General features: G+C 35.0%; 50 protein-coding genes, 1 tRNA gene, 1 rRNA gene and 2 pseudogenes (1 of these 54 running past the window's edge). 39 read left to right on the forward strand and 15 right to left on the reverse strand.

Annotated elements, in window-relative coordinates; all coding sequences use genetic code 11:
• The 6 genes and pseudogenes from rrf to csdE form a co-directional block, all read left to right on the forward strand.
• A 5S ribosomal RNA gene (rrf, locus tag A9G34_RS11140) occupies positions 1–82 on the forward strand; the annotation flags it as partial.
• A gap of 126 nt (positions 83–208) precedes the next feature.
• Positions 209–304 (forward strand): annotated as a pseudogene (locus tag A9G34_RS10610) (pseudouridine synthase); the annotation flags it as partial.
• A 482-nt stretch (positions 305–786) separates the two neighbouring features.
• Positions 787–1,782 carry a ubiquinone anaerobic biosynthesis protein UbiU gene (ubiU, locus tag A9G34_RS07005; protein ID WP_034947751.1) on the forward strand — a complete coding sequence of 332 codons (996 nt, stop codon included), beginning with the start codon at positions 787–789 and terminating at the stop codon, positions 1,780–1,782.
• 83 nt (positions 1,783–1,865) lie between these two features.
• Positions 1,866–2,744 carry a U32 family peptidase gene (locus A9G34_RS07010; protein WP_065569291.1) on the forward strand — a complete coding sequence of 293 codons (879 nt, stop codon included), beginning with the start codon at positions 1,866–1,868 and terminating at the stop codon, positions 2,742–2,744.
• Positions 2,713–3,924, forward strand: coding sequence for a cysteine desulfurase CsdA (gene csdA / locus A9G34_RS07015; RefSeq protein WP_065569292.1), 1,212 nt, complete (start codon positions 2,713–2,715; stop codon positions 3,922–3,924). The genes A9G34_RS07010 and csdA overlap by 32 nt, the downstream gene beginning before the upstream one ends.
• A gap of 68 nt (positions 3,925–3,992) precedes the next feature.
• Positions 3,993–4,388, forward strand: a complete 396-nt coding sequence (gene csdE / locus A9G34_RS07020) for a cysteine desulfurase sulfur acceptor subunit CsdE (protein WP_065569293.1) — start codon at positions 3,993–3,995, stop codon at positions 4,386–4,388.
• 3 nt (positions 4,389–4,391) lie between these two features.
• Here the strand turns inward: csdE and dolP are convergent, their stop codons facing one another.
• The 3 genes from dolP to xthA form a co-directional block, all read right to left on the reverse strand.
• Positions 4,392–4,970 carry a division/outer membrane stress-associated lipid-binding lipoprotein gene (gene dolP, locus A9G34_RS07025; protein WP_065569294.1) on the reverse strand — a complete coding sequence of 193 codons (579 nt, stop codon included), beginning with the start codon at positions 4,968–4,970 and terminating at the stop codon, positions 4,392–4,394.
• Between the two features lie 928 nt (positions 4,971–5,898).
• Positions 5,899–7,233, reverse strand: coding sequence for an exodeoxyribonuclease VII large subunit (gene xseA / locus A9G34_RS07030; RefSeq protein ID WP_065569295.1), 1,335 nt, complete (start codon positions 7,231–7,233; stop codon positions 5,899–5,901).
• A gap of 30 nt (positions 7,234–7,263) precedes the next feature.
• Positions 7,264–8,070 (reverse strand): exodeoxyribonuclease III, encoded by an 807-nt coding sequence (gene xthA, locus A9G34_RS07035; RefSeq protein WP_034947767.1) that lies wholly within the window; start codon positions 8,068–8,070, stop codon positions 7,264–7,266.
• A gap of 115 nt (positions 8,071–8,185) precedes the next feature.
• Here xthA and tyrA point away from each other — a divergent pair, with 115 nt between their 5' ends.
• The 25 genes from tyrA (at position 8,186) to lysS (ending at position 34,327) form a co-directional block, all read left to right on the forward strand.
• Positions 8,186–9,307, forward strand: a complete 1,122-nt coding sequence (gene tyrA, locus A9G34_RS07040; protein ID WP_065569296.1) for a bifunctional chorismate mutase/prephenate dehydrogenase — start codon at positions 8,186–8,188, stop codon at positions 9,305–9,307.
• A gap of 88 nt (positions 9,308–9,395) precedes the next feature.
• Positions 9,396–10,727, forward strand: coding sequence for a phosphoglucosamine mutase (glmM, locus tag A9G34_RS07045; protein ID WP_065569297.1), 1,332 nt, complete (start codon positions 9,396–9,398; stop codon positions 10,725–10,727).
• Between the two features lie 257 nt (positions 10,728–10,984).
• Positions 10,985–11,767: a F0F1 ATP synthase subunit A gene (gene atpB / locus A9G34_RS07050; protein WP_034947779.1), complete on the forward strand. Its 783-nt coding sequence runs from the start codon at positions 10,985–10,987 to the stop codon at positions 11,765–11,767.
• Between the two features lie 34 nt (positions 11,768–11,801).
• On the forward strand, positions 11,802–12,029 hold the full coding sequence (gene atpE / locus A9G34_RS07055; protein WP_442902649.1) for a F0F1 ATP synthase subunit C: 228 nt from the start codon (positions 11,802–11,804) through the stop codon (positions 12,027–12,029).
• 24 nt (positions 12,030–12,053) lie between these two features.
• The gene (gene atpF, locus A9G34_RS07060; RefSeq protein ID WP_034947786.1) at positions 12,054–12,524 is read left to right on the forward strand and encodes a F0F1 ATP synthase subunit B; all 471 of its coding nucleotides are present in this window, start codon (positions 12,054–12,056) and stop codon (positions 12,522–12,524) included.
• A gap of 13 nt (positions 12,525–12,537) precedes the next feature.
• Complete coding sequence (gene atpH, locus A9G34_RS07065) at positions 12,538–13,071, forward strand: F0F1 ATP synthase subunit delta (protein ID WP_065569298.1); 534 nt, start codon at positions 12,538–12,540, stop codon at positions 13,069–13,071.
• An 11-nt stretch (positions 13,072–13,082) separates the two neighbouring features.
• Positions 13,083–14,624: a F0F1 ATP synthase subunit alpha gene (gene atpA, locus A9G34_RS07070; protein ID WP_034947791.1), complete on the forward strand. Its 1,542-nt coding sequence runs from the start codon at positions 13,083–13,085 to the stop codon at positions 14,622–14,624.
• A 14-nt stretch (positions 14,625–14,638) separates the two neighbouring features.
• The gene (atpG, locus tag A9G34_RS07075) at positions 14,639–15,508 is read left to right on the forward strand and encodes a F0F1 ATP synthase subunit gamma (RefSeq protein ID WP_065569299.1); all 870 of its coding nucleotides are present in this window, start codon (positions 14,639–14,641) and stop codon (positions 15,506–15,508) included.
• Between the two features lie 49 nt (positions 15,509–15,557).
• Entirely contained in the window at positions 15,558–16,940 is a 1,383-nt protein-coding gene (atpD, locus tag A9G34_RS07080; protein ID WP_034947797.1) for a F0F1 ATP synthase subunit beta, read from the forward strand.
• Positions 16,941–16,981: 41 nt separating this feature from the next.
• Positions 16,982–17,407: a F0F1 ATP synthase subunit epsilon gene (locus A9G34_RS07085; RefSeq protein WP_065569300.1), complete on the forward strand. Its 426-nt coding sequence runs from the start codon at positions 16,982–16,984 to the stop codon at positions 17,405–17,407.
• Between the two features lie 252 nt (positions 17,408–17,659).
• Entirely contained in the window at positions 17,660–20,869 is a 3,210-nt protein-coding gene (gene recC, locus A9G34_RS07090) for an exodeoxyribonuclease V subunit gamma (protein WP_065569301.1), read from the forward strand.
• An 8-nt stretch (positions 20,870–20,877) separates the two neighbouring features.
• Entirely contained in the window at positions 20,878–21,666 is a 789-nt protein-coding gene (locus tag A9G34_RS07095; protein WP_065569302.1) for a TatD family hydrolase, read from the forward strand.
• Between the two features lie 290 nt (positions 21,667–21,956).
• The gene (locus tag A9G34_RS07100; RefSeq protein ID WP_065569303.1) at positions 21,957–23,360 is read left to right on the forward strand and encodes a DHA2 family efflux MFS transporter permease subunit; all 1,404 of its coding nucleotides are present in this window, start codon (positions 21,957–21,959) and stop codon (positions 23,358–23,360) included.
• A 4-nt stretch (positions 23,361–23,364) separates the two neighbouring features.
• Positions 23,365–23,997, forward strand: a complete 633-nt coding sequence (locus tag A9G34_RS07105) for an MBL fold metallo-hydrolase (RefSeq protein WP_034947806.1) — start codon at positions 23,365–23,367, stop codon at positions 23,995–23,997.
• A 162-nt stretch (positions 23,998–24,159) separates the two neighbouring features.
• Positions 24,160–24,747, forward strand: coding sequence for a biotin transporter BioY (locus tag A9G34_RS07110; RefSeq protein ID WP_051825423.1), 588 nt, complete (start codon positions 24,160–24,162; stop codon positions 24,745–24,747).
• Positions 24,731–25,312, forward strand: a complete 582-nt coding sequence (locus A9G34_RS07115; protein ID WP_034947809.1) for a YiiX/YebB-like N1pC/P60 family cysteine hydrolase — start codon at positions 24,731–24,733, stop codon at positions 25,310–25,312. Before A9G34_RS07110 ends, A9G34_RS07115 begins: the two co-directional genes overlap by 17 nt.
• A gap of 80 nt (positions 25,313–25,392) precedes the next feature.
• Positions 25,393–25,468, forward strand: a tRNA-Asn gene (locus A9G34_RS07120).
• Between the two features lie 323 nt (positions 25,469–25,791).
• Positions 25,792–27,828, forward strand: coding sequence for an HsdM family class I SAM-dependent methyltransferase (locus tag A9G34_RS07125; RefSeq protein ID WP_065569304.1), 2,037 nt, complete (start codon positions 25,792–25,794; stop codon positions 27,826–27,828).
• Positions 27,768–28,964: a restriction endonuclease subunit S gene (locus A9G34_RS07130; RefSeq protein WP_081295295.1), complete on the forward strand. Its 1,197-nt coding sequence runs from the start codon at positions 27,768–27,770 to the stop codon at positions 28,962–28,964. The genes A9G34_RS07125 and A9G34_RS07130 overlap by 61 nt, the downstream gene beginning before the upstream one ends.
• 172 nt (positions 28,965–29,136) lie before the next feature.
• A complete protein-coding gene (locus A9G34_RS07135; protein ID WP_065569306.1) occupies positions 29,137–29,865 on the forward strand; it encodes a type 1 glutamine amidotransferase in 729 nt (242 codons plus the stop codon).
• 25 nt (positions 29,866–29,890) lie between these two features.
• On the forward strand, positions 29,891–30,544 hold the full coding sequence (locus A9G34_RS07140; RefSeq protein WP_218055694.1) for a VanW family protein: 654 nt from the start codon (positions 29,891–29,893) through the stop codon (positions 30,542–30,544).
• Positions 30,522–30,743 (forward strand): hypothetical protein, encoded by a 222-nt coding sequence (locus tag A9G34_RS10885; RefSeq protein WP_218055695.1) that lies wholly within the window; start codon positions 30,522–30,524, stop codon positions 30,741–30,743. The genes A9G34_RS07140 and A9G34_RS10885 overlap by 23 nt, the downstream gene beginning before the upstream one ends.
• Positions 30,744–30,864: 121 nt before the next feature.
• Positions 30,865–31,491: a Fe-Mn family superoxide dismutase gene (locus A9G34_RS07145; RefSeq protein WP_065569307.1), complete on the forward strand. Its 627-nt coding sequence runs from the start codon at positions 30,865–30,867 to the stop codon at positions 31,489–31,491.
• A gap of 189 nt (positions 31,492–31,680) precedes the next feature.
• Positions 31,681–32,779 (forward strand): peptide chain release factor 2 gene (prfB, locus tag A9G34_RS07150; RefSeq protein WP_141670374.1). Its coding sequence is split into 2 segments (ribosomal slippage): positions 31,681–31,755 and positions 31,757–32,779, totalling 1,098 coding nucleotides; the frame shifts between segments, so codons are not numbered across the junction.
• Positions 32,780–32,809: 30 nt separating this feature from the next.
• Positions 32,810–34,327, forward strand: coding sequence for a lysine--tRNA ligase (gene lysS, locus A9G34_RS07155; RefSeq protein ID WP_065569309.1), 1,518 nt, complete (start codon positions 32,810–32,812; stop codon positions 34,325–34,327).
• A 475-nt stretch (positions 34,328–34,802) separates the two neighbouring features.
• Here the strand turns inward: lysS and A9G34_RS07160 are convergent, their stop codons facing one another.
• A complete protein-coding gene (locus A9G34_RS07160; protein ID WP_081295296.1) occupies positions 34,803–36,062 on the reverse strand; it encodes a uracil-xanthine permease family protein in 1,260 nt (419 codons plus the stop codon).
• Between the two features lie 102 nt (positions 36,063–36,164).
• Positions 36,165–36,791 carry a uracil phosphoribosyltransferase gene (gene upp, locus A9G34_RS07165; RefSeq protein ID WP_065569310.1) on the reverse strand — a complete coding sequence of 209 codons (627 nt, stop codon included), beginning with the start codon at positions 36,789–36,791 and terminating at the stop codon, positions 36,165–36,167.
• A 323-nt stretch (positions 36,792–37,114) separates the two neighbouring features.
• On the opposite strand from upp, the gene A9G34_RS07170 reads away from it, so the two are divergent.
• A complete protein-coding gene (locus A9G34_RS07170) occupies positions 37,115–37,372 on the forward strand; it encodes a DUF805 domain-containing protein (RefSeq protein ID WP_081295292.1) in 258 nt (85 codons plus the stop codon).
• On the opposite strand, the pseudogene A9G34_RS11145 reads toward A9G34_RS07170, so the two are convergent.
• Positions 37,340–37,597: pseudogene (locus A9G34_RS11145) on the reverse strand (LacI family DNA-binding transcriptional regulator); the annotation flags it as partial. The gene A9G34_RS07170 and the pseudogene A9G34_RS11145 overlap by 33 nt on opposite strands.
• Positions 37,594–38,283, reverse strand: a complete 690-nt coding sequence (gene ung / locus A9G34_RS07175) for a uracil-DNA glycosylase (protein WP_065569312.1) — start codon at positions 38,281–38,283, stop codon at positions 37,594–37,596. The pseudogene A9G34_RS11145 and the gene ung, both read right to left, overlap by 4 nt.
• Before the next feature lie 432 nt (positions 38,284–38,715).
• Here ung and grcA point away from each other — a divergent pair, with 432 nt between their 5' ends.
• Positions 38,716–39,099 carry an autonomous glycyl radical cofactor GrcA gene (gene grcA / locus A9G34_RS07180; protein ID WP_034947838.1) on the forward strand — a complete coding sequence of 128 codons (384 nt, stop codon included), beginning with the start codon at positions 38,716–38,718 and terminating at the stop codon, positions 39,097–39,099.
• Between the two features lie 252 nt (positions 39,100–39,351).
• On the opposite strand, the gene dnaJ is transcribed toward grcA, so the two are convergent.
• Together dnaJ and dnaK are read right to left on the reverse strand one after the other, a co-directional pair.
• Positions 39,352–40,479, reverse strand: coding sequence for a molecular chaperone DnaJ (gene dnaJ / locus A9G34_RS07185; protein ID WP_065569313.1), 1,128 nt, complete (start codon positions 40,477–40,479; stop codon positions 39,352–39,354).
• A 125-nt stretch (positions 40,480–40,604) separates the two neighbouring features.
• Positions 40,605–42,521: a molecular chaperone DnaK gene (gene dnaK / locus A9G34_RS07190; RefSeq protein ID WP_034947844.1), complete on the reverse strand. Its 1,917-nt coding sequence runs from the start codon at positions 42,519–42,521 to the stop codon at positions 40,605–40,607.
• A 232-nt stretch (positions 42,522–42,753) separates the two neighbouring features.
• Here dnaK and satP point away from each other — a divergent pair, with 232 nt between their 5' ends.
• Complete coding sequence (satP, locus tag A9G34_RS07195) at positions 42,754–43,332, forward strand: acetate uptake transporter (RefSeq protein WP_065569314.1); 579 nt, start codon at positions 42,754–42,756, stop codon at positions 43,330–43,332.
• A gap of 79 nt (positions 43,333–43,411) precedes the next feature.
• Here the strand turns inward: satP and asnB are convergent, their stop codons facing one another.
• The 6 genes from asnB to polA all read right to left on the reverse strand — a co-directional run bounded on the left by asnB (position 43,412) and on the right by polA (position 52,064).
• Complete coding sequence (gene asnB, locus A9G34_RS07200) at positions 43,412–45,085, reverse strand: asparagine synthase B (protein ID WP_034947849.1); 1,674 nt, start codon at positions 45,083–45,085, stop codon at positions 43,412–43,414.
• A gap of 144 nt (positions 45,086–45,229) precedes the next feature.
• Positions 45,230–45,574: a YdbL family protein gene (locus tag A9G34_RS07205; protein WP_065569315.1), complete on the reverse strand. Its 345-nt coding sequence runs from the start codon at positions 45,572–45,574 to the stop codon at positions 45,230–45,232.
• A 102-nt stretch (positions 45,575–45,676) separates the two neighbouring features.
• Positions 45,677–45,862 (reverse strand): YnbE family lipoprotein, encoded by a 186-nt coding sequence (locus A9G34_RS07210; RefSeq protein ID WP_065569316.1) that lies wholly within the window; start codon positions 45,860–45,862, stop codon positions 45,677–45,679.
• 11 nt (positions 45,863–45,873) lie between these two features.
• Positions 45,874–47,499, reverse strand: coding sequence for an intermembrane phospholipid transport protein YdbH family protein (locus tag A9G34_RS07215; protein ID WP_065569317.1), 1,626 nt, complete (start codon positions 47,497–47,499; stop codon positions 45,874–45,876).
• A gap of 78 nt (positions 47,500–47,577) precedes the next feature.
• Positions 47,578–49,002, reverse strand: coding sequence for a glutamate--tRNA ligase (gene gltX / locus A9G34_RS07220; RefSeq protein ID WP_065569318.1), 1,425 nt, complete (start codon positions 49,000–49,002; stop codon positions 47,578–47,580).
• Positions 49,003–49,280: 278 nt separating this feature from the next.
• On the reverse strand, positions 49,281–52,064 hold the full coding sequence (gene polA / locus A9G34_RS07225) for a DNA polymerase I (RefSeq protein ID WP_218055698.1): 2,784 nt from the start codon (positions 52,062–52,064) through the stop codon (positions 49,281–49,283).
• A gap of 199 nt (positions 52,065–52,263) precedes the next feature.
• Between polA and folE the strand changes: the two genes are divergently transcribed.
• From folE to ispH, 5 genes are all read left to right on the forward strand, one after another.
• Positions 52,264–52,923, forward strand: coding sequence for a GTP cyclohydrolase I FolE (folE, locus tag A9G34_RS07230; protein ID WP_034947864.1), 660 nt, complete (start codon positions 52,264–52,266; stop codon positions 52,921–52,923).
• Positions 52,924–53,102: 179 nt separating this feature from the next.
• Positions 53,103–54,041 (forward strand): bifunctional riboflavin kinase/FAD synthetase, encoded by a 939-nt coding sequence (ribF, locus tag A9G34_RS07235; RefSeq protein WP_065569320.1) that lies wholly within the window; start codon positions 53,103–53,105, stop codon positions 54,039–54,041.
• 37 nt (positions 54,042–54,078) lie between these two features.
• Positions 54,079–56,886 carry an isoleucine--tRNA ligase gene (ileS, locus tag A9G34_RS07240; protein WP_065569321.1) on the forward strand — a complete coding sequence of 936 codons (2,808 nt, stop codon included), beginning with the start codon at positions 54,079–54,081 and terminating at the stop codon, positions 56,884–56,886.
• A 103-nt stretch (positions 56,887–56,989) separates the two neighbouring features.
• Entirely contained in the window at positions 56,990–57,460 is a 471-nt protein-coding gene (gene lspA / locus A9G34_RS07245; RefSeq protein WP_034947870.1) for a signal peptidase II, read from the forward strand.
• Position 57,461: 1 nt separating this feature from the next.
• On the forward strand, positions 57,462–57,671 hold the 5' portion of the coding sequence (gene ispH, locus A9G34_RS07250; RefSeq protein WP_034947872.1) for a 4-hydroxy-3-methylbut-2-enyl diphosphate reductase. Its footprint extends 738 nt past the window's final position; 210 of the gene's 948 nt are visible here — the first part of the coding sequence; its start codon is at positions 57,462–57,464; its stop codon lies off the right edge, out of view.

The following is a 57,671-nucleotide window of genomic DNA, read 5'->3' on the forward strand; positions in this document are numbered from 1 at the left end:
CCATGCCGAACTCAGAAGTGAAACGCCGTAGTGCCGATGGTAGTGTGGGTATTACCCATGTGAGAGTAGGGTGCCGCCAGACTTTTTAAATTATAGAGAGCCCAGCAGAGATGCTGGGCTTTTTTACGTCTATTAAATAAATTATATAAATGTATGTTAAATAGAATTTATTTAATGTGTAATATGATAAAATCAGTATAGGAATATAATGAAAACATTAATAGCTTTTAATAAACCGTTTAATGTTGTCACTCAATTTTCGCCTCATGAAAAATATCAGACACTAAAAGACTTTATTCCTTTACATAAGTACATGCAATTTCTATTTCTTAGACCTCACCATTAAAGTCATATATTTCATTAATCGTTTTAAAGGTTTACGGTTGCACTCTAAACATTGCAACATCTTATTGAAAATAGAGTTTTATAAAAATTAGATTTCAAAATTCATTTAGTAGAATCTTTTCAAACTACTTTAGTTATTTTTATTAGTTAATATCTGAAGTTTTTAGCCCATTCACTTTTTTCCTCATTTATAAATAGTTGGGTTAGCTATATATGTATGGAATAATTGTTTAATTCTATTCCACTCTTGCTGTTTTTTATATGAATACAATTAATATTCTACATTTTCATATTTAAGTTCTTTTTTATTTTTATTGTGTTATATAATAGAAATTTTCTTATTCATTTTTTAGCATTATCACGGCTTTCTATTCGCATTACACGGTAAATTATTGCATAATACACAATGTATAAAATACTGATTGTAAATTAGGAATAATTATGGAACTTCTTTGTCCTGCTGGCTCATTGCCATCACTTAAAATTGCTATTGATAACGGAGCTGACGCTGTTTATATTGGTTTAAAGGATGATACCAATGCTCGGCATTTTGCTGGTTTAAATTTTAATGAAAAACGATTAATCGAAGCTTCTGATTATGTGCATAAACGGGGTAAAAAACTTCATATTGCGATTAATACTTTCGCACATCCTAATAATTTTCATCGGTGGCAACATGCGGTAGATATAGCAGCCAATATTGGTGCTGATGCCCTTATTATTGCTGATTTAGCTATCCTAGATTATGCTGCTGAAAAGTATCCTAATATCGAGCGCCATGTTTCTGTGCAAGCTTCATCGACCAATGAGGAGTCAATTAAGTTTTACTATAATAATTTTCAGGTACATCGCATTGTTTTACCGCGTGTACTTTCGATGCATCAAGTTAAACAGTTATCACAAGTTTCACCCGTTCCGCTTGAAGTGTTTGCTTTTGGTAGTTTGTGTATTATGGCGGAAGGTCGATGTTATTTGTCATCTTACTTAACTGGCGAATCACCTAATACCGTTGGCGCTTGTTCGCCTGCCAAATTTGTTCGTTGGGAAGAAACAGAGAAAGGACTGGAGTCAAGATTGAATAATGTGTTAATTGATTGTCATAAGAAAGGCGAAAATGCAGGCTATCCAACACTATGTAAAGGTCGTTATTTTGTTGGAGATGAGCTTTATCATCCGATCGAGGAGCCAACAAGTTTAAATACCATTGAGCTATTGCCTGAACTGTTTGCCGCAAATATCGCATCGGTTAAAATAGAAGGTCGTCAGCGTAGCCCAGCTTATGTCGAGCAAGTGACAAAAGTATGGAGACAAGCTATCGATCGCTATAAAGCCAATCCGCAATCGTTCCAAGCAGAACAACGTTGGATAGATACGCTAGGTTCGGTGTCAGAAGGCACACAAACAACATTAGGCGCTTATCATCGTAAATGGCAATAAGGTGAGTTAGCAATAGATAATGTGCTAACAGCATCAAGGTAAATCATTGAAAAAGATCTAACATAAATATAGTGAGCAAAACCATGAAATACGCATTAGGACCAGTGCTTTATTATTGGCCTAAAACTGAAACAGAAGCTTTTTATTACTCTGCTAAAGAGAGTCAGGCGGATATTATTTATATGGGTGAAACCGTTTGTACTAAACGTCGTGAAATGAAAGTCGCTAATTGGCTTGAGCTGGCAAAAGAGATCGCAAAATCAGGCAAGCAAGTTGTGCTGTCAACATTGGCTTTGCTTGAGGCTCCATCGGAACTTAATGAGTTGCGGCAATTAATAAATAATGGTGATTTTTTGGTTGAAGCCAACGATTTGGCGGCAATTAACATTGCACAAGAACATAAGTTGCCGTTTGTTGCTGGCCCAGCCATTAACTGTTATAACGCTTTAACTTTAAAATTATTACAAAAACAAGGTATGGTTCGCTGGTGTATGCCGGTTGAGCTTTCTCGTGATTGGTTGAGCAATGTTCTTAAACAGCTTGAGAGTTTAAATATCGCACGAAATTTTGAAGTTGAAGTCTTCAGCTATGGTTATTTACCTTTGGCTTATTCAGCTCGCTGTTTCACTGCAAGATCGGAAGATAAGCCTAAAGATAAATGCGAAACTTGTTGTATTAAGTATCCTGTTGGACGTGAGGTGTTTTCGCAAGAACAACAGAAAGTATTTGTGTTAAACGGCATTCAGACTCAAAGCGGTTATTGTTACAATTTGGGAAATAATTTAAAAGAGATGAAAGAATTGGTCGATATTATTAGAATTTCACCGCTTGGTATTGAAACACTTGATATTATTAAGCTGTTCAAAGCTAACGAAGATGGATTAAATCCACTGCAAATTGAACATAACCGAGATTGTAATGGTTACTGGAATGGGATTGCCGGACTTGAACTTACTCAATAAGCATTTTCTGCCTGAACAGTTTCGGGGAAATTTTCCTGCGCTTAATAGTGAAAGCGTATATCTTGATTCGGCAGCAACAGCACTTAAACCGCAAGCCTTGGTCGATGTAACACTAATGTATTATGCCAAGAATACAGCTACTGCAAAACGTAGTTTACACCAAGATGCTTTGCAAGTAACTGCAACAATTGATAAGGCTAGACAAAATGTTGCTGATTTAATTCATGCTAATAGTAGTGCTGAAATTATCTGGACACGGGGTGCAACCGAGTCAATTAATTTAATTACACAAAGCTATGCCCGCTCGTTGTTACAACCTGGTGATGAAATTATTGTGAGTGAATTAGAGCATCATAGTAATTTATTACCTTGGTTGATTGTGGCTAAGCAAACAAGGGCTAAAGTCATAAAATGGTCGTCCGATGTTAATGAATTATCGTCGTTAATGTCAGAGAAGACGAAAATTGTTGCAATCACCCAAATGTCAAATGTAACAGGTTTTTGTCCTGATTTGTCTGCAATTAGTTGTATTGTTCATCAATATGATGCTGTTTTAGTGGTGGATGGTGCGCAAGGTGTTGTTCATCATGCAATTAATGTTAACCAGTTAGATATCGATTTTTATGTCTTTTCTGCCCATAAATTGTATGGTCCAACGGGGCTTGGCGTTTTATATGGTAAAAAGGCATTACTTGAGCACATGTCGGTTTGGCATGGTGGTGGTAAAATGCTAAAAAGCGCTTCGTTTGATGATTTTATTCAAGAAGATATTCCTTATAAATTTGAAGCTGGCACACCTAATATTGCAGGTATTGTTGGTTTTGATGCCGTACTTGAGTGGTTAAAAAGTTGGGATAATAAGCAAACAGAAAACTACACAAAACAGCTAGCTTATTACGCAAAATCACAACTAAACCAATTTGCAGGTATTCAATTTTATAGTGTGGATGATAGCTCGATAATCACTTTTAATATCAATAATATTCATCATAATGATATTGCTATTTTGTTAAGTGAACAAAATATTGCCATCCGTACTGGTCAGCTTTGTGCACAGCCTTTGATGAATAAATTAGGATGCCACGGAGTGGTTCGTGTTTCATTGATGCCATATAATAATCAGCAAGATGTGGATAAACTTATTTCAGTATTGCAAAATTCAATTGAAATATTAGAGTAATTTTATACTGAAACGTATAGTTTCCTGAAACTTTTTTACAAACAGTTAACCGTAAATAGGTCAATATTATGCTATCACAGCAAAACTTAACCAAATTATTCGCAAAGCAACATAATTGGCAAGATCGTTATCGACAGTTAGTGATGTTAGCAAAGCAATTGCCTGATTTTCCTGAAGAGCAAAAGACAGCGCAAAATCAAGTCAATGGCTGTGAAAACCGAGTTTGGTTGACTTATCAAAAACAGACAGATAATACCTATGTTTTTAGTGGTGATAGTGAGGGTCGAATTGTAAAAGGTTTAATGGCAATTTTAGTGATTATTGCTAATAATAAAACTGCCAAAGAAATTCTCTCAATCAATTTTCAATCCATATTAAATGAATTTAAAATAACAGCTGAACTCAGCCAATCACGATTGCATGGGTTGGTGAAATTAATCGAGCGCATTCAATCTATAGTATAATAATTAATCTTCTGGATAAGTAAATAGCATTATTACTTTTTTAACACCGCTGACTTTGCTTGCAACTTCAGCGGCAACCCTACCTTCTTCTTGCGTGACGATGCCCATTAAAAAAACTTCACTGTTTTCGGTAACTACTTTGATTTTTCTTGCTTTCGTATCTGCATTTAGTATAAGTTGCGATTTAACTTTTGTTGTTATCCATGTGTCATTTGTGATTGTGCCTGCACCAATAATTTTTCCAATACGGATTTGATTAAATATTTTTTTTATACCGTCAATTTCAGCGACTAGACTTTCAGCCTTCATACTTTGCTCATTATTTCCTTGACCAGTTAAAAGGACATTGCTGTCATAAACACTTGTTGAAATCCGTGAACCAACAAATTCTGAGGCATTATCTTTTAGTTTCATACCAATTTTGGAATTAAGTGTCGTATCGTCAACTTGTGTTCCAGCTGTTCGAGGATCGCTAGCAACCTTTGCTGTGGCTGTGGCACCCGCACCAATTACTGCTGCAACACAGCCTTGTAACATTAATGCACTTGACATTAAAATTACTGTTAAGGCAAATTTTTTCATTATAACTCCTTCAATTTATGGCTAAGCAATATGTAGACAAAGATAGAATTACATTTCATTATGCCTTGGGGAAAGTAATTTGCAAAATAATTTTATTGTTATTTTAATGATAATAATTTAATTTCTACCAAAATAAATAGCTTAGAAAATAATGGCACAATTTCTCTTTACAACTACAATATGCTATCTTCTTATATTAAACAATATAGTTGTGTTTATTAGTTTAAGTATGGATCAAGATTTTATTTATTGGCTTTATGGTTTATCTGCACCAATGGCGCAAGCTAGGGAATTGATTCTTGAGAGGCATGCACCTTTGATATGATTGCTGATGGACATGCTCTCTAGATATTATCTAATGTATTGTCGATTTACTGAATTAGACAGGTATAAATACAAGATAATCATCAAAAAGTGTTATTAGAATTAGTTGAACAAACTTTTTATGTATGTGGCTATAGTGGCTTCGTAACTGGGGTTATGTGCGTATAGGATATGTGTTAAGTATTGGTATTACCAATAAATATATTACCGAATAAAAAACACTATGGATTTTCTTAAGAATAGCTGTTGGTTCTCAATATTTTTATTAATCGTGGATAACTATTTTACTGGTTAGTCGATTGGATTTGAATTTTGGGAAACACTCAATAATAAAGAAAATCTTGAAGTATTATGCGGTGAATTAAGCCGAGTATCATAAACACATACCATGAAAATATTAATTAGAGACAAGGATTCATCTTGATAAACACAAATTAATTGTTTGTGGTGCCTAAATCAATATCGATTGAATAATGCATAAACTCTCTGAATAATATAATAATTGTCTATTGTTTAGATTATATACTAGCGATTACCAGAATTGCAAAAATGATACTAAAGATTAGTAAAATAGGTTTATCTATAATCTTTAAATATAATTATTTTATTCGTTAATTTTTGTAATTTGACTAATAAGTTTACCTTTTTTCAGCCTTGTTACGATAATGTCACCAATAGCAACTTGCTCAGAGCGACGAACTACTGTGTTGTCTTGGTTCGTGGTAACTGAATAACCTCGTTCAAGTGTAGCTAGAGGACTAACATTATTAAGTTGAGAGGTTTGTAAAATAAATTGATGTTGTGATATTGTTAACCTTTGTTTAATTAAATTGATTAGTTGCTGTTTTTTTTGCCATGTAACTTGCCCTAGATAAACAATATTATTTTGTGGAGATACTCGTAATAATCGTTTATCAAGTGCATTATAGCGATTTGACAGTCTGATCAAATATTGCTGAATATTTTTAGATAATGAATGGCGATAAGTTAAGAGTTGACTCAATTGTTTTTCTAGCTTTGTTTGTGGATGTTGAGTTTGCAATTGATGTCGCCATTTATTGAGTTTTTCTCGACACTGCATTAAATAATAATCCATTGCCATGGATAAATGCTGTTCTTGAGTCTGCAAACGTTTCTCTTGTTCTAAGCTATCTTGGCTAACAAGCTCTGCTGCCGCAGATGGCGTTGCTGCTCTTACATCAGCCACAAAATCGGCAATCGTAAAATCAATTTCATGCCCAATGGCACTGACAATAGGTAATTGACTTGCAAAAATAGCTCTTGCCACCACTTCTTCATTAAATGACCATAAATCTTCAATCGACCCCCCACCCCGACCAACTATTAAGATGTCACATTCTTGACGAATGTTGGCAATGTGAATCATTTTAGCAATTTGCTCGGCTGCTTCGATACCTTGTACTTGTGTTGGGTAAATAATTAAATGCAAACTCGGATCTCGGCGTTTTAATATCTGACAAATATCATGTAATGCCGCACCTGTTGATGAAGTGATAATTCCAACTGTGCGAATATTTTTAGGGAGTGGCTTTTTGTAAATAGCATCAAACATTCCTTTATCAGAAAGCCGTTTTTTTAACTGTTCAAATTTTTGTTGTAATAGCCCGGCACCTGCTGGCTGAATTTTATCAATAACCAGTTGATATTCACCACGAGCTTCGTACAAGGTTACTGTTGCTCTAACTAAAACCTGTTGTCCATTTTGTGGAGTAAAACCTACCCGAAAATTACTGTTGCGAAACATCGCACAACGAACTTGTGCGCTATCGTCTTTTAACGAAAAATACCAATGACCTGATGATGGACGTGAAAAGTTAGAAACTTCTCCCATTAACCAGATCTGCCCAATTGCATCAGACAGTAAATCTTTAACGATTTGATTAAGATCTTTGACCGATAAAACCGAGCTATTTTGCATGTGATGATCCTTTATTGTGATGATACAGATTTATACTAAATCAAATTTAGCCCAAATTGGAGCATGGTCAGAGGGTTTTTCCATTGCTCGAATAGCATAATCAATCCCTGTTTGTTGACAGTGTGCTAGCAATTTTTGACTAGCTAAAATTAAATCAATCCTAAGACCAGTATCTGTTTCAAACCCTTTTGAGCGGTAATCGAACCATGAATATTCTTGCTTTGTTGGATGTTCGTTACGGTAAGTATCAATAAAGCCAAGTGACATTAAATTGTTGATCCATTCACGCTCTTGCGGCAAAAATGAACATTTACCTGTACGAAGCCAACGTTTACGGCTTTCTTCTGAAATACCAATATCTAAATCAGTTGGACTGATGTTCATATCCCCCATAATTAAAGTTAATTGATTATTTAATTGATATTCTTGTAAATAATTATTCAGATCTTGATAAAATTTACGTTTAGCTGGGTATTTAGTTTCATGATGTAAACTTTCACCTTGCGGAAAATAACCATTAATTACGGTTAAATTCCCTTTACTAGTAGGTAATTCGGCCATAATTAAACGGCATTGTGCTTCATCCCCATCGGTTGGAAAACCGCATTGTACCGACAGAGGTTTTTGCTTTGTTAGTAAAGCAACTCCGTAATGTCCTTTTTGCCCATGATAGTTTAGGTAATAACCAAATGGTTCAAGCTCAGCAATAGGAAACTGGTTGTTATGGACTTTCGTTTCTTGTAAACCAATTACATCAGGCTGGTATTTATCAATAATAGCTGCTAATTGGTGAATTCGGGCACGAAGGCTGTTAATATTAAATGAGATAACATTCATGTTGATTTATTGTCTTGTATTTGATGTTCTAAATACGCATCGTACCAAAAATACGTTATACTGTTAAGCTATTACAGAAAAAACAACTCTTTGTGATAATAAGGAACAATCCAATATGTTTAAGGAACTACTTGCCTTACGCGATAAAATTGATGAAGTTGATCAATCTATTTTATCTTTAATTATAAAGCGATTAGCGTTAGTTGCTGAAGTTGGCGAAGTAAAAAGCAAGTACGGTATTCCCATCTATGATCCTCAACGCGAAGCCGATATGCTAGCTAAAAGACGGCAAGAGGCTAAAGAGCAAGGTGTTTCTCCTGTTTTAATGGAAGATATTTTACGTCGTTTGATGCGTGAATCTTATATTAGCGAAAATGATAAAGGTTTTAAAAAAGTCTATAGTGGTCAAGGATCAATAGTGATTGTTGGTGGTAATGGGCAAATGGGGCGATTGTTTGCTCGTTTATTTACCTTATCTGGGTATCAAGTTAAAACATTAGGTTCAAAAACGATGCATCAAGCAGCCGAAGTGGTTACTGATGCAGCGGCAGTTATCATGACGGTACCTATTAACAAAACTTGTGAAATTATTAAACAGCTACCACCATTACCCAAAGATTGCATTTTAACGGATCTTACATCCATAAAGGCTAAACCTCTCCAAGAAATGCTTGATAAGCATCAAGGTCCTGTCGTTGGTTTACATCCAATGTTTGGTCCGGATGTTCCGAATTTAGCAAAACAAATTATTGTTTATTGCCAAGGGCGTGATCCCGCCAAATATCAATGGTTAATTGAGCAAATGCGAATTTGGGGTGCTAATTTATGTGCAATTGATGCTAAAGAACATGACAAATGTATGTCGTTCATCCAAGCATTACGTCATTTCACTTCGTTTTCATATGGTGTCAATTTACAACGAGAACAAGCTGATTTAGAGCAATTGATCGCACTTTCTTCTCCTATTTATCGACTTGAGCTGATGATGATTGGGCGATTGTTTGCTCAAGATCCTGAGCTGTATGCCGATATCATTATGGCATCAGATGATAATATCGAATTAATCAAACGTTATTATGATTGCTTTGGAAAAATGGTTGAGGTTATTGAAGAGCGCGATAAAGCTAAATTTGTTGATAATTTTAATGAAGTTTCCAAATGGTTTGGTAATTATGCCAAGCATTTTATAAAAGAAAGCCAAGCTTTATTGAAATTGGCTAATGATAATCGTGAATAATTCGTATGAAATTTTTTTGAAGGATAATGAAAAAAACTAATTATTGATAAGAGCTGTCTAAAAAGTAGGTCTGAGTATGAGGAAAAAAATGTCTAATCGAAAATATTTTGGTACAGATGGAATTAGAGGTAAAGTTGGGCAGTATCCTATTACGCCTGACTTTGCGCTCAAATTAGGTTGGGCAGCTGGACGAGTTCTTGCTAAAGATGGTGTAAAAAAAGTATTAATCGGTAAAGATACCCGTATTTCTGGCTATATGCTTGAATCAGCACTAGAGGCAGGTTTTGCTTCAGCTGGTGTTGCCGCCGCCTTTACTGGACCAATGCCGACTCCTGCTATCGCTTATTTAACGCGAACATTTAGGGCTGATGCCGGCGTTGTTATTTCTGCATCACACAATCCTTTTTATGATAATGGTATTAAATTTTTTTCAACGGAAGGGAAAAAACTTGATGATGCCATTGAATTAGAAATCGAAGCTCAGCTTGAAAAAGAGATTGACTGCGTCGAATCTAAACAACTTGGACGAGCAAGTCGCATAACCGATGCAGCAGGTCGTTATATCGAATTTTGTAAAAGTACTTTTAATCACGATTTAAGTTTAGCAGGGCTTAAAATAGTTGTTGATTGTGCAAATGGTGCTACCTATCATATTGCGCCAAAAGTATTACGAGAGCTTGGCGCAAAAGTCATTAAAATTGGTTGCGAACCTGATGGTGTAAATATTAATGAAAATTGTGGTGCTACTGATATAAGAGCTCTTGCTAAATGTGTTATTGATGAAAAAGCAGATTTAGGTTTCGCCTTAGATGGTGATGGAGATCGCATCATTATGGTTGACCATAAAGGGAGAAAAATTGATGGTGATTTAATTATTTATATCATTGCACGAGAAGCATTAAGACAAGGACAATTAAAAGGTGGTGTCGTCGGAACGTTGATGAGCAATATGGGGCTTGAAATAGCACTTAAAAATCTTGGTATTCCATTTGTTAGATCAAACGTTGGTGATCGTTATGTCCTTGAAAAATTAATTGAAAAAAATTGGCGCTTAGGTGCTGAAAATTCTGGTCATGTATTATTATTAGATAAAACCACAACCGGTGATGGCATTATAGCTGGTTTACAAGTTTTAACCGCCATGATCCGTAATGATATGTCTTTAGCTGATTTATGCAGTGGCATGACCATGCTGCCTCAAATATTAATTAATGTGCGATTTTCAGCAAAAGATGATCCTTTGATTAAACCAACGGTAAAATCAGCTATTGAACAAGCAGAAAAACAATTAGGTAACCAGGGGCGCGTTTTAATCCGTAAATCGGGAACAGAGCCTCTTATACGTGTTATGGTTGAAGGTATCGATGAACTTGAAGTACAAAAATTAGCTGAATTTATCGCTACTGCTGTTAAAGCTTAAAAAAGGATATATTTCTATCAGCTCATTGAGTGATTAATGGACTTTTTTTTCATAACGTAATGGGGTAAGTTATGTACTCTTAACAAAAAATTAGTAAAAAGTGTCTAAATTCTTAATTTAGTTAATCAAAGGTTGACTTACTATAGGGATTTGGGTTTAAAATAGAAGCTTATGGTTATTACAGCGATTGTTTATACCTTTTAAAGGTATAAAACATAAGTAATATTTTTATATTTAAGAATAGGTAAGAAGGTTATATGGCAGTCTCCTCTCCAGCTTCACCGCAGGCTTATATAAAACACCATCTTGAAAATTTACAAGTGGGGTCAGGATTTTGGACATTTAATCTTGATTCATTATTTTTTTCAATAATACTTGGTGTTATTTTTCTATGGATTTTCCGTTGCGTTGCAAAGAAAGCCACCAGTGGTGTTCCAAGTAAATTGCAATGCGCTGTTGAAATGATTTTCGAGTTTGTTAATAATACAGTAAAAGACATGTTTACAGGGCAAAATAAACTTATTGCGCCTTTAGCTTTAACAGTGTTTATCTGGATCTTCTTAATGAACTTAATGGATCTTATACCCGTTGATTTTCTACCTTATGCGAGTCAATACTTGGGTCTTTCTCATTTAAGAGTAGTACCAACAGCTGATGTCAGCATTACCATGTCAATGGCTTTAGGTGTTTTTTTCTTAATTATCATTTATTCTATCAAGTACAAAGGGATTTCAGGGTTTATTAAAGATTACACACTTCATCCATTTAATCATTGGGCCTTTGCGCCAGTAAACCTTGTACTTGAATTAGTTGGTCTTTTAGCTAAACCGTTATCTTTAGGACTTCGACTTTTCGGTAATATGTATGCAGGTGAACTTATTTTCATTCTAATTGCTGCATTGATACCATGGTGGTCACAGTGGGTATTATCATTACCTTGGGCTATCTTCCATATTTTAATTATTACATTACAAGCATTTATTTTTATGGTGTTGACGATTGTCTATTTAGCAATGGCATCGGCGACGGAAGAACATTAATTTCAATATTTTTTATAGTTAACTGGAGTATATAATGGAAATTTTATATGTAGCCGCAGGCATAATGATGGGGTTAGCTGCTGTTGGTGGTGCAATTGGTATTGGTATTCTAGGTGGTAAATTTTTAGAAGGCGCCGCTCGCCAACCAGAATTAATACCTATGTTACGAACCCAATTTTTCATCGTTATGGGATTAGTTGATGCAATTCCAATGATTTGTGTAGGTATTGCATTATTCATCATTTTTGCTGTCGCAGGTTAATAATAATTTAAGAGGAATTGTCTCATGAATATGAACGCAACTCTCCTCGGCCAAGCAATTACATTTGTATTATTTGTTTGGTTCTGTATGAAGTTTGTTTGGCCTCCTGTTATTAGTGCAATTGAAAAACGCCAAAAAGAGATAGCAGATGGGCTTGCTTCAGCAGAAACAGCAAAAAAGGATTTGGAATTAGCCAAAGCAAATACATCTGACATAATGCAACAGGCTAAGGTTGAAGCTAATGCAATTATTGAGCAAGCGAATAAACGCAAAGCAATCATTCTTGAAGAAGCAAAACAAGAAGCTTCTCGCGAAAGAGAACGGATTGTTGCTCAAGGATTTGCCGAAGTAGAGGCTGAACGAAAACGAGTTAAAGAAGAGCTCAAACAGCAAGTGGCTACACTCGCAATTGCTGGTGCAGAAAAAATTATTCAACGTTCTGTTAATGAAGCCGCAAATAGCGACATCATTGATAAACTTGTAGCTGAACTATAAGGAGAATAGAGCAATGGCTGACTTAATTACAATTGCTCGCCCTTATGCTAAAGCTGCTTTTGATTTTGCGATAGAAAAAAATAACATCGAATCATGGCATAAAATGTTAGTGTTAGCATCTAAAGTGAGCAAAGATGCTCAAATAAGAAGTGTTTTAGCATCTGACATGAAAGCTGATTCAGTGGCTAACTTACTCATCAACATCTGTAAAGATGTGTTAGATGAGTTTAGCACTAACTTTATTAGGATTATGGCTGAAAACAAACGGTTATCGCTTCTTCCCGAAGTATTAATTTTGTTTGAGCAATATTGTTTAGAAAAAGAGGCCCAAGCAGATGTTGATGTTATTTCTGCCAATGAGCTAACCAATGAACAACTTAATAAAATTTCTGTCGCTGTCGAAAAACGTTTATCACGAAAAGTAAAACTAAAATGTTATATAGATAAATCGCTCATTTCTGGTTTTATTATTCGTACGGGCGATATGGTTATTGATAGTAGTATCAGAGGGCGTTTAAATCGTTTAAATGACGCTCTACAGTCTTAAGGGGACTGATAATGCAGCTAAATTCAACTGAAATAAGTGAACTAATTAAAGAGCGAATAGCTCAGTTCAATATTGTGAGTGATGCTCACAATGAAGGAACTATCATATCTGTAAGTGATGGTATTCTTCGAATTTACGGATTAACCGATGTAATGCAAGGCGAAATGATTGCATTACCAGGGGGCCGATATGCAATGGCATTAAATCTTGAAAGAGATTCAGTCGGTGCAGTGGTCATGGGACCATACGAAGATTTGTCTGAAGGAATGAAAGTGCAATGTACTGGTCGTATTTTACAAGTTCCAGTCGGCGAAGGTTTATTAGGCCGTGTTATTAACACATTAGGTGAGCCAATTGATGGTAAGGGTTCGATTCAGCATGATGGCTTTTCACCAGTTGAAGTCGTTGCCCCTGGTGTTATCGAACGAAAATCTGTTGACCAAGCATTACAAACTGGTTATAAAGCCGTTGACTCAATGATTCCAATTGGACGTGGTCAGCGTGAACTTATCATTGGTGACCGTCAAACGGGTAAAACAGCACTTGCTGTCGATGCAATTATCAACCAACGTGATTCAGGTGTAAAATGTATCTATGTCGCCATTGGTCAAAAACAATCGACCATTGCCAATGTTGTACGCAAACTTGAAGAGCATGGGGCACTTAAAAACACGATTGTGGTTGTGGCATCAGCGTCTGAATCAGCTGCACTACAATACTTAGCACCCTATGCTGGTTGTGCAATGGGTGAGTACTTCCGTGACCGTGGTCAAGATGCGTTAATTGTTTATGATGATTTATCTAAACAAGCTGTTGCTTATCGCCAAATTTCGTTATTACTTCGTCGCCCACCTGGACGTGAAGCTTATCCTGGCGATGTATTTTATCTTCATTCTCGTTTACTTGAACGTGCAGCTCGTGTTAATGAGACCTATGTTGAAGAGTACACTAAAGGTGAAGTTAAAGGGAAAACTGGCTCATTAACAGCATTACCAATTATTGAAACGCAGGCTGGTGACGTTTCAGCATTCGTACCAACTAACGTAATTTCGATTACTGATGGTCAGATTTTCCTTGAAACTAGCCTATTTAATTCAGGTATCCGCCCTGCGGTTAACCCTGGTATTTCGGTTTCACGTGTGGGTGGTGCAGCACAAACTAAGATAATGAAAAAATTATCAGGTGGTATTCGTACTGCGCTTGCTCAGTATCGTGAATTAGCTGCGTTTTCTCAGTTTGCATCAGATTTAGATGAAGCAACAAGAAACCAATTAAGTCACGGCGAAAAAGTAACAGAATTGTTAAAACAAAAACAATACTCACCTATGACTGTTGCTGAGCAATCTATTGTACTTTATGCTGCTGAGCGAGGTTACCTTGAAGATGTAGAATTGGCTAAAGTATTACCGTTTGAAACAGCACTACTTGCTTATGCTCATAGTCAATATGCTGATTTTATCAAATTAATCGATGAAACTGGCAATTACAATGATGAGATTGAAACTAAGCTAAAAGAATTACTTGAAAGCTTTAAATCAACTCAAACATGGTAAGGGTGAGGTAGAAAATGGCTAATGCAAAAGAGATTAGAACAAAAATTGCCAGTATCCAAAGTACGCAAAAAATCACTAAAGCAATGGAAATGGTTGCTAATTCTAAAATGCGTAAAACGCAAGATAGAATGGCTGCTAGTCGACCATATGCTGAAATGATTCGTGAAGTAATTGGACATTTAGCGTTAGCTCAGATAGGAACCAGACATTCTTATTTAGAAGAAAGAGATGTGAAAAGAGTTGGCTATCTTATTATTTCAACCGATCGTGGTTTATGTGGTGGTTTAAATATTAATCTTTTTAAAACTGTCGTTGCTGATATGTCAACATGGCAGGAAGAGGGTGTTGAAACTGATGTGGCTTTAATTGGTTCTCGAGGTGTTTCATTCTTTTCATCTGTAAAAACGAACATCTTAACTCAAGTAACTAACTTAGGGGACGAACCAAATTTATCTGATTTAATTGGTCCAGTAAAAACAATGCTTGAAGCATATGACAACGGAAAAATTGATAGATTATATATTGTTACCAATAGATTTATTAATACCATGTCACAAAAGCCAACAATACAGCAGTTATTACCATTACCACATTCAGAAGATAAAAAACTTAATGCTTCATCATGGGATTATATTTATGAGCCGGATGCTAAATCACTATTAGATGTAATTTTACGTCGCTATATTGAATCACAAGTTTATCAAGCTGTGGTTGAAAATCTAGCGAGTGAACAAGCAGCAAGAATGGTGGCTATGAAAGCGGCAACCGATAACGGTGCAAACTTAATCAATGAATTACAAATTGCGTATAACAAAGCACGTCAAGGTGCAATTACCAATGAGTTGATTGATATTGTATCTGGTGCAGCCGCTGTTTCTGGTTAATGCTAAATATATTGGCTTATAGTTAAGAAAAAGACGTAGAGGAATAAAAATGGCTACTGGAAAGATTGTCCAGATCATCGGTGCGGTGGTTGATGTCGAATTCCCAGAAGATGCAGTACCAAAGGTATATGATGCATTAGAAGTGGAAACTGGCACTGAGAAATTAGTTCTGGAAGTTCAGCAACAATTAGGTGGTGGTGTTGTTTGTTGTATTGCAATGGGATCATCTGATGGCTTAAGACGAGGGCTTAAAGTTGTAAACACTGGTCACGGTATTGAAGTACCTGTAGGTACTAAAACGCTAGGGCGTATTATGAACGTGCTTGGTGAACCTGTTGATAAAGCAGGTCCTATTGGTGAAGAAGAACGTTGGGCGATTCACCGTGCTGCCCCAACCTATGAAGAGCTTGCAAACTCAACTGAATTACTTGAAACAGGTATTAAAGTTATCGACCTAATTTGTCCATTTGCTAAAGGTGGTAAAGTTGGTCTATTTGGTGGTGCTGGTGTAGGTAAAACCGTTAATATGATGGAGTTGATCCGTAATATCGCTATTGAACACTCAGGTTACTCAGTGTTTACTGGTGTGGGTGAACGCACTCGTGAAGGCAATGACTTTTACCACGAAATGAAAGAATCAAACGTACTTGATAAAGTATCATTAGTTTACGGCCAAATGAATGAGCCACCAGGAAACCGTTTACGTGTTGCGTTAACTGGTTTGACTATGGCTGAAAAATTCCGTGACGAAGGTAAAGATGTTTTATTATTCATCGATAATATTTATCGTTATACCTTAGCTGGTACCGAAGTATCAGCGTTATTAGGTCGTATGCCATCGGCAGTAGGTTATCAACCAACATTAGCTGAAGAAATGGGGTTACTACAAGAACGTATTACTTCAACTAAGACTGGTTCGATTACTTCAATCCAAGCGGTGTATGTGCCAGCAGATGACTTGACTGACCCATCACCAGCAACAACCTTTGCTCACTTAGATGCGACAATCGTATTAAGTCGACAAATTGCTTCTTTAGGTATCTATCCTGCAGTGGATCCATTAGATTCAACTAGTCGTCAATTAGATCCTTTAGTTGTTGGTCAAGAGCACTATGATTGTGCCCGTGGTGTTCAGTCAATTCTACAACGTTATCAAGAATTAAAAGATATTATTGCTATTCTTGGTATGGATGAGTTATCTGAAGATGATAAATTGATCGTTGCTCGTGCACGTAAAATTCAGCGCTTCTTATCTCAACCATTCTTTGTTGCAGAAGTGTTCACTGGTTCACCAGGAAAATATGTACCTTTAAAAGATACGATCAGTGCATTTAAAGGAATCATGAATGGTGATTATGACCATATTCCTGAACAAGCATTCTATATGGTTGGTTCAATTGATGAAGCGATTGAGAAGGCAAAATCTCTCTAAGAGATTCATCGAACGAAGATCATATTAATGGAGATCGTATTATGGCACTAACTTCCTATCGATTAGAAGTTGTTAGTGCTGAATCTCACCTGTTTTCGGGTGATGTTCAGCGAATCAGAGTCACAGGTAAAGAAGGTGAACTTGGGATTTATCCTGGCCATACCCCTTTACTCACAGCCATAAAACCAGGCATGGTTGGCATTGTGAAAGCGAATGGTGAAGAAGAGTTTATTTATCTATCTGGCGGCATCTTAGAAGTACAACCTAACATCGTAACTATCTTGGCAGATACCGCAATTCGTGGTGAAGATTTAGATGAAGCAAGAGCACAAGAAGCAGTAAGACAAGCACAAGAACATATTAATCATCCAAGCGGTGATATGTCATTTGCACAAGCGTCTGCCGAATTATCTAAAGCCTTGGCAAAAATTCGCGTTATCGAATTAACACGCCGTATTGGTCAATAATCGACTGTTTTTCAAGAGCAGAAAAATTACCGGGCTACAAAGTTTGTTTTGTAGCCTTTTTTAATTCAAATGAACTATTATTAAAATTAATAAATAGTTGGTCTTGTTTGTTACTTAACTATTACAAATCAAACATAAATTCTTCGATACTATTAATATGAGCTATAATTTTTTATTTAAAATAAGAGTCACTAGATTTATTCATGAGTATTAGAGATAATTTTAGATAATTTTATCGTAATTAATGTTGCTATGTTTACTATTTATCATTCAAATCAAATCGAGCTTCTTAAATCATTAGTGAGTGAATTGATGCAAAGACAGCCATTAGAAGATGTATTTACATCGGATATGGTGATTGTACAAAGCCAAGGTATGGCACAATGGTTGCAAATTGCGTTGGCTGATGAAATAGGCATTTCTGCAAATATTAACTTCCCTTTTCCTACACAATTTATTTGGCAACTTTATCAAGTCTTGTTACCCAATGCACCAATTGAAAATAATTATAGTGTTGAAACAATGAGTTGGCGCTTGTATTATCTGCTTCCACAGCTTATTGAACAAAAAGAATTTAGTTCACTCAAGTTTTATTTGAATGTTGACAAAACAGATAGAAAACTATATCAACTGGCAACACGTATTGCCCGTTTATTTGACCAATATTTAGTTTATCGCTCCGATTGGTTAGTAAGATGGGAAGCTAATCAAACAGTAGCTGAGTTAAATCATCATTCTGATGAAACGTGGCAAGCGGAGTTGTGGCGTAAACTTATATCAATTAGCCAACCTTATCATCGAGCAAATATTTATCAACAAATGCTTAAAATTTTACAAGATGATAGATTGGATCGTACGCAATTAAAGCACTTACCAAAGCGTGTTTTTATTTTCGGTATATCTTCACTCCCTCCTATTTATTTATCATTGCTTGCGGCTCTTGGAAAACATATTGATGTTCATTTGATGTTTAATAACCCCTGTAAATGGTATTGGGGAGATATTATTGAAAAGCAATTATCAGATTTACAAAGTACGCCTGATAAAATTCCCAATCCGCTATTAACATCGTGGGGAAAATTAGGTCGAGATAATCTATTTTTACTACAAGACGTTAGCCATAAGCAAGATATTGAAGCCTTTGTTGATCAAGATCGCTTTTGCCTGTTACATGCAATTCAACAAGATATTTTGGAACTTTATCAAAGTGATTCTTGTAATAAACAAATTTTACCTGCGGATCAATCGATTTCATTTCATGCTTGCCATAGTGAACTACGTGAAGTTGAAGTATTATATGATTATCTGTTGTCCATTTTTGATGCCAACTCTGAGCTTGAATTACGTGATTGTATTGTAATGGTTTCAGATATAGACCGTTACGTACCTTATATTCGCGCTGTTTTTGGTAATGCAACTGGCCAACGTTATTTACCTTTTACCATTTCTGACCAAAAAGCACGGAATATTGATCCTATTGTGCAAGGATTCTTCGCTATTTTAAACTTTCCGTACAGTAGATTTACGTCAGAAGAGCTATTTAATTTGTTAGAAATTCCAGCTATTGCTGAAAAGTTTGCCATTAATGAATCACAGTTAACTCTTTTACGAACTTGGATTATTGAATCGGGTATTCGTTTTGGGCTTGAAAGTACGCATAGCTGGTTATTTGGCTTAGGGCGCTTATTGCTTGGTTATACGATGAGCAGTGAGCAAGGAGCTTGGCAACAAATATTACCATATGATGGTGCAACAGGTTTAGATGCCGAATTAATTGGTAAGTTAGCTGAGTTTGTTAGTGTTGTGAGCAAATGGTTAGCAATCTTAAGTGAAGAAAAACCATTAATTGAATGGCAAAGTTGTGTCTTTGAATTAATGAATGATTTTTTTGCGAGTAATCCACAGCGTGAATCTATTTTGTTAATGCTCGAAGAAGAGTGGCAAAAATTGATTAATAGTGGGATGGTGGCCAATTATACGGATAATATCTCTATCACTATTTTGCATGATGCTATGCAATCACGCTTAGAACAAAATCATTTAGTACACCGTTTTTTAATCGGTAAAATAAACTTTTGTACTATGATGCCAATGCGCTCTATTCCATTTAAAGTTGTTTGTTTATTGGGTATGAATGATGGCGATTATCCAAGAACATCACTACCACTTGATTTTGATCTTATTGCCCATCATCCAAGGCGAGGTGATCGTAGTCGTCGTAATGATGATCGCTACCTTTTTTTAGAAGCTATTTTATCGGCGCAAAACCTGCTTTATATTAGCTATATTGGTCGAGATATAAAAGATAATAGTGAACGTTATCCGTCAATACTCGTTGATGAACTTTGGGAATATATTGCTCAATATTATAACATTCCTGTAAACCAGGTTGATAACATTAATAACAACTTAGATTTTTTACGGATAAACCATACACGCACACCATTTAATCCCCTAAACTTTTTACAAAATCCAAAAAGTTATGCCGATGAATGGTTACCAGCTGCATTACAACAAGGAAAAGAGCAAGACTTTATTAGTAAAATACCCGCTATCAGTGTCGATAATATCAGTCTTGATGAATTAAAACGATTTTACCAACACCCAATTAGACTATTTTTACAAAAGCGTTTTAATTTTTATCTTAACTATCTTGACGATACGTTACCAGATGCGGAGAACTTTAATCTTGATAGTTTACAGCGTTACCAATTGAATTTGCAGATTTTAAATCAACTTATTGCCAAAGATCCTCAACAATCAGATGATTTATATCAACGCTTAGCACTAACTGGTGACTTACCTGACGGTGCATTTGGTCAGATTATTTACCATGAGCAAAATGAAACAATGCAATTATTAGCTAATAAAATCTGCCAAGAACGCTTGGATATGACAACACAAGAAGTTAATTTAACCATTTCATCCAATGATCAACATTACCAATTACAAGGTTGGTTAACTCACATTCAAGACGATGGTATATTGACATGGCGACCATCAAAGCTTTCGATTCGCAATGGTATTTCGTTGTGGATTGATCATTTGGTTTATTGCATTTTAAATCCTGATAAAATTGACAGTCAAAGTCGTATGTATGGTCGGGAAGATAATGAATGGCGATTTTCACATTTAAATGCAGATCTAGCCTTAACTATATTAACTAATTTAGTTGAAGGCTATTTGCAGGGTATCAATGAACCATTATTAATGCCATTAAAAAGTTCGTGGAGTTGGCTAATTGCAGCTTATGACAAGAAAACAGGTCAGATTATCGCTAGTGAAAGAGCTATCAATCAACTTTTAAATTCATGGCAAGGAGGATTTAACCAATCCGCCGAGTGTGACAGTTATTATACTCGTCTTTATCCTGAGTTAACCGATACACTGATTGAACAAATTATATTTACCGCTGAGCGATTTTTATTACCAATTTTATTACATCAAACAACAGTAGAATAAGAGGCATTATGTTTATTGATACACATTGTCATTTTGATTTTCCGCCTTTTACTGAATTTTTGGTTGATTCAATAAATAAGATTCGCCAAGTGGGTATTGTTGGGTTAATTATACCCACAGTTAGTGCTAACTATTTTGATACTGTTTTACAACTTACGAATAATTACCATGAACTTTATGCCGCTTTGGGATTACATCCTATCTACCAACATACTATGGCTGATTTAGAACTATTAACCAATAGTGTTAAAACAAAACCTAAAAAATTAGTTGCCATTGGAGAAATCGGGCTCGATCGCTACGATTTAAGTATCGATTGGCAACAACAATTATTATTTTTTAGGTCGCAATTAACACTTGCCAAACAGTTTGATTTACCCGTTTTAATACATTCACGCAAAGCGCACGATATTATGTACCGCGAATTACACAAGGCCAACTTACCTTGTCGCGGTGTAATACATGGTTTTTCAGGTAGTTATCAACAAGCCATGCAATTTGTTAAGCTGGGTTATTATATTGGTGTAGGTGGCGTAATTAGTTATGAACGTGCGAATAAAACTCGCAATACAATTGCTCAATTACCGCTTGACAGTCTAGTGCTTGAAACAGATGCACCCGATATGCCACTAAGTGGGCGCCAAGGACAACCAAACCGTCCTGAATACATTACTGCGGTTTTTAAGATTTTAACACAATTACGCAATGAGCCACCAGATTACATACTTAATACAATTTTAACAAACACCTTAATGTTATTTAGCAGAATTAATAATATAAAAAAAACAAAAAATTAATATAATTCTACAATCATTACAGAATTGTTTTATTAACCTCATAGAAAATTTATTATATCTGTTTTTATCGGATCTAACTGCTGACGTGTTTTCAGTTTGGCGCAGTGTTTGTGGCTTGCTCTATGCTAACTACTGGTAAGGTAACGCTGTAAAAATAAGAAAAAACCAATAATTGATAAATAATATTGTAAAATAGTATTTATTATAGCTTCTATCAAACACAACCTAAGTAGGATAGCTTAATTTTTAGTGCTTACCCTGCATTTAAATTAATTTCAGGCTAGATTAAAATGAATAGCGAATTACAGTTACCACCCTTTGTATATCGTATATTACCGTGGATTGCGGCATTTGCATTCTTTATGCAATCACTTGATACCTCGATATTAAACACAGCACTCCCCACTATGGCTAATGATCTTAATGAATCCCCATTAAATATGCAATCAGCCGTGATAAGTTATGCTTTGACTCTTGCATTATTTATTCCTGTTAGTGGTTTTTTGTCAGATAAATTTGGCACAAGAAATATTTTTGTTATGGCCGTTTCACTATTTACACTAGGATCCTTACTTTGTGCTTTATCTAATTCATTGATTTTTTTAGATGTATCACGAGTTATTCAAGGTGTTGGTGGCTCGATGATGGTACCTATATCACGTTTAGTATTAATAAAATCTTTTAAACGTAGTGATTTTTTATCTGCTTTAAATACGGCCACAATTCCAGGCTTAATTGGTCCTGTTTTAGGACCAGTATTGGGGGGATATTTGGTTGATATGGTCAGTTGGCATTGGGTATTTTTTATTAATTTACCTATTGGTATTTTAGGAGTGATAATCAGTTGGAAATATATGCCTAATTTAAAAGGTCAACGTATGCCTTTTGACCTATTCGGTTTTATTTTTATCGTTATTAGCTTTATAAGTGCCACATTAAGTGTTGAGATTTTAAGCCAAAATCAGACATATTTGCTTCCATTACTACTTGCAATAATCAGCCTACTTTTTTTATTGATTTATCGTGAGCATGCAAGAAAGAAACTCAACCCTTTATTCCCATTATCACTTTTTAAGATTCGAACGTTCAAAATCGGTATTATTGGCAATCTCGCTTGCCGATTAGGGATATCAGGCGTGCCTTTTCTAATTCCGTTATTATTACAAGTAGGATTTGGCTACTCAGCTATCTTTGCTGGTTTGATGCTAGTGCCAATGGCTATTGCTTCACTTTGTACCCGAATATTTATTCCACATATTTTAGCGCGTTTAGGTTATCGTTTCGTACTCGTTACTAATACAATTTTAGCGGGTGTAATGATTTTTTTAATGTCTCTGTTAAATTTATCGACGCCTCTCATCCTCATTAGCTTATTGCTATTTTGTATTGGTGGCATCAATTCTATGCAATATACTGCCATGAATAGCATAACCTTAGCTAACTTAGAAAATGATAATACAAGTAGTGGTAATAGTTTAATGGCCGTAAATCAGCAATTAGCAATCAGTTTTGGTACTGGTTTTGGAGCTGTTTTACTACGATTGATTAGTAACTCAGCTAGTACGCTTCACGCATTTCAATTAACATTTGTTATACTTGGCGTGGTTACGGTGCTATCCGGCTTCATTTTCGCACAACTAAAAAAACAAGATGGACAAAATCTAACTACTCATCACCAAAAAACAAGGAGATAAATCTATGTTCCAATACCAAATCATCCCAGTTACCACTTTTCAAGAAAATTGTAGCATTATTTGGTGTGATGAAACCATGGAAGGTGCATTTATTGATCCCGGAGGCGAACCCGAACTGCTTATAAAAGCAGTTGAAAAACTAGGTGTTAATATTAAGCAGATTTTATTAACCCATGGACATTTGGATCATGTTGGTGCTGCAACTATGTTGGCTAAACATTATGATGTGAAGATTATTGGACCAAGCCAAGAAGACGAATTTTTATTAACAAGTTTGCCACAACAAAGTATACAATTCGGTTTTCCTTATACTGATAGCTTTTTGCCTGATCGTTGGTTAAAAGAAGGCGAGCAGATTCAAGTTGGTAATATTAGCCTTGATGTCCTTTTTTGCCCTGGTCACACGCCTGGACATATTGTTTTTATTAACCACTTGGATAAGCTGGCTTTTGTCGGCGATGTATTATTTAAAAGTAGTATAGGAAGAACTGATTTTCCACGAGGCAACCATGCCGATTTAATTTCATCAATCACGAATAAATTATTACCACTTGGAGATAACTTTATTTTTGTACCAGGTCACGGACCAATGTCAAGTTTTGGTCATGAACGAGTTAGTAATCCTTACTTAGTTTAAGTAACACATTGTCTTTAATTATCACACTCTTTATTTTAGAGTGTGATAATTAAAAAAGCCTATTTTTCACTTTCAGATGTAAACAATTTTTCAATAAAAATGTTTACATCTGAAACGATTGCGCTATTATAGTTCTATTATTTATATAAAAGGTAGAAAATAATGAAACAACAACTGACTTCGTATTATCCAACATTTATCACGACACTGGTAAATTTATCTTCTTGGCAACGTAAATTATTGGTCACTACCAGTGCAGCATTACTTTTAGGATTAGCCGCTAATATTAGCATTCCTACTTACCCTGTTCCATTTACATTACAATCATTGGCAGTATTGTTAATTGGTGCTTTTTTAGGTCGTAAACTAGGCGCATTAGCAATAATTCAATACCTTTTTTTAGGCGCCATGGGACTACCTCTATTCGCTAATGGTAGCGGAGGGATTATGGCACTAGCATCGCCTTCTTCGGGTTACTTGTATGGTTATGTATTTAGCGCCTATTTAGCAGGTTTTGCAGCAGAAAAAGGGTATGATCGTCACTTTATTTTAGGCTTAATTGCATTCGCTTGTGCACACCAATTGTTATTTGTATTTGGTGTCGTCTATTTAATGGGCTATTTAAACATTACACTTATTGATGCTTTAAAAGTGGGTTATTTCCCATTTGTTGGTGTTGATGCGCTTAAATTTATTATTGCAACTTGTGTAATGTTTTCGCTATGGCGCTATCGTGCAAAAAAACAATAATCTCCAATGTGGAGATATTATCTTCCAAAGCCTTAAAAAAAATAATGCTTTTAATGGCGCTGTAAGCCTTTCAGGTGCAGTGCCAAATATAGATGAAATAACCAAAAGCATTAATCATGTTGGTTTATATATTGGAAATAATACTGTTATTGAAGCAACGCAAAGCTATGGCGTGATTGAACAGTCATTGACTAATTTTATTTGTACAGCTAAGCATAACATCATTGGTAGAATCCATGATTTAGTTATTATTCAAAATGCATTAAGGCGGGTAAAGAAATGTTTAGGCTCACCTTACAATCACAGCTTTCATCCCAATGCAGATGGGTTTTATTGCAGCGAGCTAATTACTTATGCCTTTAAAACTGAGCAAGGTAATGATTATTTTGCATTATATCCAATGAATTTTAAAGATTTAACGACAAATGAAATTTTATCTTATTGGGTCGATTATTATCGCGATCTAAATCAGATTATTCCACAACAAGAATTAGGATCTCACCCACAACAGTTACTTAGACAAAACCACTTATTCAAGACCATCCTAACACTTGAATTATTCTAAAAGGAGGTAATTAACACAAAAAAGCATTTTACTATTGACATAGCGCCATTAAATCTATAATATGCGCGCTACATTTCGGTTCCTCCATAGTTCAGTCGGTAGAACGGCGGACTGTTAATCCGTATGTCACAGGTTCAAGTCCTGTTGGAGGAGCCAATATCTATATAATATTAGCAAAAGATTTTCTAAATTCTGATTTTTTTGAAAAATTGATCAGCTGCACAAATTAGTCGAGCTTCTTTCTTTGAGCCATTTCCACATTTAGTCTTATTCACTCCATAATTAGTTAGCTAGCATATCAATTACGTTAAAAAATAATAATTCTAATTTTTTCTTTTAACGGCATATTATATTAAATAATATTTCATCAAAAATGTTAAGATAACCAACTTCTTTAGAAGTTTATATTTACAATATATCTTCATTTCCAAATTTTACTTTGGAATTTGTAAAATTTAAGAACAAAGAGATTAAGAATAATGGTGCAATCAATCGAACCCAATATTGCAGATTTAGCTAACGGTTGGCTTAAATCACATCAATTAGACTATAAATTAGAACAAGAATCATTAAATACTGAAATAGATAAAGCACTTTCCGATTACTTTACTAAAAACGGCGGAAATGGTGCAAATCGCCCCGATGTGAAGTTGTTGCTACAACATGAAAATATGAATTTTTACCCTGTCCTTATTGAATATAAAGGATATAAAAATAAACTCGTAAAACTAGACAATCAAGGACAAGTTGAGAATAGAACAGCAAAAAATGAGCCCCATTTTAAAAATATCAATTCATATGCAGTAAACGGAGCTGTCCATTATGCTAATGCTATACTGCACCATACCAGTTACACCGATATTATCGCTATCGGAATGACCGGTTATAAAGACGAAAATGAAAAAATACAATATCAAATAGGGGTTTATTATGTTTCAAAAAGTAATTTTGGGATAGGTCAAAAAGTTGGCGAATTTTCAGATTTATCTTTTTTAAAAAGAGAAAACTTTTATGCTTTTATCGAGCAAGTAAAATCGTTAAGCCTAACACAAGAAGAGATTGAGAAGCTCAAAGAACAACGTGAAAGAGAAATTAATGCGAGTCTGGTAAAGCTTAATAATGACATATACCAAAATGAAAAAGGATTAGGAGAAAACGATCGAGTTTATCTGGTTGCTGCCTCTATTATTGCAACATTGGGGATACCCGGTAAAGTGGCGCCTCTTGAAAAAGAAGATTTAAAATCGTCTATCGAAAAAGGCAATACAGATGGAGATATAATTGTTCGAAAAATCAAAGCATTTTTAGAGGAAAAGAAATTACCTAATGAGAAAAAAGACCTTATTCTAAGAACTTTGCAAAATACTCTTACCACCGAAAACATCAATAAAGTCAATAATGGGGAATCTCAGTTAAAAAGAGTGTTTACTAAAATTATTGATGATTTAGGTATCTATTACAAAATCGGATTAACGACTGATTTTACGGGAAAACTCTTTAATGAAATGTATTCTTGGTTAGGCTTTACTCAAGATAAACTTAACGACGTAGTACTCACACCTTCGTATGTTGCTACCCTTTTAGTAAAATTGGCACGAATAAATAAAGACTCCTACGTTTGGGATTTTGCAACAGGATCTGCCGGCTTACTTGTTGCCGCAATGAACGAAATGCTGAATGATGCTAAAAACAGCATTACATCGCCGGATAAACTCAAGCAAAAAGAGATTCAAATAAAAGCCGAACAATTGCTAGGTTTAGAAGTCCTTTCCAGTGTATATATGTTGGCAATTTTAAATATGATCTTAATGGGAGACGGAAGCTCAAATATTTTAAATAAAGATTCCTTAATCGACTTTGATGGTAATTACGGCTTTGGAAAACCGAACGAAAAATTCCCGGCAGATGCTTTTATACTCAACCCGCCTTATTCTGCAAAAGGTAATGGGATGATTTTTGTAGAAAAAGCGCTTAATATGATGAATAAAGGGTATGCAGCCATCATTATACAAAATTCTGCCGGTTCCGGTAAAGCAAAAGAATACAATCAAAGAATTTTAAAAAAACATACCCTTCTAGCCAGTATAAAAATGCCTATTGATTTATTTATCGGCAAATCAAGCGTACAAACAAATATTTATGTGTTTAAAATAAATGAAAAGCATGAAAAAGATGAAATGGTGAAGTTTATTGACTTCTCAAACGACGGATACACACGAACTAACCGCAAAAAAGCAAGTAACAATTTAAAAGATACAGGCAGAGCGATAGAACGATATCAAGAATTAGTTAACTTGGTACGTTTTGGGCGGAGTAAACTTAATATTTTTACCGATAAAGAGTATTACGAAAATACCATAGACCCTGAAAATGGCACTGATTGGAACCAAAGCGCACCAATTGATACCAAACCGACATTACAAGACTTTAAGAAAACAGTCAGCGACTATTTGGCTTGGGAAGTCTCCAATTTACTAAAGCAACAAAACAAAGAAGAGGAAAGGCTGGGAAAGTAGATTCCTCACTTAGCAAAAAGTTGCAAGAAGTTAAGTGGGGTGAATTTAAATTAGGAGATTTGTTTGATATAAAGAACACGTTAAGTTTTAACAAAGAAAAACTTAACGTTGGTAATCAATATGATTATGTTACTAGAACATCCCAAAATCAGGGAATCTTGATGGAAACAGGATATATAAATAAAGAAAATCTGAATTCATCCGGAAATTGGAGCTTAGGGCTTTTACAGATGGATTTTTTCTATCGTCAAAAGCCATGGTATGCGGGTCAATTTGTAAGAAAAATTGTGCCTAAAATTCAACTTAAGAAAAATTCTGTATTATATTTCACAGCACTTTTGAATAAACAAAAACAAAATTTATTATCTGTGCTTGTTAGAGATGTCGATAAAACTTTCTTAAATACAATAGTTCAATTACCTATTTTAAAAGATGGTCAGATAAATTTTGATTTTATGGAAAATTTTATAGCGGAACTGGAAGCAGAGCGTATAGCGGAACTGGAAGCCTATTTATCTGTTACAGGCTTAAAAGATTACACTTTAACAAAAGAAGAGCAACAAGCTTTAGATGATTTTGAAAGTGATCAATTTAGTTTTAGTCAGTTTAGAACTGGATATTTGTTTTATATAAATTCATATAAAAAACGATTTGATGCAAATAAAGTTTATATTTCTGATTTTGGAAAACCTTATGTGGTTAGAACGAATTTATGTAATGGGATACGTGGTTATATAAATGAGGATGAACAATTTTTAAATGAAGCGAACACTTTGTCTTTTGGTCAAGATACGGCAACAATCTTTTATCAGAAAGAACCTTATTTTACTGGTGATAAAATAAAAATTTTGAAATCAAAAGATGATCGTTTTAATAAGTTAAACGGATTATTTTTTGTTTCAACGATGCAAAAATCTTTTAGTTGCTTTAGTTGGGGAAGATCAAGCTTTAATACAAATATTATAGAAAAACAATTCATAAAACTTCCTATAAAAAATGGTCAGCCTAATTATTCAATAATGGAAACATTTATCTCTGCTATTCAAAAATTAGTAATTAAAGATGTTGTTTTATATGCTAATAAAAAAATTGCAGCAACAAAAATGGTGGTACAATCAGAAAATAATAAGAATTAAGACTCTCAAATATATAAAAAACATTTTATAGGCGTTTAGTCGTATAGTTTTAAGCTGTGCTTAAATACGTGCTAACCACCTATAATTTTAATGAGTATAATTATCTCCACGAAAATAGTACAACCCCAAAAGTAAAAAATCTGTATTGTAAAAATTAAAGGAACTGTTATTAATGCATATACATTTTATTATTCATGAAGCTTTTGAAGCACCTGGTGCCTATGAGCAATGGGCTATGATGCATCATCACACTATAACTTATTCTCGCGTTTACCTTAATGAACCACTCCCTAATAGCATTGATGATATCGACTTTCTTATTGTTATGGGCGGTCCACAGTCACCATCAACTACCAAACAAGAATGCGCTCATTTTGATTCTAAAGCAGAACAAGCCATTATTTTATCTGCAATAAAAGCAGAGAAAGTAGTCATTGGTGTATGTCTTGGTTCACAATTAATCGGTGAAGCTTTAGGGGCAAGTTATAGCAATAGCCCAGAAAAAGAAATTGGCAAATTCCCTATTGTATTAACTCAAATCGGTAAAACAAATCCTTTGTTTACTGATTTTGGTAGCACATTAGAAGTCGGTCATTGGCACAATGATATGCCAGGTTTAACCAAAGATGCTCAAATTATTGCTTATAGTGAAGGGTGTCCTCGTCAAATCATTGCATACAGTAAATTTGTTTATGGTTTCCAATGCCATATGGAGTTAACACCTGAAGTGGTCGAATTATTAATTACCCATTCACAAAAGGAACTTAGTCAAGCAGAAAAATACCGCTTTGTCGATACACCTGATAAGCTTCGCTCTCATGATTACACTGAAATGAATCAAAAACTTTTCACTTTTCTCGACAAGTTAAGCCAACGCTATCTGTCACCTTTAGAAAAATGACCGATTATATATTGTCGATAAGGGAATGGAAAATATGCAGGATATTATTATCGATAAACCGATAAAACGCAGTAAATTAAGGCTAAAATTAGGCAAAGAATATTTTATCTTAAAACGAAAATTTGATTGGTGGCGACATCGTAACGCATATTGCACTGTCGACATAAATAATAATACATGTTGTTATTCTCACAAAAAACATCAGTCTGTTTTATTAAGACAACTAAAAGATGTTGATATGTATTTACAATATAACAAAATCACTAATCTTAGATTAGCAATTGAAAAACTTAATGGTTCAATCATTAAGCCTAATCAACGTTTTTCGATCTGGCAAAAAGTAGGACGCCCATCCAAAAAACGGGGATTTTTAGAAGGACTATCATTACATAATGGACAGATAGGCAAAGATATTGGTGGAGGATTATGCCAATTAGGTAATTTGATTTATTGGATTGTATTACACTCCGATCTTACAATCATAGAACGTTGGCGTCATAGTTTTGATGTTTTCCCTGATATCAATCGAACTATTCCTTTTGCTTGTGGCGCCACCCTATCTTATAACTATGTAGATTTACAGTTAATCAATAAAACCAATAGCACTTACCGGCTTAATCTTTGGCTTGATGATCAATATTTACATGGCGAATTACTTGCTGATACCCCCCTTAAGTAATCATTATGAAATCCTAGAAACCGATCATCGTATTGAACAACAATGGTGGGGAGGTTTTACCAGACATAATAAAATATGGCAACGTAAAACACATTTAATTGATAACCATGTTGAAGAAAAGCTCATCAGCGAAAACCACGCAATTATGATGTATACCCCATTTATAGCAAATAATGAAGACGAATTGAAAAAGCAATAGTCATTCTGATAACAGATAGTCACTAACTATCTAAGTGATAGTTTGAGAGCTATACTAATAGCCCGTATACTCATGAAATAAAGTAGTTAATAATACCTAATATATGAAAGGAGCAAATTTCATGGCTTATACTTTACCTCCATTACCTTATGCTTATGATGCATTAGAACCTTATATTGATTCTGAAACTATGCATCTGCATCACGATAAACATCATCAAACCTATGTGAACAATGCAAATGCCATTCTTGAAACTTTGCCAGCTGAATTAAAAGAGTTTTGCCCCAGCACTTTGTTAAAAAATTTAGATAAAGTACCTGCTGACAAAATCACAGGTATTAAAAATAACGTAGGTGGTCATGTTAATCACACTCTTTTCTGGGAACTATTAAAAGTTGGTACTGAACTAAAAGGCGACCTAAAAGCGGTCATCGAAAAAGATTTTGGTTCAGTTGATGCATTTAAAGAAAAATTTGCAGCAGCGGCAGCAACTCGATTTGGTTCAGGTTGGGCTTGGTTAGTATTACAAAATGGTAAACTTGAAGTTGTTTCTACAGCCAATCAAGATTCACCGATAATGGGCGAAAAATTTGCTGGTGTTTCTGGTACGCCGATTTTAACACTAGATGTTTGGGAACATGCTTATTATTTGAAATATCAAAACCGCCGTGTTGATTACATTGGTGCATTTTGGAATGTAGTTAACTGGGATAAAGTTGCTGAGCTATACGCTGAAGCCAAAAAATAACTTGATTGTACTCATATTCTTTTCACCTTAAAAAGTGGCGCCTAGTGCGCCATCTTTTCTTTTCGAGCAATGCTTTATTTACTGAGTCAAAGTCAAAAATAGTAATTGGCAATTGCTAAATTATGCCCAAATCCGCTACAATGGACGCTTGTTTAATAAATCATAAAACAGAGCAACTCCATTTAAATCATGTTTGAAATTAATCCAGTTAAATCAAAGATAGCAGAACTTACCGAACGCACAGCCGTGATTCGGGGGTATCTTTGACTATGATCTAAAAAAAGAACGGCTCGAAGAAGTCAATGCCGAGCTAGAGCAATCCGAAGTATGGGCCGATCCAGAAAAAGCACAAGCGTTAGGTAAAGAACGCGTTGCACTTGATGAAATAATCAATACCATTCATTCATTAACTCAAGGTCTTGACGATGTTGAAGGCTTGCTTGAACTTGCTATTGAAGCTGAAGATCAAGATACTTTCGATGAAACTAATTTTGAACTTGAACAGTTAGAGAAAAAACTGGCTGAACTTGAATTCCGACGAATGTTTTCTGGTAAATATGATAGTGCAGATTGTTATTTAGATATCCAATCAGGCTCAGGGGGAACTGAAGCACAAGATTGGGCAGAAATGTTACTTAGGATGTATTTACGCTGGGCTGAATCAAAAGGTTTTGCAACTGAAGTGATGGAAGTATCGGATGGTGATGTTGCTGGTATCAAATCGGCAACGATTAAAGTATCGGGTGATTATGCTTACGGTTGGTTACGCACAGAAACTGGAGTACACCGCCTAGTTCGCAAAAGTCCATTTGACTCAGGCAATCGACGCCATACCTCGTTTGCTTCTGTATTTGTTTATCCTGAAATTGATGATGATATTGATATCGACATTAACCCTGCCGATCTCCGTATCGATGTATACCGTGCGTCAGGTGCTGGTGGTCAACATGTAAATAAAACTGAGTCTGCTGTACGAATCACTCATATTCCTACGGGTATTGTTACTCAATGTCAAAATAACCGTTCACAACACAGCAATAAAGATCAAGCAATGAAACAGTTAAAAGCAAAACTGTATGAGCTTGAGATGCAAAAAAAGAATGCTGAAAAACAACAAATGGAAGAGACTAAATCTGACATTGGTTGGGGGAGCCAAATTCGCTCTTACGTACTTGATGATTCGCGTATCAAGGATTTGCGTACTGGCGTTGAAACTCGTAATACACAGGCCGTATTAGATGGCGATTTAGATCAATTTATTGAAGAAAGCTTAAAAGCAGGTTTATAAACCGCTTGGTTATAAATAAAAGGTAAAACTATGTCAACAGAGCAGCAAGATCAACAAAACCAAATTGAAGAGTTAAATAATGAACTAAAAGTACGTCGCGAAAAGCTCGCTCATCTTCGCGAACAAGGTATTGCTTTTCCTAATGATTTTCGCCGTGATGCGATTTCTAGTGATCTCCATAAACAATATGGCGATAAAACTAACGAAGAACTGATTGAAAAGAAAATTATTGTAACTGTGGCTGGCCGTATGATGATGCGTCGTATTATGGGTAAAGCCTCGTTTGTTTCTCTACAAGATGTTGCTGGACAAATCCAACTTTATGTTACTCGTGATGATCTCCCTGAAGGTTTTTATAACGAGCAATTTAAAAAATGGGATTTGGGCGATATTGTCGGCGCTAAAGGTTACCTATTTAAGACTAAAACTGGTGAGCTTTCTATTCACTGTGAAGAAATTTGTTTATTAACTAAAGCTCTTCGCCCATTACCTGATAAGTTTCATGGACTTGCCGATCAAGAAATGCGTTACCGTCAACGTTACTTGGATCTTATCACAAATCAAGAGTCAAGAGAGACTTTTAAAGCGCGTTCCAAAGTTGTCAGTGAAATCCGCAACTTTATGATTGAAAACCACTTTATGGAAGTCGAAACGCCAATGATGCAGGTAATTCCGGGTGGTGCATCAGCTAAACCATTTATTACGCATCACAATGCGCTTGATTTAGATATGTATATGCGTATTGCGCCAGAACTTTATCTAAAACGATTAGTTGTAGGTGGCTTTGAGCGGGTATTTGAAATTAATCGCAACTTCCGAAATGAAGGCGTATCACCAAGACATAATCCAGAATTTACCATGATGGAAATGTATATGGCTTATGCTGATTACAAAGATCTGATCGTATTAACAGAAACATTATTCCGTCGTTTAGCTATTACGGTAACAGGTGATGCTGTTGTGCAATATGGTGAACATACGTTTGATTTTGGTAAACCATTTATCAAAATGACCATGCGTGAAGCCATTTGCCATTACCGCCCTGAAACCAATAATACTGATCTAGATGACTTTGATAAAGCTTGTGCCATAGCACAATCAATTGGCATTAAAATTGAAAAAGGTTGGGGACTTGGTCGTGTTGTGACTGAAATTTTTGAAGAAGTGGCTGAATCGAACTTAATTCAACCAACTTTTATTACCGAATACCCAGCAGAAGTATCACCGCTTGCTCGCCGTAACGACGAAAACCCATTTGTAACAGACCGATTCGAGTTTTTTATTGGTGGTCGTGAAATTGGCAATGGATTCTCAGAACTTAACGATGCTGAAGATCAAGCTCAACGCTTTGCTGATCAAGTATCACAAAAAGATGCGGGTGATGATGAAGCGATGTTTTATGATGAAGATTATATTACAGCGCTGGAGCACGGTTTACCGCCTACAGCAGGACTTGGGATTGGTATTGACCGTACGGTGATGCTATTTACCAACAGCCATACAATTCGTGACGTAATTTTATTCCCAACCATGCGTCCAATCAAATAAAACGGTTTATCATTAAAAACACACTTATTTTTTGATAAGTGTGTTTTTATACTGAAACGCATGTTTTACTGAAAGTTTTTAACAACAATTTGTATCGTAACCAATAAAAAACATACTAATTCATTTTACTTACTAATAGCCCATCTAGATTATTTATTGTTTAATACCCAGTTATCCAACATCAGCTTTAATGATTAACAAATAACATTGTAAGTTATTACTTACATACTTAGTAAGTACATATACCATCATAAATGGCAAAAAACACTATATAAGTTAATATTAAAAAGAAAACAATATTGCTAAAATTAGTTTATTGCATGTGAGAATAATCACAAAATAAAAAAGTGAGTAGTTATTCACTTTTATCTATTAATTTAAGATATCAAGCAATGCACAATGTATCAATAAATTAATCATGACATATCATAAAGAATCGTTGACTATCAATATAGCCAACGAAATATGAGTGAATTTAGTGGCTATCAATCGATTTGACTTGATGTGGCAAGATAAGATTTAACACAATAGCTAAAATACCACACAAACTAATACCTTGCAGTGTATAAGAGCCAAAATCAAAGATCATCCCTCCAATACCAAAAACTAAAACTAATGAAACAATACACATATTACGCGGTACAGATAGATCGACTTTATGTTTCACTAAGATATTAATGCCCACAGATGCAATAGAACCAAACAGTAACACCATAATCCCACCCATTACTACAGTTGGAATTGAACTTAAAAATGCACCAATTTTTCCGATAAAAGACATTAAAATTGCCCAAAAAGCTGCCCATGTCATTACTCGAGTTTTGAAATTGCGAGTTAGCGTTACTGCACCAATCACTTCTGCATAAGTAATACACGGTGGTCCACCAAAAAATCCTGCCATCGAAGTTGCTAGCCCATCACCAAGTAATGTACGCTGTAAACCAGGATCGCGTGTATAGTCTTTACCTGTTACGGCGCTAATAGCCATAATATCGCCAACATGTTCAATGGTTGGCGCAATGACAATTGGGATCATATACAAAATGGCTTGCCAGTGAAATTCAGGAAAAGTGAAATCGGGAACTTTAAACCATGGTGCGTCAATAATTGGCTGGAAATTGACAATACCAAACATGCAAGAGAGCGTATAACCAACTACAATACCCGAAATAATAGGTAATAATTTTAAAAAACCTTTTGTCCAAATGGCAACCACTAAAGTTGTTAATAATGATACCATTGAAATAATAATCAATTGATAATTTTCAGCTTGCAGTCCACTGTTTTTACCCATTGCCATACCTATAGTAACAGGCGCCAATGATAAACCAATAACCATAATAATTGGTCCAGTTACAACTGGCGGTAAGATACTATCAATAACATGTTTACCATTTATTTTTACTAAAAAAGAAAAAAACATAAATACAAATCCCGCAGCTATTAAACCGCCTAAAGTAGCAGGAATCCCCCATTGAGCAACACCAAATGAGATAGGAGCAATAAAAGCAAATGACGAAGCTAAAAATACAGGAACTTTACCTTTAGTTGTCAATTGAAATAATAAAGTACCTACTCCAGCAGTAAAAAGAGCTACATTCGGGTTTAACCCTGTTAATAGTGGAACTAACACCAATGCACCAAATGCGACAAATAACATTTGCGCTCCAGTAAAAATATCTTGCCAAGAATGTTTATGCAGTGATGTTATATTTTTTGTTTTATCTGTTGTGATATTGCTCACATCTCGCCTCTCTTACTTAACGAAATTTATTGTATAACTTGCCTGATTAACAGGCATAAAAAAACCGGATTAACCGGTCTAAATTTTGAGATTTTATTTTGTGCCGAAGATTTTGTCTCCAGCATCACCCAGTCCAGGTAGTATGTAGCCTTTTTCGTTCAACCTCTCATCAATCGATGCAGTATAAAGTTCAACATCAGGGTGAGCTTGTTCAAGCACTTTAATACCTTCTGGTGCAGCAACTAAAACTAATACTTTAATATTTTTACAACCTGCTTTTTTAAGCAAATCGATTGTCGCCACCATTGAGCCACCTGTAGCTAACATTGGATCAACAACTAAAGCCATTCGATCTTCAATATCCGAGGTTAGTTTTTGAAAATAAGGAACAGGTTCTAACGTTTCTTCGTTACGGTAAAAACCAACAACGCTAATACGGGCACTTGGCACATGCTCAAGCACACCATCCATCATACCTAAGCCAGCACGCAAAATAGGTACAACCGTAATTTTTTTACCCTTAATACGTTCTACTTGAACAGGTCCACACCAACCGTCTATTGTTACTGTTTCGGTAGGTAGATCAGCCGTTGCTTCATAAGTTAATAAACTGCCAACTTCGCTGGCAAGATTACGAAAGTCTTTGGTACTAATATCGTGTTCACGCATTAATCCAATTTTATGACGTACAAGAGGGTGTTTTACTTCAACTATTTTCATGGAGGGCCTCAGTGTTATTTTCTATAATCTGTTAGCTGGTATAAATAACCACTGAGCGGTAATTCTAACATAGTTATCACTTTATGAAAACCTGAAATCAACAGCCTTATAGGCAATGTAAATATTGATAAAAAATAAAAATAAAAAAATTTAACGATAAAAATCAGTTTTATTTTCGTTTTTTTTTCATTAAAATAGCCGTCCCAAATAATTTATTTCAGTAATTAATTTAAAAAAGGAATATAGGAAAGAATTGGTTTATTGATTGTATTACAATAAATTATGCAAATTTTAATGGACGAGCTTGCCGTGAAGAATATTGGATGTTCTCTTCGATCTATATTGTTCTAATTATTTTGATGATAATTATTGATAATATGATGAAAAATAACCTCGTTTTAACTTTGAGCTTGACATTGACTTTATTTGTTCCTAATTGCGCAGTTACAGTACGCCGTTTGCATGATGTTGATAAACCGGGTTGGTACTTTTTGACTGCAATACCTTATACGCTATTAAAGCTTATGTGTACCGATTCAACTCTTGGTCCTAACCAATATGGCGAAAACCTGATTGGTTAAAGAAGGGAACACAATGCCAATGGCATTACTTTTAGCGTTAGGCAGCATATCGGGAGCTTTATTGGGAATATATCCTAGCTTATCTATTGCGGCTGAAATTTGTAATTGAAGTGGTTTTGATACAAGATTGGGATCACGTAAGAAACGACTCACAGTCATTTTACTAATCCCGATTAGATTTGCAATTTCCTGCAAACTTGTTCGACGTCTTTTATTATTACTCATGTTTGTTTTTCCGATAGTCTTGGTTGCCAATCTATTGCTTTTTTACCTTGTTGCATAATAAGATCATTCGCTTTGGAAAAGTGCTTACAGCCAAAAAATCCACGATGAGCTGATAACGGTGATGGATGCACCGATGTTAATACATGATGTTTTTGGCGATTAATAAACTGCCCTTTTTTTTGTGCAGGAGATCCCCACAATAAAAAAACCACACCTTCAAGATACTCATCGATTGCCGCTATCACATTATCAGTAAAAGTTTCCCAACCTATTTTTGCATGAGAATGCGCTTGCCCCGCTTCAACAGTCAACACATTATTTAATAGTAATACACCTTGAGCAGCCCAAGAAGCTAAATAGCCATGAGAAGGAATTGTAAAACCATCAATATCGGTTGCCAGTTCTTTATAAATATTAACTAACGATGGTGGTGTCTTAACTCCGGGTAAAACAGAAAAAGAAAGACCGTGAGCTTGATTAGGACCATGATAAGGATCTTGCCCTAAAATCACCGCTTTGATTTGATCAAACGGTGTAAAACGAAATGCATTAAACACATCATGCTGTGGTGGGTACACAATCTTACCATTAGTACGTTCAGATGCTACAAATTGCATTATATTCTGAAAATAGGGCTTTTCTTTTTCATTGCCTATAACATCATGCCATGTTAATTGATTACTCATACAATACCTATATTATTATTTCATATGACTCAACAACATTATTTGCTGATTAAATAATTATACCTAAAAAAAATAATAAACCTAATGTTAATCAGCTTGGCTTTCGCTAAACCAATATTCTTAAATGTTTACTTAGATATAAAATGGAAACTGATTATTCAAACTTTCAATGTTTAACTGATATTTTTATAATATTTTAGGGCTCCTATCGACATTGTACTAAATAAAATATTTGGTTAAGTTCTTTTAATTTTAAATAAAGTGATAAATTCAAAATAATTAATATAAATAACTTTTATAGCCATAACTAAAATAGCAATCAAAGGTATTGATTATTGAATTGATAGTTTTTTTTGACTTTAATCAAATTTTGAAAGTGCTATATTATCCTTAATAATTTTAGGGTAATAAAACCCCGTAGGAGGGCTCAAAATGATTACAGGTATTCAAATTACTAAAGCTGACAATGCTGCATTACTTAATTCTTTTTGGTTATTAGATGACTCAACAAAAGAAGCTCGTTGTGTAGCCGCTAAATCAGTTTATAAAGAAGATCAGGTTATTCCAACAGCTGAATTGGGTCAATTCGAATATCGTGAGATTCCATTAGATGTAGCACCAACAATCAAAGTTGAAGGTGGTCAACATTTAAATGTAAACGTTCTTCGACGCGAAACTTTAGAAGATGCTGTTCAACATCCTGAAAAATACCCACAATTAACCATTCGAGTTTCTGGTTATGCAGTTCGCTTTAACTCGTTAACTGCTGAACAACAACGTGATGTTATCGCACGTACATTTACGACAAAAATGTAATTTGTATACTAATAATTTTATTCGAACACTCTGTTTTTTCTGAGTGTTCGAAAGTATTGTTTTGATGTCATATTAATTTTTAATTCATCCTTTTCATTTTCTTTTCACTTAATAGGTTGTATATATTTTTATACTTTGAATCATTTCTCTTTTTAATGCATCTAATTATGTAAGGAAAATAATTTTTACCTTATCTAGTGATAATAAAAAGCGAGATTGATAATACCTATCTCGCTTAATTAATTTTTTATATTACCCAAAAAATTTCTTTACTTTATCAAAAAAGCTTTTTTCTTTTGGACTGTGTTTTGAATTTTTATCTGCTTTAAAACTTTCGCCTAATTCTTTCAGTAGATCTTTTTGCTTACTAGTTAAATTAACCGGTGTTTCCACCACAACATGACAGTAAAGATCACCCATAGTGCTAGTGCGTAATGATTTAACGCCTTTACCACGTAGCCTAAACATTTTACCTGTTTGTGTTTCGGCAGGAATTGTTAAGCTGACCTTGCCATTAAGTGTTGGCACTTCAACTTCGCCACCAAGTGATGCTAATGCAATATTAATCGGGATTTCGCAATGCAGATTTATGCCATCTCGCTCAAAAATAGCATGCTGTTTAACTTGCACTTGTACATATAAATCACCAGCAGGAGCTCCATTTAAGCCCGCTTCACCTTCACCAGAAAGTCGAATTCGGTTTCCTGTATCAACACCAGCAGGAATAGTGACAGACAATGTTTTTGTTTTTTGTATTCGACCTTCACCATGACATTTTTTACATGGATTTTTAACGACTTTACCACGACCATGACAAGTTGGACACTCTTGTTGTACGGCAAAAAAGCCTTGGCGCATTTGTACAACACCAGCACCATGACATGTATTACACGTTACCACATCAGAAGACTTTTCAGTTCCTTGCCCATGGCAAATATCACAACTTACCCAAGTTGGTACCTTAATTTCTTTACTTACACCTGCGGCAGCTTCTTCTAATGTTAGTGTGATATTGTATTGTAAGTCATTGCCACGAGATACAGTTTGTCCACGTCCACGACCACCACCAAAGAAATCACTGAATATATCATCAAATGCAGAACCACCACCAAATCCACTAAAACCACTAGCACCAGCTCCACCATAGCCTTGTTCAAAAGCAGCATGTCCATATTGATCATAAGCCGCTTTCTTTTGTGTATCAGTTAAAATTTCATAAGCTTCTTTGACTTCTTTAAATTTTGCTTCTGCTTCTGCTTTATTATCCTGATTTTTATCGGGATGATATTTCATGGCTAGTCGTTTATAGGCTTTTTTTATCTCGCTTTCACTGGCACTTTTACTTACGCCTAATATTTCATAATAATCTTTCTTCGCCATAATTAACCTTTATTTTTATCATTGTATAAACAACTAAACGGGCTTGAGTTACCTCACGCCCGTTTAATGTGTTACATGTTTAAAACTTGTTGAAATAACGCATTAAAAAACATACTAATTAATGATTATTTTTTATCATCATCAACTTCTTTAAAATCGGCATCAACAACATCATCTTGCGCACCAGTGGCATTATTTGATTGTCCCGCACTTTGAGCTGCTTGGGCTTGTTGTTGCGCTAATTCAAGTAATTTTTTAGAAGCATCCATTAATGCATTAATTTTAGCTTCAATTTCTGCTTTATCTTCACCACGAGTGGCAACTTCTAAAGCATTGACTGCATCTTCAATGGCTTTTTTATCATCAGCTGATAACTGATCACCCGCTTCAGTTATTTGTTTACGAGTTGAATGAACAAGATGATCTGCTTGGTTACGTATTTGTGCTAACTCTTCAAATTTACGGTCAGCATCGGCATTTGCTTCAGCATCGTTTACCATTTTCTGAATTTCTTCTTCACTTAGACCCGAAGAAGCTTTAATGGTGATATTTTGTTCACGACCTGTATTTTTATCTTTTGCCGATACATGTAAGATACCGTCAGCATCAATATCAAAAGTAACTTCAATTTGTGGCATACCGCGAGGTGCAGCTTGAATACCATCAAGATTAAATTGCCCTAGTGATTTATTATCACTTGCACGTTTACGTTCACCTTGTAAAACATGAATAGTTACGGCTGATTGGTTATCCTCAGCGGTTGAAAACACTTGGCTATGTTTAGTTGGGATTGTAGTATTCTTTTCAATTAACGCTGTCATAACTCCACCCATAGTCTCAATACCTAAAGACAATGGTGTAACATCAAGTAATAAAACATCTTTAACATCACCACCAAGTACACCACCTTGAACAGCAGCACCAACAGCAACCGCTTCATCAGGGTTTACATCTTTACGGGGTTCTTTACCAAAGAAGTCAGCAACCGCTTTTTGAACCATTGGCATACGAGTTTGTCCACCAACAAGAATAACGTCTTTAATGTCAGAAACAGAAAGACCTGCATCTTGTAAGGCTGTTTTTACTGGATCCATAGAACGTTTAACTAAATCTTCAACTAAAGACTCAAGTTTTGCACGTGTTACTTTAATATTTAAATGTTTTGGACCTGTTGCATCAGCAGTAATGTACGGTAAATTAATATCTGTTTGTTGAGCTGATGATAATTCAATTTTCGCTTTTTCTGCTGCTTCTTTCAAACGTTGCATTGCTAATGGATCGTTTTTTAAATCAAAGTTTTGTTCACGTTTAAATTCATCAACTAAATAATTGATTAAACGTGAGTCAAAGTCTTCACCACCTAAGTGAGTATCACCATTTGTTGCTAATACTTCAAAGGTTTTTTCGCCATCAACGTCGTCGATTTCGATAATGGAGATATCAAATGTACCACCACCAAGGTCATAAACAGCTATAGTTCGGTTACCTACATCTTTATCTAAACCATAGGCAAGCGCTGCAGCTGTAGGTTCGTTGATGATACGTTTTACATCAAGTCCTGCAATACGACCAGCATCTTTAGTTGCTTGACGTTGCGCATCGTTAAAATAAGCAGGTACAGTAATAACCGCTTCAGTCACTGCTTCCCCAAGATAATCTTCTGCTGTTTTTTTCATTTTTTTCAATACTTCAGCAGAAATTTGTGGTGGTGCAATTTTTTGACCTTTAACATCAACCCATGCATCGCCATTGTCAGCTTTTACGATCTTATATGGCATGATGCTAACGTCGCGTTGTACTTCGGCATCTTCAAAACGACGACCAATTAAACGTTTAATTGCAAATAGTGTATTTTGTGGATTGGTTACTGCTTGACGTTTTGCAGGTTGACCAACTAAGATTTCTCCATCTTGTGTGTAAGCAATAATAGAAGGGGTTGTACGATCGCCTTCAGCGTTTTCTAATACTTTTGCTTGACCATTGTCCATTACTGCAATACATGAATTTGTTGTACCTAAATCGATACCAATAATTTTACCCATAATCTTTTCTCCTCAAAACCTGTTTATTATTTATTGTATATAGGTCTTAAATCTGTAATTTCAAGCCCTTAATTTACACAATGAAATGTTTTTGTTTCCACATAAAATGGGAACATTCTTGGCAATATCAAGGGGTAAAAAAAAATAATTTTGCTTAAATCTTGATTGTAAAGTTTTCTACACTTATTATTGCTGCTCTTTTTAATCATCATATTTAATTTATAGGATTTTTATGGAACAAACTAAACTTGCAAATCCAGGCCCACTTGGGCTAATGGGATTTGGTATGACAACAATTTTATTAAATATCCATAATGCAGGATTTTTTCCTGTTATGACAGTAATAGTTTCAATGGGTATTTTTTACGGTGGACTTGCACAAGTCATTGCTGGCATTTTAGAATTTAGAAAAGGTAATACGTTTGGTACTACTGCATTTACTTCTTATGGTTTCTTTTGGATTGCGTTAGTGGGTATTTGGTATTTACCAACTTCACCAGCGACAGTGCCATCTGATGCGACTTTTGTTGGTATTTTCCTTGCGTTATGGGGGATTTTTACTGGCTTTATGTTTATTGGTACATTAAAAGGTAACCGCGCATTACAATTTGTTTTTGCTAGTTTAACCATTTTATTTGCTTTATTAGCTATTGGTAATATTTCAGGTAATCATAGTATTATTCATATTGCTGGTTTTGAAGGCATTATTTGTGGAGCAAGTGCCGTTTATTTGGCAATGGCAGAAGTGATTAATGAGCAATTTGGTCGTACTATTTTACCGATTGGTGCACCAAAAGGCGTTGCGCATTAATAATTTAATTTAGTCTATCGTTAATAAAAAAACGGGAAATATTTCCCGTTTTTTATCAAATAATTATCGCTAAAACCAATTATTTTTTATAAGCGTCGTTATGAACACCAACCGCTGCACGCCCAGATGGATCATTTAAGTTCTTAAATGATTCATCCCATTCAATTGCTTTAGCAGTTGAACATGCAACAGTTGGACCGCCAGGTACACAATGAGCCGCACTTTCAACTGGAAATAGTTCATTGAAAATTTCACGGTACATATAAGCTTCTTTCGAAGTTGGCGTATTATATGGGAAGCGGAATTTTGCATTTTCTAATTGCTGATCAGTAATTTTACTTTCTGCAATTTCTTTTAATGTATCAATCCAACTATAACCAACACCATCAGAGAATTGTTCTTTTTGACGCCAAACAACCGATGCTGGTAAGTAAGACTCAAATGCTTCACGGACAATATGTTTTTCCATTTTGCCATTGCTACCACACATTTTATCATTTGGATTGATGCGCATTGCGACATCTAAGAATTTTTTATCAAGGAATGGTACTCGAGCTTCAACGCCCCAAGCCGCCATTGCTTTATTCGCACGTGCACAATCATACATATGTAGTGCAGCTAATTTACGTACAGTTTCTTCATGGAATTCTTTAGCATTTGGCGCTTTGTGGAAATAGAGGTAACCGCCGAACACTTCATCAGCACCTTCACCAGAAAGTACCATTTTTATTCCCATTGCTTTGATTTTACGTGCCATTAAATACATTGGTGTTGATGCACGGATTGTGGTTACATCATAAGTTTCAATGAAATAAATTACGTCACGAATCGCATCAATACCTTCTTGAATGGTAAAGTTAATTTCATGGTGAACTGTACCTAGATGATCAGCAACCGCTTGTGCAGCTTTAAGATCTGGAGCACCTTTTAAACCTACAGCAAATGAGTGCAACTGTGGCCACCATGCTTCTGATTTTTCGTGATCTTCAACACGACGTGCTGAAAATTTTTTAGTGATCGCTGAAATGACGGAAGAATCAAGTCCACCTGACAATAAAACACCATATGGCACGTCAGACATTAAATGACTTTTTACAGACTCTTCTAATGCAACACGCAGTGCATTAATATCCGTCTTATTGTCTTTCACATTTTCGTAATCCATCCAGTCACGTTTGTAATACGTTTTGATTTCACCTTCGGTACTAGATAGATAGCATCCCGGAGGGAAAGCCTCAATTGTTTTACAAACAGGAACTAATGCTTTCATTTCAGAGGCAACATAAAATGTGCCATTTTCATCATGACCTGTATACATTGGAATAATACCAATATGGTCACGGCCAATAAAATAGCTCCCTTTATTGATATCATAAAGGATAAAAGCAAACATACCTTGTAATTCATCAAGGCAATCAATACCTTTTTCTTGATATAAAGCAAGAATCACTTCACAGTCAGAGCCTGTTTGAAACTCATAACGATCTTTGTACTGATTTCGGAGTTCTTGATGATTATAAATTTCGCCATTTACTGCTAAAACTAATGTTTTATCTTTATTATAAAGCGGCTGAGATCCTGTATTAACATCTACAATTGATAAACGTTCATGAGCAAGAATTGCTTTATCAGAAGCAAAAATACCAGACCAATCAGGACCACGATGACGTTGTAGGCATGATAGTTCTAATGCTTTTGTTCGTAGTTGTTCTGGATCTGATTTAATATCAAGAATACCTAAAATCGAACACATTGATTTTCTCCATTTTAAATCGCATAAGCGATACTGTTACAAGTAAAAACTAACTAGATAAAAAAATAATAATATTTTTATTTAATATAAAAAATATTATTAATAAATAGCATACACACTATTAATACACAATTAAAGCGTTAATTATTTTTTTAACCATTGACCTTGTTGCTTGATATATTGCCCTGTTGGGGTTTTTTCTTGTGCTTTAGTGCCTGCTTTTTTTTCTACTTCACTTAAAGGAATATTACTTTCGGCTGATACTTTTTGATATTGCTCTTTACGAGCCTGATTAATTAATTGCGCAATTTCAGAAGCATTACCTTCGTTTTTCACTACACCTAAATAACCATCAGCCTGTTCACCGACAATACCTTGCGTTTTAGCTTGGTTTAATGAATTAATTGCTTGCTCTAAATTTAATGCAAAAGCAGAAAAAGATAAAGCAGTTGATAACAATGCTATTATTGCTTTTTTACAGATAGTCATAATAAGCTCCTTAATGGGTATATCATATTTCATTAATTTAAATATGAATAACAAAAATTTTTAATATCTAGCATTTTGCGTTACACAATCAAATCTACTAATTTAATATAATCCAGATTTATTAATAATATTATCCAATGCTTTATCGACTTTAATATTAATTTCATGGTCTATTTTAACATTCAAATTGATATTAATCGGTTCGTTCGGTGCTTGAACTTTGACAGTAGGTGAACATCCGATTAATGTTCCAACTAATACCATAATTACCATAACATTTCGTACCATAAAATAACCTCTTATTTTGAAGATTTCTTTTTTAAATATGCTTCAATACGTTTACGAATAGGCTCACTAACTTCATCAGATAGCTGTAAACTCATAAGTAATTTAGTGATATTTTCTTCAAGATTGATATTTAAATTAACTGCTTTGCCATTTTCAACATTTAAATTGTTACCTTGAATATTTAATCCTAGTCTGGCAATTTCATTGGCATAGTCAACAGTACCTGTTAGCTTAGTATAATGAAAATTTTTAATAATATCAGCGAGTATTTTCATATTCGGGTTACTTTGGACATAACTTTTAAGCGCTGAATTTTCAAATTGTAAATATCCATCTTGAGTGGTAATTAATTGGCCTTTTTTTATAATTGGTTCGATTACCGTGCCACTTTTTTTCTTGTTAGCTAATAATGTAATCGGTAAGTTACCATCGATTGCCCCACTGCCAGCTACCCCTTCTGCTGGGTATTGAGTAAGAATATCTTTTAGCTGTATCTGTTTTATCTTTAAATTTAATTGTTGAGGTAATTTCGCTAAATTAAGCTTGTTTTTATCAAGAAAAATAATTCCAGAAAAAATATTTGCTTGTGCTTTAGTCCAACTGATGATTCCTTTATCGGGGGCATTAATTGAAGCAAAATACTCTCCAGTTAATTTGATCTTTTCAAGAGATAGTCCCATATTGACTTCTTGTATACTCAGTGCTGGACTTGAAAGAGTAAACTGATTATTCTTGACAACAAGATTAATATTACCTGTCACAGATTTTATTTCGCTATTTTTATAAATACCATTGAGTTTATTAATAGCAAGCTGTGTTGTGGCAGATAATTGATTATTGTCAAATGGAATGGCAGACTCAACTTGAAATATTAAATTACCAACTGAATCCGCTAACATTAGATCATCAGAAAGGTTAGCTTTAGTTAAACTAATAGAAGCATTACTTAAACTGAATAAATTTAGCTGGTTACGAGTAACCCAACCATTGAACGGCAAAGTTAGTTGCCCATTTTCAATACCAAATTGGTTTACCGTTGTGGTAAAAAGCCCATTTTGTATATCGATACGTGAATCAGTTGTATTAAATTGCAAATTAGCCGACAGTTTCGCAATATATTGGCTATTGGTTGACATGGCCAACTGTATTGCTTCTTGCTGTTTGGTGATATCAACTTTTACGTTAAATTGTTCGTTATTTTGTGCATAAAATCTTAACGAATTAATATAAATTTTTGATGGTAACCAGTAAAGTATTGTTGAAAGGAATGACGAATCAATATCGGATTTGCTAGTGTCTTGATTGAAATTTTGATCAAGCGTTTCAACCATTTCCTTTTGAGCTACATCTATTACTTTTTTGTCGCCTGATTGCCAATGAATATCGAGTTCATCAACCGATAACTGCGACAATGAGATCAGTAATTTTTTTGCTATTAGTGAGTATTGCGATGTTTGAGAGACAGTTATTTCATCAATAGCTAAGCCATTAAAGTTCACACTGACGCCATGGCAATCTGCTGATAGGTGATATTTATCTTTAAATGATAGCCAATATTGTCGCACACCTAAGCTCAATAGCATAATGATTAGTGCAATACTAAGTAAAACCCAATAGCATTTTTTTAAGCGAGCCATATCTAAACTCTCAACTAATCAAAGGAAAGATATTGCCAGATTACAATATCATCCGGCAATAAAATGATACTGTTCTTATTATGCTTGTTCTCGTTGAGCAATATAAACTAGTGCTTTATCAATTCGATCAAGAGTACGGGTTTTACCAACCGCAAAAATAGTAGCATCAACCGATGGCGATTGCCCGATACCTGTTACAGCAACGCGTAATGGCATACCAACTTTACCCATACCAACATTAAGTTCGGTTGCAGTTGCTTCAATCGCATGGTGAATTTTATCAATTTGCCAATCAAAGTCAGCAATAGCTTCAATTTTTGCTTTAATTGTTTCTAATGGCTCTTTGGCGACTGGGCGCAAATGTTTTTTAGCCGCATCGACATCAAAATCTTCAAAATCTCGATAGCAATAAGCACATGATTCAGCCATCTCTTTAAGCGTTTTACAACGTTCACCAAATAACTTAATAATAGTGATAAGATCTGGACCTTTTGATAAATCATATCTTTGTTGGTTCATATGCCAAATTAAATGTTGAGCAACATAATCCGCATCAAGATGATTGATATAATGGTGATTTAACCAAAGTAATTTTTCAGTATTAAAGGCACTGGCTGATTTGCTAACCGCATCTAATGAAAAATAGCTAATCATTTCAGGAACAGAGAATATCTCTTGATCACCGTGTGACCAACCAAGACGCACTAAATAGTTAAGTAATGCTTCGGGCAAGTAACCATCATCACGATATTGCATGACACTAACCGCTCCGTGACGTTTAGATAGTTTTTGTCCATCATCTCCTAAAATCATCGATACATGACCATATTTAGGAATTGGTGCACCTAATGCTTCTAGGATATTGATCTGGCGAGGTGTGTTGTTAATGTGATCTTCACCACGAATAACATGGGTAATTTCCATATCCCAATCATCGACAACAACACAGAAATTATAAGTTGGTGAACCATCAGTGCGGCGAATAATAAGATCATCAAGCTCTTTATTAGCAATCTCAATTGGACCACGGATTAAATCATTAAAAATAACAGTGCCATCAGTAGGGTTAGCAAAACGAACAACATGTGGCTCATCATGAGTATGCTCTTGTTGTACTGAAGCACAACGGCAATGCCCATCGTAGCGCGCTTTTTCACCTTTGGCCATTTGCTCTTCACGCAATTTTTCAAGACGTTCTTTAGAACAGTAGCAGCGATAAGCTGTACCTTTGGCTAACATTTCATCAATGACTTGATTATAACGATCAAAACGTTTAGTTTGATAATAAGGACCTTCGTCCCATGATAATTTTAACCAATTCATACCTTCCATTATTGCTTCAATCGCTTCAGGCGTTGAGCGCTCAAGATCGGTATCTTCTATGCGCAGTACAAACGAGCCTTTTGCATGACGAGTATATAGCCAAGAATAAAGTGCTGTTCGTGCACCACCTACATGCAAATAGCCAGTTGGGCTTGGAGCAAAACGGGTTTTAATTTTCATGAAATAATCCTAATAAAAACAGAAACGAAGCTGATACCACAAAGCGGTGATTTGCGCTCTTTTTTAATTCGAAAATATCAATCAATAGGATAACATTTTGATATTCACTCATTTTAGTTGCCTATTCTAACACGCCTAAAGGTTTCGGCAATAGTTCGATTCATGTTAGAAAGTTAATATATAATTTGTAAAAAGTTTTATTAAAGCAATTGGTTAAGCATAAAATCAGCCTTTAGTTATTTTTTAAGGCTGATTTATTTGGCACGGGTTTAGTATGATTAATGCGCTTCATCCCAATTATTACCCACACCGACATCCACTTTTAATGGTACAGATAGGTGATAGCAATTTTCCATGATTGATTTTATCTGAGCTTTATATTGCTCAACTAATTCTTCTTTTACTTCAAATACTAACTCATCGTGTACTTGCATAACCATTCTAATATTACCTACAGGTAAGCTTTTTATCCATTCGCTTACCTTAATCATGGCTGTTTTAATAATATCGGCTGCAGTTCCTTGCATTGGTGCATTAATAGCTGCTCGCTCAGCGCTACGTTTTTCAATATTATTTGTTGAAGTAATTTTTGGAAGATATAAACGTCGACCTGATAAAGTTTCAACATAACCTTGTTCCGCTGCACATTGGCGAGTTTCTTCCATATATTTCTGAACACCGGGGTAACGCTCAAAATAACGATCAATATAAAACTGCGCTTCTTTACGGGCTATATTAATCTGTTTTGATAAGCCAAAAGCACTCATTCCATAAATCAAACCAAAATTAACCGCTTTAGCACGCCGCCTCTCTTCAGAGCTGATTTCTGATTCTGGTTTGCTTAATATTTCACTAGCGGTTACGCGGTGAACGTCTTTATCATGGGCAAAAGCGTTAAGTAAGCTTTTATCTTGTGATAGATGTGCCATGATACGTAGTTCAATTTGTGAATAATCAGCTGAAATAATTTTATAACCTTTTGGCGCAATAAATGCTTGGCGAATTCGCCGTCCTTCTTCATTACGAACTGGAATATTTTGTAAATTCGGATCATTCGACGATAACCTTCCAGTTACTGTACCAATTTGATTATAATTAGTATGAATACGATGATCGATTGGACTTATCATCAATGGTAATTTATCGGTATAAGTATTTTTTAATTTGGCTAGTCCACGATAAAACAGAATCATGCGTGGGAGTTCGTACTGATTAGCCAGTTCACTTAATACTTCTTCACTGGTTGAAGGATCTCCTTTTGGCGTCTTTTTCAAGATCGGTAAATTGTGTTTATCAAATAGAATAGTTTGTATCTGTTTAGGTGAGGCAGGATTAAATTTTTCACCAGCTAGAAACTGTAATTCTGCTTCAATTTGCAATAGCTTTTTAGCTAATTCATTAGAATAGTCATTTAGTTGTTTAGCATCGACCAGTACACCGGTTCTTTCCATTTCGGCAAGCACAATCGCAAGTGGCATTTCAATATCAGAAAATAACTTTGTTAATTCTTGGTATTTTTCTAGCTCTGGCCATAATTTTTCATGCAATTGCAAAGTAATATCAGCATCTTCAGCTGCATATTGCGTGGTTTTTTCCACATCAATCTCGTCAATAGTGAGTTGTTTTTTATCTAACTTAGTCAATTCATTAAAGGTAATTGTTTTATAATTTAAGTAATGGTTTGCCATACTGTCCATATCGTGACGTTCTGTGCTATTTAGTACGTAAGATTCAAGCATAGTGTCAAAAGCAATCCCTTGTACTTTAATACCATAATTCGCCAATACACTATAATCGTACTTGGCATTTTGGGCGATTTTTTTGATTTTGGGATTTTCAAATACTGGTTTTAATTTAGCTAATACTTGATCTAACGATAGCTGCTTGGGTGCACCTAAGTATTGGTGTGCAAGTGGAATATAAGCTGCTTGATGAGGTATAACACTTAGTGATATGCCAACTAATTTAGCATGCACATGATCTATACTATCGGTCTCGGTATCAAAAGAAAATTGCTTACAATTAGTTAATTTTGTAACCCATTCATCTAACCGTTCATTAGTTAATATACATTGATAATCAGCCTCTTTGTTTTTCTGAAAAGCTAGCTGTTCATCTACCGAAAATAGTGATAAATTATCGGTGGTATTTACTACGGCATTTTTCTGCTGTTTTAAAAAAGTACCTGTAGTTAACTCTTTTCGCCAACGATGAAATCCATAATTATCAAATAATTCAGCAAGTGCATTAATATCAATATTACTCACCATCAGTTGGTCATTAGTAAAATCTAATTTAACATCAGTTTTTATCGTTGCTAGTAAATAAGAAAGTTCAGCTTCTTTATGATTATCAATTAATTTTTGTTTTAATGATTTCGCACCTCGGATCGATAATTTTTCAATATCATCTAATCGATTATAAATATCTTTTATACTATCAAACTCAGCTAATAAACTCTGAGCAGTTTTTTCACCGACACCAGGTACACCTGGAATGTTATCGGATGAATCGCCTCTTAAAGCTAAATAATCAATAATCTTTTCAGGAGGAACACCAAATTTATTTATCACCCCTTGTGGATCAAGTACCACATTATTCATAGTATTAATTAGTGTAATTTTATCACTGACCAATTGCGCCATATCTTTATCACCAGTGCTAATTAATACTTCTAAATTCTCTTTTTCTGCTTGCCTAGCTAATGTCCCAATTACATCATCAGCTTCAACTCCTTCAATACAAAGTAGAGGTAAGCCCATAGCTTTTAATATAGTATGAATGGGCTCAATTTGAGGGCGAAGGTTTTCAGGCATTGCTTCACGCGTTGCTTTATACTCAGAATAAATCTCGTTACGGAAGGAGCCACCTTTAGCGTCAAAAACCACGGCAATATGCGTAGGGTTGTATTGGTTAAGCAAGCTACGAATCATATTAATCACACCAAAAATAGCCCCTGTTGGTTCACCTTTGGCATTAGTTAACGGTGGGCATGCAAAAAAAGCACGGTAAAGATAAGAAGATCCATCAATTAAGATAATCGGCGTTTTGTTTGACATCATAGTTACTCAATCATTATTCAACACGATAGTGAACAGTATAACCTATATTTAGCCATAATATTCTTATCATCACTAATAATATAGTGTAAAAAAGTTTCAGATTACTATACGTTCCAATATAAAACCACAAGTAAAAACTATATCTTGCCCTATAACTGTTATATAATATTCCATCTATTTTTGCTTGAGTATTTAATAAATGACAGAATTAAGTCTTGCTGCGCAAAAAGTCAAAGAAGCACTCGCTGATAAAAATCTTGAAACTCCATCCTGCCGTTTAGTAATGGATAGTCATGAGCGTAAAAGCAAAATTGAAGCTCATTTTCGTGAAATTATGAAGCTCATGGAACTTGATTTGAATGATGACAGCTTGGCAGAAACCCCGCATCGAGTATCCAAAATGTATGTTGATGAGATCTTTTCAGGTCTTTATTATGAAAATTTCCCAAAAATCACGTTAATCGAAAATAAAATGCAAGTAGACGAAATGATAACCGTTCGTGACATCACTTTAACCAGTGTTTGTGAGCATCATTTTGTCACAATTGATGGTAAAGCAACGGTTTCTTATATTCCGAAAGATAAAGTGATTGGATTGTCTAAAATTAATCGTATTGTTGAGTTCTTTTCACAACGACCACAAGTACAAGAAAGGTTAACTCAGCAAATTTTAATTGCACTACAAACTTTACTCGGAACAGTTAATGTTGCTGTTTCAATTGACGCAACTCACTATTGTGTAAAAGCACGTGGTATTAAGGATTCTAGCAGTATTACCACCACAACAGCCCTTGGTGGCGGATTTAAAACTAATCCAAGTACCCGACAAGAATTCTTACGAGCTTTAAATCATTATTAAGCAGTTAACGATTGTTTACCTGTTGTAATTATGGCACTTTTTAAAACTAGATATATTTTTATAACAAAAGTAAAACATTAATATAAACTATCTTTATAGTACGTGCATCTTCAAGAAAGATTGGTATAATTCTCGGCTATTTAAGATAAATATAACCATTGATAAACAGCACTTTTTTCATGAAGATTATCCGAGGCATTGCAAATTTAAAAAATCAATTTACTCAATGTGTACTGACACTGGGCAATTTTGATGGCATACATTTAGGACATCAGCAATTAATTCATCATCTTATTAAACAAGGGAAAAAATTAAATTTACCCTCAGTTGTGATGTTATTTGAGCCGCAGCCACTAGAGTTTTTTGCCCAAGATAATGCGCCGTCACGCTTAACTTCATTTTATGAAAAAGTTATTTTTATTGAAAAATTAGGTATTGACTATATTATTGCTATTCCATTTACCCAAACTTTTGCCAATATGTCTGCCGATCATTTTATTCAAGATTGGTTGATTAATAAGTTAAAAGCTAAATATATTACAATTGGAGATGATTTTCGGTTCGGATCTGAACGTAAAGGGGATATCAATCTTCTCGAACAATATTCTCGTAATCATGATTTTGTAGTAGAAAGCATACCAACATTTGTTTGGAATAATTTTCGTATAAGTAGTACTGCTGTTCGTCAAGCACTTTTGAATAGTGATTTTGAATTGGCTCATTGCCTATTAGGCCGCAATTATACAATTCAAGGTCGTGTAGTCCATGGCAATGCTTTAGCAAGGGAATTGGGATTTCCAACGGCAAATATTCACTTGCATCGAAAAAAGCCTGCACTGCAAGGAGTCTATTTCGTTAAAGTCAAAAATATCTGCAATAATCAGCATTATCACGGTATTGCCAATATTGGGATAAGACCAACTATTAACGGAAAAACCGCAATACTTGAAGTAAACCTTTTTGACTTTTCGGGTAATATATATGGACAATATTTAGACATAACGTTCATCAAAAAATTACGCGATGAGAAAAAATTTGACTCATTAGCAGAATTAAAACAACAAATTGCACTAGATGTTTGCACTGCGAAAAAGATCAGTGCACAATTAACTAATTAAAAACTAGTATCAACAAAATTAACTGGAATAAATCAGCATGACAGACTATAAAAATACATTGAATTTACCGGAAACTGGATTCCCGATGCGAGGTGACCTTGCTAAACGTGAACCAGTTATGTTGCAAAATTGGTACGATAAAGAGCTTTATCAAAGGATTCGACAAGTGAAAAAAGGCAAAAAAGCGTTTATTTTACATGATGGTCCTCCTTATGCAAACGGAAAACTTCATATAGGTCATGCAGTTAATAAAATAATTAAAGATATTATTATCAAATCAAAAAGTTTAAGTGGTTATGATTCTCCGTATATTCCAGGATGGGATTGTCATGGTTTACCAATTGAGCAAAAAGTAGAAGAGCAAGTTGGCAAACCAGGCGTAAAGGTAACACCTGCTGAATTTCGTCAAATCTGCCGCGATTATGCCGCTTCACAAGTTGAACTGCAAAAAGCCGATTTTATTCGCATGGGTGTTCTTGGTGATTGGCAAAACCCTTACCTTACAATGAATTATGATACCGAAGCCAATATTATTCGTGCTTTAGGTAAAGTAATTAAAAATGGTCATTTAGTTAAAGGTGCCAAACCTGTCTATTGGTGTACCGATTGTATGTCATCATTGGCTGAAGCAGAAGTTGAATATTATGATAAATCATCGCCAGCCATTGATGTAAAATTTAAAGCGGTTGATAATCAAGCCGTAGCAAGTAAATTTGATATCAATACTGATTTAACCATTTATGTTGTTATCTGGACAACCACGCCTTGGACGTTACCAGCTAGCCGAGGGATAGCTTTAAATGCTGATTTTGAATATCAATTAGTTCAAATCAATGATAAAGAGTGTTTAATTTTAGCTGCTGATTTAGTTGAAGCTGTGATGAAACGAGCAAATATCATCGATTGGAAAATCTTAGGCGCTTGCCGAGGTAATGCGCTTGAATTATTACGCTTTAAACACCCATTCCTTGATTTTGATGAGCCTATTGTACTTGGCGAACACGTTACAATTGATGCGGGTACAGGGGCTGTGCATACCGCACCGGGCCATGGTACAGAAGACTTTATGGTCGGTCAAAAATATGGTCTTGAAGTGGCAAATCCAGTTGGTGGTAATGGCTGTTATTTACCAGGAACAGGGGCAGGGCTAGATGGTCTATTTGTGTTCAAAGCAAATAAAGTGGTTGTTGAAATATTAAAAGAACATGATGCACTATTACACTTTGAAAATATTGAACATAGCTATCCATGTTGTTGGCGCCATAAAACACCTGTTATTTATCGTGCAACACCACAATGGTTTATTAGCATGGATAAACAAGGTCTGCGAACCCAATCATTAAAAGAAATTAAACAAGTTCGTTGGATCCCTGATTGGGGACAAGCACGCATTGAAACTATGGTTGCTAATCGCCCTGATTGGTGTATTTCTCGCCAACGCACATGGGGTGTACCTATGACGTTGTTTGTTCACAAAGAGACCGAAGAACTTCATCCAGATACACTAGCATTAGTGGAAAAAGTCGCACAGTTAGTTGAAAAAGATGGCATTCAAGCTTGGTGGGATGCTGATATTAAAGATCTTTTAGGTCCTGATGCTGATGATTATCGTAAAGTACCTGATACGTTAGATGTTTGGTTTGATTCAGGATCTACTTTTTCATCAGTGGTTCGCACTCGACCAGAATTTGAAGGGCATGAAGCTGATATGTACTTAGAAGGCTCAGATCAACATCGTGGTTGGTTTATGTCTTCATTAATGTTATCAACAGCAATTGATAATAAAGCACCTTACAAACAAGTGTTAACGCATGGTTTTGTTGTCGATGGACAAGGACGTAAAATGTCAAAATCGCTTGGTAATATTGTTACTCCACAAGATGTAATGAATAAACTTGGTGCCGATATTTTACGTTTATGGATTGCTTCAACAGATTATTCTGGAGAAATGAACTATTCTGATGAAATCATCAAACGAGCTGCCGATAGTTATCGCCGTATTCGTAATACCGCACGTTTTTTACTAGCAAATTTAAATGGTTTTGATCCAGTTAAAAATATGGTAAAACCAGAGGATATGGTCGTTCTTGATCGCTGGGCAGTTAGTATGGCAAAAGAAGCACAAGAACAAATTATCCAGGCTTATGAAAATTATGATTTCCATAAAGTCGTACAACGTATTATGCAATTTTGCTCAATCGAAATGGGATCATTTTATTTAGATATTATTAAAGATCGCCAGTACACAGCGAAAAGTGATAGTATTGCCCGTCACAGTTGCCAAACCGCTTTATATCATATTGCGCAAGCAATGGTTCGTTGGATTGCACCTATTTTATCATTCACTGCTGATGAAATTTGGCAATATTTACCAATGGCTGATAAACAAGAATTTGTTTTTGAAGATGAGTGGTATACAGCACTATTTACATTGCCAGAAAGCGAAGCATTAAATAGTGAATATTGGGCTCAGATTTTAGCCATTCGTAGTGAAGTGAATAAAGTGCTTGAACAAGGCCGTAATGATAAAGTGATTGGTGGTGCGCTTGAAGCAGCTGTTACGCTTTATGCTGATGAAGCGATCGCTACCGCATTAACTAAGTTGGACAATGAATTGCGTTTTGTTTTACTCACTTCACAAGCGAGTGTAAAACCTTTACAAGCAGCGTCAGCAAATGCCGTTCAAAGTGATATTCAAGGTCTTAAAATTGAATTAGCTAAAGCGCAAGGTGATAAATGTCCTCGTTGCTGGCATTATACAACAGACAATGAGCCAACAACGCATTTATGTAAACGTTGTGAACAAAACATTCACGGTAATGGTGAAGTTAGACATTTTGCATAATAAAAATCAAAACAGATAATAGTGCTAAGATTTAGCGCTGTAAGAAATATCCCTATTTTCCGCCGGCAATTCGTCGGCGGAAATATAATAATGAGCAGACTATATGAAAAAAGATAATGGGCTTTACTGGTTACTTGTTACAATTGTGATTTTTGTGATTGATATTGCAAGCAAATTTTTAATTATAGATCAATTCTCACTATTTGAATCATTAAACCTTTTACCCTTCTTCTCTATCACTTATGTACGTAACATTGGTGCGGCATTTAGTATTTTTGAAGGGCAACGTGAGATGCTTGTTACTATTGCCTTAATTATTAGTACCGCAATTATACATATGCTATATCGTAATTCGTGTAGCAAAAAATTGGAAAATTTTTCATTATCACTTATTTTAGGTGGTGCATTAGGTAATCTATTCGATCGCCTGTATCATGGCTTTGTAATTGACTTTTTTGATGTCAATTTTGGTCATTGGCATTATCCAACTTTTAATATTGCAGACTGTGCAATTTGTATTGGTATTGGATTATTTATCCTTAGTAGTTTTAGAAAAAACAAAAAGACTGAGTAATATGAAAATTATTTTAGCTAATCCGCGTGGTTTTTGTGCCGGTGTTGATCGTGCTATTACTATCGTTGAGCGAGCATTAGAACTCTTTGGGGCCCCGGTTTATGTCCGCCATGAAGTTGTACATAACCGCTATGTGGTCAATCGCTTAAAAAAATTAGGGGCGATTTTTATCGAGGATATTAGTGAAGTTCCTGATGATACTATTCTTATC

The sequence above is a fragment of the Gilliamella sp. Choc4-2 genome (genome assembly GCF_001690355.1).
Lineage (GTDB): Bacteria > Pseudomonadota > Gammaproteobacteria > Enterobacterales > Orbaceae > Gilliamella > Gilliamella apicola_A.

Bases quoted from the DNA above. Each gene is read 5' to 3' on its own strand.
- A9G34_RS07105 (WP_034947806.1), top strand. From the start codon at position 23,365: ATGTTCCAATACCAAATCATCCCAGTTACCACTTTTCAAGAAAATTGT.
- ileS (WP_065569321.1), top strand. From the start codon at position 54,079: ATGACAGACTATAAAAATACATTGAATTTACCGGAAACTGGATTCCCG.
- recC (WP_065569301.1), top strand. From the start codon at position 17,660: ATGTTTACTATTTATCATTCAAATCAAATCGAGCTTCTTAAATCATTA.
- atpE (WP_442902649.1), top strand. From the start codon at position 11,802: ATGGAAATTTTATATGTAGCCGCAGGCATAATGATGGGGTTAGCTGCT.
- A9G34_RS07095 (WP_065569302.1), top strand. From the start codon at position 20,878: ATGTTTATTGATACACATTGTCATTTTGATTTTCCGCCTTTTACTGAA.
- dnaJ (WP_065569313.1), bottom strand. From the start codon at position 40,479: ATGGCGAAGAAAGATTATTATGAAATATTAGGCGTAAGTAAAAGTGCC.
- A9G34_RS07135 (WP_065569306.1), top strand. From the start codon at position 29,137: ATGCATATACATTTTATTATTCATGAAGCTTTTGAAGCACCTGGTGCC.
- grcA (WP_034947838.1), top strand. From the start codon at position 38,716: ATGATTACAGGTATTCAAATTACTAAAGCTGACAATGCTGCATTACTT.
- A9G34_RS07210 (WP_065569316.1), bottom strand. From the start codon at position 45,862: ATGGTACGAAATGTTATGGTAATTATGGTATTAGTTGGAACATTAATC.
- ribF (WP_065569320.1), top strand. From the start codon at position 53,103: ATGAAGATTATCCGAGGCATTGCAAATTTAAAAAATCAATTTACTCAA.
- polA (WP_218055698.1), bottom strand. From the start codon at position 52,064: ATGATGTCAAACAAAACGCCGATTATCTTAATTGATGGATCTTCTTAT.
- A9G34_RS07125 (WP_065569304.1), top strand. From the start codon at position 25,792: ATGGTGCAATCAATCGAACCCAATATTGCAGATTTAGCTAACGGTTGG.
- atpA (WP_034947791.1), top strand. From the start codon at position 13,083: ATGCAGCTAAATTCAACTGAAATAAGTGAACTAATTAAAGAGCGAATA.
- lspA (WP_034947870.1), top strand. From the start codon at position 56,990: ATGAAAAAAGATAATGGGCTTTACTGGTTACTTGTTACAATTGTGATT.
- atpB (WP_034947779.1), top strand. From the start codon at position 10,985: ATGGCAGTCTCCTCTCCAGCTTCACCGCAGGCTTATATAAAACACCAT.
- A9G34_RS07110 (WP_051825423.1), top strand. From the start codon at position 24,160: ATGAAACAACAACTGACTTCGTATTATCCAACATTTATCACGACACTG.
- ung (WP_065569312.1), bottom strand. From the start codon at position 38,283: ATGAGTAATCAATTAACATGGCATGATGTTATAGGCAATGAAAAAGAA.
- dnaK (WP_034947844.1), bottom strand. From the start codon at position 42,521: ATGGGTAAAATTATTGGTATCGATTTAGGTACAACAAATTCATGTATT.
- A9G34_RS07170 (WP_081295292.1), top strand. From the start codon at position 37,115: ATGTTCTCTTCGATCTATATTGTTCTAATTATTTTGATGATAATTATT.
- folE (WP_034947864.1), top strand. From the start codon at position 52,264: ATGACAGAATTAAGTCTTGCTGCGCAAAAAGTCAAAGAAGCACTCGCT.
- lysS (WP_065569309.1), top strand. From the start codon at position 32,810: ATGTCAACAGAGCAGCAAGATCAACAAAACCAAATTGAAGAGTTAAAT.
- A9G34_RS07140 (WP_218055694.1), top strand. From the start codon at position 29,891: ATGGAAAATATGCAGGATATTATTATCGATAAACCGATAAAACGCAGT.
- atpH (WP_065569298.1), top strand. From the start codon at position 12,538: ATGGCTGACTTAATTACAATTGCTCGCCCTTATGCTAAAGCTGCTTTT.
- atpG (WP_065569299.1), top strand. From the start codon at position 14,639: ATGGCTAATGCAAAAGAGATTAGAACAAAAATTGCCAGTATCCAAAGT.
- csdE (WP_065569293.1), top strand. From the start codon at position 3,993: ATGCTATCACAGCAAAACTTAACCAAATTATTCGCAAAGCAACATAAT.
- asnB (WP_034947849.1), bottom strand. From the start codon at position 45,085: ATGTGTTCGATTTTAGGTATTCTTGATATTAAATCAGATCCAGAACAA.
- upp (WP_065569310.1), bottom strand. From the start codon at position 36,791: ATGAAAATAGTTGAAGTAAAACACCCTCTTGTACGTCATAAAATTGGA.
- A9G34_RS07205 (WP_065569315.1), bottom strand. From the start codon at position 45,574: ATGACTATCTGTAAAAAAGCAATAATAGCATTGTTATCAACTGCTTTA.
- A9G34_RS07100 (WP_065569303.1), top strand. From the start codon at position 21,957: ATGAATAGCGAATTACAGTTACCACCCTTTGTATATCGTATATTACCG.
- ubiU (WP_034947751.1), top strand. From the start codon at position 787: ATGGAACTTCTTTGTCCTGCTGGCTCATTGCCATCACTTAAAATTGCT.
- A9G34_RS07085 (WP_065569300.1), top strand. From the start codon at position 16,982: ATGGCACTAACTTCCTATCGATTAGAAGTTGTTAGTGCTGAATCTCAC.
- glmM (WP_065569297.1), top strand. From the start codon at position 9,396: ATGTCTAATCGAAAATATTTTGGTACAGATGGAATTAGAGGTAAAGTT.
- atpD (WP_034947797.1), top strand. From the start codon at position 15,558: ATGGCTACTGGAAAGATTGTCCAGATCATCGGTGCGGTGGTTGATGTC.
- csdA (WP_065569292.1), top strand. From the start codon at position 2,713: ATGGGATTGCCGGACTTGAACTTACTCAATAAGCATTTTCTGCCTGAA.
- A9G34_RS07010 (WP_065569291.1), top strand. From the start codon at position 1,866: ATGAAATACGCATTAGGACCAGTGCTTTATTATTGGCCTAAAACTGAA.
- tyrA (WP_065569296.1), top strand. From the start codon at position 8,186: ATGTTTAAGGAACTACTTGCCTTACGCGATAAAATTGATGAAGTTGAT.
- atpF (WP_034947786.1), top strand. From the start codon at position 12,054: ATGAATATGAACGCAACTCTCCTCGGCCAAGCAATTACATTTGTATTA.
- satP (WP_065569314.1), top strand. From the start codon at position 42,754: ATGGAACAAACTAAACTTGCAAATCCAGGCCCACTTGGGCTAATGGGA.
- A9G34_RS07215 (WP_065569317.1), bottom strand. From the start codon at position 47,499: ATGGCTCGCTTAAAAAAATGCTATTGGGTTTTACTTAGTATTGCACTA.
- xthA (WP_034947767.1), bottom strand. From the start codon at position 8,070: ATGAATGTTATCTCATTTAATATTAACAGCCTTCGTGCCCGAATTCAC.
- xseA (WP_065569295.1), bottom strand. From the start codon at position 7,233: ATGCAAAATAGCTCGGTTTTATCGGTCAAAGATCTTAATCAAATCGTT.
- gltX (WP_065569318.1), bottom strand. From the start codon at position 49,002: ATGAAAATTAAAACCCGTTTTGCTCCAAGCCCAACTGGCTATTTGCAT.
- dolP (WP_065569294.1), bottom strand. From the start codon at position 4,970: ATGAAAAAATTTGCCTTAACAGTAATTTTAATGTCAAGTGCATTAATG.
- A9G34_RS07145 (WP_065569307.1), top strand. From the start codon at position 30,865: ATGGCTTATACTTTACCTCCATTACCTTATGCTTATGATGCATTAGAA.